At 35.8% G+C, this 57,671-nt stretch carries 56 protein-coding genes, 1 other RNA gene, 1 pseudogene and 1 riboswitch (2 of these 59 only partly in view); of the genes and pseudogenes, 26 read left to right on the forward strand and 32 right to left on the reverse strand.

Annotated features, from left to right (window positions below):
- Nucleotides 1–347, forward strand: partial view of an acyl-CoA dehydrogenase family protein gene (locus HXV90_RS13540; RefSeq protein ID WP_269897418.1) — the 3' end only. Its footprint begins 802 nt before the window's first position; 347 of the gene's 1,149 nt are visible here — the last part of the coding sequence; the start codon falls outside the window, past its left edge; it ends in the stop codon at nt 345–347.
- A gap of 36 nt (nt 348–383) precedes the next feature.
- Here HXV90_RS13540 and HXV90_RS13545 read toward each other — a convergent pair whose 3' ends face one another.
- The 4 genes from HXV90_RS13545 to HXV90_RS13560 all read right to left on the reverse strand — a co-directional run bounded on the left by HXV90_RS13545 (nt 384) and on the right by HXV90_RS13560 (nt 4,376).
- Nucleotides 384–2,594: a sensor histidine kinase gene (locus HXV90_RS13545; RefSeq protein ID WP_269897419.1), complete on the reverse strand. Its 2,211-nt coding sequence runs from the start codon at nt 2,592–2,594 to the stop codon at nt 384–386.
- Between the two features lie 16 nt (nt 2,595–2,610).
- The gene (locus HXV90_RS13550) at nt 2,611–2,766 is read right to left on the reverse strand and encodes a hypothetical protein (protein ID WP_155483369.1); all 156 of its coding nucleotides are present in this window, start codon (nt 2,764–2,766) and stop codon (nt 2,611–2,613) included.
- On the reverse strand, nt 2,744–3,436 hold the full coding sequence (locus tag HXV90_RS13555; RefSeq protein ID WP_048393287.1) for a response regulator transcription factor: 693 nt from the start codon (nt 3,434–3,436) through the stop codon (nt 2,744–2,746). The genes HXV90_RS13550 and HXV90_RS13555 overlap by 23 nt, the downstream gene beginning before the upstream one ends.
- A 76-nt stretch (nt 3,437–3,512) precedes the next feature.
- Entirely contained in the window at nt 3,513–4,376 is an 864-nt protein-coding gene (locus HXV90_RS13560; RefSeq protein ID WP_269897420.1) for a DMT family transporter, read from the reverse strand.
- 155 nt (nt 4,377–4,531) lie between these two features.
- On the opposite strand from HXV90_RS13560, the gene HXV90_RS13565 reads away from it, so the two are divergent.
- Nucleotides 4,532–4,762 (forward strand): MerR family transcriptional regulator, encoded by a 231-nt coding sequence (locus tag HXV90_RS13565; protein ID WP_004229745.1) that lies wholly within the window; start codon nt 4,532–4,534, stop codon nt 4,760–4,762.
- Nucleotides 4,763–4,821: 59 nt separating this feature from the next.
- On the opposite strand, the gene HXV90_RS13570 is transcribed toward HXV90_RS13565, so the two are convergent.
- The 3 genes from HXV90_RS13570 to HXV90_RS13580 form a co-directional block, all read right to left on the reverse strand.
- The gene (locus tag HXV90_RS13570) at nt 4,822–5,808 is read right to left on the reverse strand and encodes a homoserine dehydrogenase (RefSeq protein WP_269897421.1); all 987 of its coding nucleotides are present in this window, start codon (nt 5,806–5,808) and stop codon (nt 4,822–4,824) included.
- Between the two features lie 463 nt (nt 5,809–6,271).
- Nucleotides 6,272–6,655, reverse strand: a complete 384-nt coding sequence (locus tag HXV90_RS13575) for a hypothetical protein (protein ID WP_269897422.1) — start codon at nt 6,653–6,655, stop codon at nt 6,272–6,274.
- Between the two features lie 332 nt (nt 6,656–6,987).
- Nucleotides 6,988–8,289: an O-acetylhomoserine aminocarboxypropyltransferase/cysteine synthase family protein gene (locus HXV90_RS13580; RefSeq protein ID WP_269897423.1), complete on the reverse strand. Its 1,302-nt coding sequence runs from the start codon at nt 8,287–8,289 to the stop codon at nt 6,988–6,990.
- A 117-nt stretch (nt 8,290–8,406) separates the two neighbouring features.
- A riboswitch (SAM riboswitch) is annotated at nt 8,407–8,520 on the reverse strand.
- A 155-nt stretch (nt 8,521–8,675) separates the two neighbouring features.
- Between HXV90_RS13580 and HXV90_RS13585 the strand changes: the two genes are divergently transcribed.
- Together HXV90_RS13585 and HXV90_RS13590 are read left to right on the forward strand one after the other, a co-directional pair.
- Nucleotides 8,676–9,308, forward strand: coding sequence for a glycerol-3-phosphate acyltransferase (locus HXV90_RS13585; RefSeq protein ID WP_112117201.1), 633 nt, complete (start codon nt 8,676–8,678; stop codon nt 9,306–9,308).
- Between the two features lie 195 nt (nt 9,309–9,503).
- Nucleotides 9,504–10,976, forward strand: a complete 1,473-nt coding sequence (locus HXV90_RS13590) for a DASS family sodium-coupled anion symporter (RefSeq protein ID WP_269897424.1) — start codon at nt 9,504–9,506, stop codon at nt 10,974–10,976.
- A 73-nt stretch (nt 10,977–11,049) separates the two neighbouring features.
- Here HXV90_RS13590 and HXV90_RS13595 read toward each other — a convergent pair whose 3' ends face one another.
- The gene (locus HXV90_RS13595; RefSeq protein WP_048393275.1) at nt 11,050–12,573 is read right to left on the reverse strand and encodes a succinyl-CoA:acetate CoA-transferase ScpC; all 1,524 of its coding nucleotides are present in this window, start codon (nt 12,571–12,573) and stop codon (nt 11,050–11,052) included.
- A 368-nt stretch (nt 12,574–12,941) separates the two neighbouring features.
- Between HXV90_RS13595 and chrR the strand changes: the two genes are divergently transcribed.
- Together chrR and HXV90_RS13605 are read left to right on the forward strand one after the other, a co-directional pair.
- Nucleotides 12,942–13,673 (forward strand): class II chromate reductase ChrR, encoded by a 732-nt coding sequence (gene chrR / locus HXV90_RS13600; RefSeq protein ID WP_048393273.1) that lies wholly within the window; start codon nt 12,942–12,944, stop codon nt 13,671–13,673.
- 204 nt (nt 13,674–13,877) lie between these two features.
- On the forward strand, nt 13,878–14,303 hold the full coding sequence (locus HXV90_RS13605) for a hypothetical protein (protein WP_269897425.1): 426 nt from the start codon (nt 13,878–13,880) through the stop codon (nt 14,301–14,303).
- 41 nt (nt 14,304–14,344) lie between these two features.
- Here HXV90_RS13605 and HXV90_RS13610 read toward each other — a convergent pair whose 3' ends face one another.
- Nucleotides 14,345–16,024: a tripartite tricarboxylate transporter TctB family protein gene (locus HXV90_RS13610; RefSeq protein WP_112117199.1), complete on the reverse strand. Its 1,680-nt coding sequence runs from the start codon at nt 16,022–16,024 to the stop codon at nt 14,345–14,347.
- 132 nt (nt 16,025–16,156) lie between these two features.
- On the opposite strand from HXV90_RS13610, the gene HXV90_RS13615 reads away from it, so the two are divergent.
- From HXV90_RS13615 to HXV90_RS13625, 3 genes are all read left to right on the forward strand, one after another.
- Nucleotides 16,157–16,807 carry a lysoplasmalogenase gene (locus HXV90_RS13615; protein WP_103117364.1) on the forward strand — a complete coding sequence of 217 codons (651 nt, stop codon included), beginning with the start codon at nt 16,157–16,159 and terminating at the stop codon, nt 16,805–16,807.
- A gap of 90 nt (nt 16,808–16,897) precedes the next feature.
- The gene (gene pepT, locus HXV90_RS13620) at nt 16,898–18,127 is read left to right on the forward strand and encodes a peptidase T (protein ID WP_269897426.1); all 1,230 of its coding nucleotides are present in this window, start codon (nt 16,898–16,900) and stop codon (nt 18,125–18,127) included.
- A gap of 160 nt (nt 18,128–18,287) precedes the next feature.
- Entirely contained in the window at nt 18,288–19,250 is a 963-nt protein-coding gene (locus HXV90_RS13625) for a DMT family transporter (protein WP_269897427.1), read from the forward strand.
- Between the two features lie 260 nt (nt 19,251–19,510).
- Here HXV90_RS13625 and HXV90_RS13630 read toward each other — a convergent pair whose 3' ends face one another.
- Entirely contained in the window at nt 19,511–19,942 is a 432-nt protein-coding gene (locus tag HXV90_RS13630; protein WP_054549066.1) for a DUF4395 domain-containing protein, read from the reverse strand.
- Nucleotides 19,943–20,061: 119 nt separating this feature from the next.
- On the opposite strand from HXV90_RS13630, the gene HXV90_RS13635 reads away from it, so the two are divergent.
- Nucleotides 20,062–20,772 (forward strand): Fe-S oxidoreductase, encoded by a 711-nt coding sequence (locus HXV90_RS13635; protein WP_004229768.1) that lies wholly within the window; start codon nt 20,062–20,064, stop codon nt 20,770–20,772.
- A 61-nt stretch (nt 20,773–20,833) separates the two neighbouring features.
- On the opposite strand, the pseudogene HXV90_RS13640 reads toward HXV90_RS13635, so the two are convergent.
- Together HXV90_RS13640 and HXV90_RS13645 are read right to left on the reverse strand one after the other, a co-directional pair.
- A pseudogene (locus HXV90_RS13640) lies at nt 20,834–21,516 on the reverse strand (GNAT family N-acetyltransferase).
- 11 nt (nt 21,517–21,527) lie between these two features.
- A complete protein-coding gene (locus HXV90_RS13645; protein ID WP_269897428.1) occupies nt 21,528–22,640 on the reverse strand; it encodes a mandelate racemase/muconate lactonizing enzyme family protein in 1,113 nt (370 codons plus the stop codon).
- 80 nt (nt 22,641–22,720) lie between these two features.
- On the opposite strand from HXV90_RS13645, the gene HXV90_RS13650 reads away from it, so the two are divergent.
- The gene (locus HXV90_RS13650; RefSeq protein ID WP_048393260.1) at nt 22,721–23,962 is read left to right on the forward strand and encodes a helix-turn-helix domain-containing protein; all 1,242 of its coding nucleotides are present in this window, start codon (nt 22,721–22,723) and stop codon (nt 23,960–23,962) included.
- A 56-nt stretch (nt 23,963–24,018) separates the two neighbouring features.
- Here HXV90_RS13650 and nhaC read toward each other — a convergent pair whose 3' ends face one another.
- The 8 genes from nhaC to HXV90_RS13690 form a co-directional block, all read right to left on the reverse strand.
- Entirely contained in the window at nt 24,019–25,467 is a 1,449-nt protein-coding gene (gene nhaC, locus HXV90_RS13655; RefSeq protein ID WP_112118021.1) for a Na+/H+ antiporter NhaC, read from the reverse strand.
- Between the two features lie 278 nt (nt 25,468–25,745).
- Nucleotides 25,746–26,855: an amidohydrolase gene (locus tag HXV90_RS13660; protein WP_054549062.1), complete on the reverse strand. Its 1,110-nt coding sequence runs from the start codon at nt 26,853–26,855 to the stop codon at nt 25,746–25,748.
- A gap of 204 nt (nt 26,856–27,059) precedes the next feature.
- Nucleotides 27,060–27,203: a hypothetical protein gene (locus tag HXV90_RS13665; RefSeq protein ID WP_269897429.1), complete on the reverse strand. Its 144-nt coding sequence runs from the start codon at nt 27,201–27,203 to the stop codon at nt 27,060–27,062.
- Nucleotides 27,204–27,430: 227 nt separating this feature from the next.
- Entirely contained in the window at nt 27,431–29,473 is a 2,043-nt protein-coding gene (locus HXV90_RS13670) for a TRAP transporter permease (protein WP_269897430.1), read from the reverse strand.
- On the reverse strand, nt 29,470–29,988 hold the full coding sequence (locus HXV90_RS13675) for a DUF1850 domain-containing protein (RefSeq protein WP_269897431.1): 519 nt from the start codon (nt 29,986–29,988) through the stop codon (nt 29,470–29,472). Before HXV90_RS13675 ends, HXV90_RS13670 begins: the two co-directional genes overlap by 4 nt.
- A gap of 128 nt (nt 29,989–30,116) precedes the next feature.
- Entirely contained in the window at nt 30,117–31,121 is a 1,005-nt protein-coding gene (locus tag HXV90_RS13680; protein ID WP_269897432.1) for a TAXI family TRAP transporter solute-binding subunit, read from the reverse strand.
- A 289-nt stretch (nt 31,122–31,410) separates the two neighbouring features.
- The gene (locus HXV90_RS13685) at nt 31,411–31,962 is read right to left on the reverse strand and encodes a superoxide dismutase family protein (RefSeq protein WP_269897433.1); all 552 of its coding nucleotides are present in this window, start codon (nt 31,960–31,962) and stop codon (nt 31,411–31,413) included.
- Nucleotides 31,963–32,122: 160 nt separating this feature from the next.
- Complete coding sequence (locus HXV90_RS13690) at nt 32,123–32,887, reverse strand: 3D domain-containing protein (RefSeq protein WP_004229795.1); 765 nt, start codon at nt 32,885–32,887, stop codon at nt 32,123–32,125.
- 297 nt (nt 32,888–33,184) lie between these two features.
- On the opposite strand from HXV90_RS13690, the gene HXV90_RS13695 reads away from it, so the two are divergent.
- Together HXV90_RS13695 and HXV90_RS13700 are read left to right on the forward strand one after the other, a co-directional pair.
- Complete coding sequence (locus HXV90_RS13695) at nt 33,185–33,370, forward strand: putative motility protein (protein WP_004229797.1); 186 nt, start codon at nt 33,185–33,187, stop codon at nt 33,368–33,370.
- A gap of 36 nt (nt 33,371–33,406) precedes the next feature.
- Nucleotides 33,407–34,567 (forward strand): response regulator, encoded by a 1,161-nt coding sequence (locus HXV90_RS13700; RefSeq protein WP_115674292.1) that lies wholly within the window; start codon nt 33,407–33,409, stop codon nt 34,565–34,567.
- Nucleotides 34,568–34,619: 52 nt separating this feature from the next.
- On the opposite strand, the gene HXV90_RS13705 is transcribed toward HXV90_RS13700, so the two are convergent.
- A complete protein-coding gene (locus HXV90_RS13705; protein ID WP_269897434.1) occupies nt 34,620–35,636 on the reverse strand; it encodes a GGDEF domain-containing protein in 1,017 nt (338 codons plus the stop codon).
- 456 nt (nt 35,637–36,092) lie between these two features.
- Here HXV90_RS13705 and HXV90_RS13710 point away from each other — a divergent pair, with 456 nt between their 5' ends.
- The 5 genes from HXV90_RS13710 to HXV90_RS13730 all read left to right on the forward strand — a co-directional run bounded on the left by HXV90_RS13710 (nt 36,093) and on the right by HXV90_RS13730 (nt 43,443).
- Nucleotides 36,093–38,954 (forward strand): hybrid sensor histidine kinase/response regulator, encoded by a 2,862-nt coding sequence (locus tag HXV90_RS13710; RefSeq protein WP_269897435.1) that lies wholly within the window; start codon nt 36,093–36,095, stop codon nt 38,952–38,954.
- A 120-nt stretch (nt 38,955–39,074) separates the two neighbouring features.
- Nucleotides 39,075–39,764: a response regulator transcription factor gene (locus HXV90_RS13715; RefSeq protein WP_066038418.1), complete on the forward strand. Its 690-nt coding sequence runs from the start codon at nt 39,075–39,077 to the stop codon at nt 39,762–39,764.
- Entirely contained in the window at nt 39,761–40,747 is a 987-nt protein-coding gene (locus tag HXV90_RS13720; protein ID WP_054549054.1) for a sensor histidine kinase, read from the forward strand. The genes HXV90_RS13715 and HXV90_RS13720 overlap by 4 nt, the downstream gene beginning before the upstream one ends.
- Before the next feature lie 103 nt (nt 40,748–40,850).
- Nucleotides 40,851–41,612, forward strand: a complete 762-nt coding sequence (locus tag HXV90_RS13725; RefSeq protein WP_054549053.1) for an ABC transporter ATP-binding protein — start codon at nt 40,851–40,853, stop codon at nt 41,610–41,612.
- Nucleotides 41,602–43,443 (forward strand): FtsX-like permease family protein, encoded by a 1,842-nt coding sequence (locus HXV90_RS13730; RefSeq protein ID WP_269897436.1) that lies wholly within the window; start codon nt 41,602–41,604, stop codon nt 43,441–43,443. The genes HXV90_RS13725 and HXV90_RS13730 overlap by 11 nt, the downstream gene beginning before the upstream one ends.
- Before the next feature lie 418 nt (nt 43,444–43,861).
- Here the strand turns inward: HXV90_RS13730 and HXV90_RS13735 are convergent, their stop codons facing one another.
- Nucleotides 43,862–44,302 carry a hypothetical protein gene (locus HXV90_RS13735; protein WP_048393233.1) on the reverse strand — a complete coding sequence of 147 codons (441 nt, stop codon included), beginning with the start codon at nt 44,300–44,302 and terminating at the stop codon, nt 43,862–43,864.
- Between the two features lie 170 nt (nt 44,303–44,472).
- Here HXV90_RS13735 and HXV90_RS13740 point away from each other — a divergent pair, with 170 nt between their 5' ends.
- Together HXV90_RS13740 and HXV90_RS13745 are read left to right on the forward strand one after the other, a co-directional pair.
- On the forward strand, nt 44,473–45,111 hold the full coding sequence (locus HXV90_RS13740; protein ID WP_081010946.1) for a YfbR-like 5'-deoxynucleotidase: 639 nt from the start codon (nt 44,473–44,475) through the stop codon (nt 45,109–45,111).
- A gap of 103 nt (nt 45,112–45,214) precedes the next feature.
- Nucleotides 45,215–45,727 carry a zf-HC2 domain-containing protein gene (locus HXV90_RS13745; RefSeq protein WP_048393231.1) on the forward strand — a complete coding sequence of 171 codons (513 nt, stop codon included), beginning with the start codon at nt 45,215–45,217 and terminating at the stop codon, nt 45,725–45,727.
- Between the two features lie 52 nt (nt 45,728–45,779).
- Here the strand turns inward: HXV90_RS13745 and HXV90_RS13750 are convergent, their stop codons facing one another.
- Nucleotides 45,780–46,118: a zinc ribbon domain-containing protein YjdM gene (locus HXV90_RS13750; protein WP_269897437.1), complete on the reverse strand. Its 339-nt coding sequence runs from the start codon at nt 46,116–46,118 to the stop codon at nt 45,780–45,782.
- A gap of 247 nt (nt 46,119–46,365) precedes the next feature.
- Here HXV90_RS13750 and ssrS point away from each other — a divergent pair.
- Both ssrS and HXV90_RS13760 read left to right on the forward strand, forming a co-directional pair.
- Nucleotides 46,366–46,558: non-coding RNA, 6S RNA (gene ssrS, locus HXV90_RS13755), on the forward strand.
- Nucleotides 46,559–46,736: 178 nt separating this feature from the next.
- The gene (locus tag HXV90_RS13760) at nt 46,737–47,201 is read left to right on the forward strand and encodes a hypothetical protein (RefSeq protein WP_232735603.1); all 465 of its coding nucleotides are present in this window, start codon (nt 46,737–46,739) and stop codon (nt 47,199–47,201) included.
- Between the two features lie 22 nt (nt 47,202–47,223).
- Here HXV90_RS13760 and ytxJ read toward each other — a convergent pair whose 3' ends face one another.
- From ytxJ to HXV90_RS13785, 5 genes are all read right to left on the reverse strand, one after another.
- The gene (ytxJ, locus tag HXV90_RS13765; protein ID WP_066038413.1) at nt 47,224–47,568 is read right to left on the reverse strand and encodes a bacillithiol system redox-active protein YtxJ; all 345 of its coding nucleotides are present in this window, start codon (nt 47,566–47,568) and stop codon (nt 47,224–47,226) included.
- Nucleotides 47,569–47,664: 96 nt separating this feature from the next.
- Nucleotides 47,665–48,078 carry a VOC family protein gene (locus HXV90_RS13770; RefSeq protein WP_054549048.1) on the reverse strand — a complete coding sequence of 138 codons (414 nt, stop codon included), beginning with the start codon at nt 48,076–48,078 and terminating at the stop codon, nt 47,665–47,667.
- Nucleotides 48,079–48,148: 70 nt separating this feature from the next.
- Complete coding sequence (locus HXV90_RS13775) at nt 48,149–48,790, reverse strand: 3-oxoacid CoA-transferase subunit B (RefSeq protein WP_269897438.1); 642 nt, start codon at nt 48,788–48,790, stop codon at nt 48,149–48,151.
- Nucleotides 48,787–49,494 (reverse strand): CoA transferase subunit A, encoded by a 708-nt coding sequence (locus HXV90_RS13780; protein ID WP_054549046.1) that lies wholly within the window; start codon nt 49,492–49,494, stop codon nt 48,787–48,789. Before HXV90_RS13780 ends, HXV90_RS13775 begins: the two co-directional genes overlap by 4 nt.
- A gap of 83 nt (nt 49,495–49,577) precedes the next feature.
- Complete coding sequence (locus HXV90_RS13785) at nt 49,578–50,486, reverse strand: LysR family transcriptional regulator (protein ID WP_054549045.1); 909 nt, start codon at nt 50,484–50,486, stop codon at nt 49,578–49,580.
- A 241-nt stretch (nt 50,487–50,727) separates the two neighbouring features.
- Between HXV90_RS13785 and HXV90_RS13790 the strand changes: the two genes are divergently transcribed.
- The gene (locus HXV90_RS13790) at nt 50,728–51,411 is read left to right on the forward strand and encodes a hypothetical protein (RefSeq protein WP_054549044.1); all 684 of its coding nucleotides are present in this window, start codon (nt 50,728–50,730) and stop codon (nt 51,409–51,411) included.
- Between the two features lie 275 nt (nt 51,412–51,686).
- Here HXV90_RS13790 and HXV90_RS13795 read toward each other — a convergent pair whose 3' ends face one another.
- Nucleotides 51,687–52,325 carry a LysE family translocator gene (locus HXV90_RS13795; protein WP_066038411.1) on the reverse strand — a complete coding sequence of 213 codons (639 nt, stop codon included), beginning with the start codon at nt 52,323–52,325 and terminating at the stop codon, nt 51,687–51,689.
- A gap of 192 nt (nt 52,326–52,517) precedes the next feature.
- On the opposite strand from HXV90_RS13795, the gene HXV90_RS13800 reads away from it, so the two are divergent.
- The gene (locus HXV90_RS13800) at nt 52,518–52,940 is read left to right on the forward strand and encodes an SRPBCC family protein (RefSeq protein WP_048393204.1); all 423 of its coding nucleotides are present in this window, start codon (nt 52,518–52,520) and stop codon (nt 52,938–52,940) included.
- Entirely contained in the window at nt 52,940–53,260 is a 321-nt protein-coding gene (locus HXV90_RS13805; RefSeq protein ID WP_269897439.1) for an ArsR/SmtB family transcription factor, read from the forward strand. Before HXV90_RS13800 ends, HXV90_RS13805 begins: the two co-directional genes overlap by 1 nt.
- Before the next feature lie 40 nt (nt 53,261–53,300).
- Here HXV90_RS13805 and HXV90_RS13810 read toward each other — a convergent pair whose 3' ends face one another.
- The 3 genes from HXV90_RS13810 to HXV90_RS13820 form a co-directional block, all read right to left on the reverse strand.
- Nucleotides 53,301–54,080, reverse strand: a complete 780-nt coding sequence (locus tag HXV90_RS13810; RefSeq protein ID WP_048393200.1) for a YqhG family protein — start codon at nt 54,078–54,080, stop codon at nt 53,301–53,303.
- A gap of 17 nt (nt 54,081–54,097) precedes the next feature.
- Complete coding sequence (locus HXV90_RS13815; protein ID WP_048393198.1) at nt 54,098–55,612, reverse strand: DEAD/DEAH box helicase; 1,515 nt, start codon at nt 55,610–55,612, stop codon at nt 54,098–54,100.
- Between the two features lie 421 nt (nt 55,613–56,033).
- The gene (locus HXV90_RS13820; RefSeq protein ID WP_066038409.1) at nt 56,034–57,083 is read right to left on the reverse strand and encodes an NAD(P)/FAD-dependent oxidoreductase; all 1,050 of its coding nucleotides are present in this window, start codon (nt 57,081–57,083) and stop codon (nt 56,034–56,036) included.
- A gap of 355 nt (nt 57,084–57,438) precedes the next feature.
- Between HXV90_RS13820 and HXV90_RS13825 the strand changes: the two genes are divergently transcribed.
- On the forward strand, nt 57,439–57,671 hold the 5' end (the start) of the coding sequence (locus HXV90_RS13825; RefSeq protein ID WP_054549041.1) for a dienelactone hydrolase family protein. Its footprint extends 346 nt past the window's final position; only the first 233 of its 579 coding nucleotides appear in the window; it begins with the start codon at nt 57,439–57,441; its stop codon lies beyond the right edge, outside the window.

Genomic DNA, 57,671 nt, shown 5'->3' on the forward strand with positions numbered 1-57,671 from the left:
TGAAATCACGTCAGGCTTTTGGCAAAACAATTGGTGACTTCCAAAATACACAATTTAAAATAGCTGAAATGGCTACTAAAATCGAGCTTGGTAAATCCTTTTTAGAATCATTGATTGAAGAGCATATTGCAGGCAATGATGTTGTGACAAAAGTTTCTATGGCAAAATACTGGATTACCGAAAATGCACGTGACCTTGCTACGCAATGTATGCAATTGCATGGTGGCTATGGCTATATGGAGGAATATAAGATTGCTAGAAGATATAGAGATATACCTGTTATGTCGATCTATGCTGGTACTAATGAAGTCATGAAGGTTATTATCGCCAAAAATTTAGGCCTATAATAAAAAAGGCGGCAGAAGTTTGCCGCCTTTTTACCATTAAACTGCTGGAATTCGAACGATTACTTTAAATAAATCGCCATCTACATCAATGCTCATTCTTGCTCCATGTAAATCGACAATGGATTGTGCAATGGCTAATCCAAGCCCTGAGCCCTCTGTATGACGTGAGGCATCTGCACGTTTAAAGCGTTCAAATAATTCCTCAGCATCTTCACTAATTTCATACTTTGCTACATTTTTCACCGTAAATTCAGCATCGCCATCTGCCGTACGCTTAAATGTCACATAAACACGCGTTCCCTCTAGCGCATACTTCAAAACATTGACAATTAAATTATCAATAAGTCTCCACCATTTTTGACCATCCACATATGCAAAGATTGGATCATGAGGCATGGTCATTCGTAAATCTAGTTGTGACTGTGTTAAATCCTCTTTATGCTCCCCTACAGCTTGTTGGATAAGCTGTGTTAAATCTACTCGACTGCGGTGAAGTTCAATATTACCACTAGCCATTTTCGATACTTCAAAAAGGTCTTCAATCAGCACTTTTAAACGTTCAGACTTTTTATCTAGTATATGAATGTATTGTTTCCGTTCTTCCTCTGTAATATTTGGCTTCTTCAGTAAATCGGTATACGTAATTATAGAGGTTAAAGGAGTACGTAAATCATGACTCACATTTGTAATCAGCTCTGTTTTTAACCGCTCACTTTTCGCCTGCTCATGCATGGACGTACGCACACCTTCTCGTAAATGATTGAGGTTTTCTGCATGACCTGAAAGCGGAGATTTACCTTTTACCTTTACATCACGATTTAAACGTCCTTCAGCCATATCCTTCGTATCTTTCATAATACGGTTTAAATAACCCATTCTTGATAGGAAAACAATCATAGCAGGAAATCCTATAAACATACAAATGCCAAGTACAAGGACTGGAAAAGCTCCGCCTCCTATCATGGTAGCAACAAGGCTACCACCTCCAAAGAAGGCTGCGGCTAGCATTACAATTGAATGTAATGCGATCGAACGATTAATAAATAAGTCAGTCAACGAATCCCCAAGTGACCATAAATAGCTCGATTTCACATTTTCCTCTAGCTTATTCAAAGTATTTACTCTTGTATACAACCAAATTAATTGCACGAAGAAAGCACTACCAATTACCATTAAAACAAGTATTTTAAAGCCAATATCGAGTATAAAACGGACATAATTATAATTATAAACAGAATTATATTCAATAGATTCAAAAACAACCTGGGCTGAAATGAAATACATAAGGCTCGTTATTAACAAAAGAATAATTTGTACATCGATTTTATACTTTGTTAAAAGATCTTTTTCCTTCATACTCGTAACTATCTGTAATAAGTCTTTACGCCCCCTCCATACAAAGACGGCCATTAAAATACTTGTGAGCCAAATAAAGTAATGAGTATATTGATTGCGTTGAAACTGTTGAAATTGTTGATACCCTCCCTGTATAACATCTTCTGACATTGCTGCTTTTTTTGAAATAGCTATTACACCTGTATATTCAGCTGTTTCGTAAAGATCATCTACATTTACGTATGTTTCGGTATTGTAAAAAATATTTCTTAAATTCTCACTGATATTCCATGCATATAGCGGTTTTCGATCAGTATACTTAATTTTATAGGCACTACTTTCGGTAACATCACCTGCACGGTACGTTTTACCAGTTTCTGTATTAGTCAACTCATAAGACCAATAGTCATAGTTTTTTCCAAAGTTTTTGGATTCACCTTTTGCTGCTTTAATATATTTATCAATGAGGGCTTCCTTTTCAGCAAGAATCTTTTTTCTTACATGCTCATCATCTTCAAAATTTGCTGTAATATCTTTAATTTTATTATCACGTTCAGACACTAGCTTTGTCTTTAATTCTGTTGCATTGGCATCTATAGCTTCCTGAATACGTTGTTCGTATTGTGCCTTAATATTATCGATTTGCTGTCCTAATGTACCATAATAATTACGATGATCTTCTATTTCAGTTTGAGTAATCTCAATTTTATTTTTCAATTCCTCTGCATTTGGTACATTAATTACTAACGGTCCTAGTTCTGCCGTGAAATTATCGATTTCATGTTGGAAATTTTCCGAATCAAAATATGATTTACCAATATACTGATAGCCCACATTATAAAAAGTAAAGACTCCGAAAATTGTCCAGATTAAACACATTAATACGAGAAGAGATTTCCATTTTTTTATCATCCCTTTTTACACTCCTCTAAAAAATTCTTTCTAACAATTGTAAAACCTCTGAGGAGCGAGAATCGACGATTTGATAGGCATAAATTCCAAAATAGATAAGCCCAATAACACCTGCAATAAATCCAGCAATAGTCATATACTTCTCTAATTTATTTTTCCATTTTATAGCCAACGCCCCATACCACCTTTAGATAGCGTGGATTTTTCGGATCAGCTTCAATTTTCTCACGTATTTTCCGAATGTGAACAGCTACAATATTTTCAGCATTATAAGCTTCCTCATTCCAAACACGTTCATAAATTTCACGAATCGAAAACACACGCCCTGCATTTTTCATTAATAGTTCTGTAATTTTATATTCTATCGGGGTTAGTCGAACTGGTTCTCCTTCTAGTACAACCTCTTTTGCCTCTTCATCAAGAATAAGTCCGTCTATTTCCACTTTTGTAGCTCCCTCACTATACGTTCCTAGCTGAACATAACGGCGCAGCTGAGATTTTACACGTGCCAACAGCTCTAATGGATGAAATGGCTTTGTTACATAATCATCTGCTCCAACCGATAATCCATGAATCTTATCGCCATCCTCCGCCTTTGCACTCAGCATGATAATGGGAATATTGCGCTCTTCCCTAATTTTAAAGGTTGCTGTAATTCCATCCATATTTGGCATCATGATATCTAAAATTATTAAATGTACTTCATTGTTCTCTAGCTTTTTTAATGCATCTAAGCCATCTGCTGCTTTAATGACATGATAGCCTTCATTTTTTAAATAGATTTCAATACCATCACGAATATCTTGATCGTCATCTGTAACAAGAACTGTTAATTTCGTCATGATATACACCTCGCTCTCAAATATAAGTGTATCTTTTAAATCTTAAAAACCAGCTATTATAAAAATGAAGAATTTCTTAAGGTTTTAGCTTTTTTCTCCCACCCAATGTTAAAACAACAATGCCACCTAAAAGCATCGCTACTCCAAGCCAGGAAACTATACTTAAGTGTTCTCCAATTAAAAACACACCAAGAATTGCAGCAGTCAATGGTTCTGCTAATGAAAGTGTTACAGCTGTGGATGAACTAATTTTTTGTAGTCCACTTAAAAACAGGAAATACGCTACGCTTGTACACATAATCCCCATAAATAACATTGTCCATAAGTTGTGCACATTTACTAACCAGGAAAATCCACCTTGTATAGAAAACGGCAGTAAAAACAAAGCGCAAATGGAGAATGTCATAGCAACTGCGGGTAACGCTTCTTCTTGTGCCATTAATTTTTTACTTATGTTTGTGTAAAATGCAAAGGATAAACCTGCACAAAGCGCTAATGTGAATCCGCCAACGTGAACAGACTCCTCTCCATTATTCATAAACAATAAAAGACATCCGATAATGGCCATCAATGTAGCAAGTCCCCATACTGCTGTGGGACGTGTTTTCCATACTAGCCACTCTAATACACCAGAAAACACTGGTGCACTACCAATAGTAGCAACAGTTCCAATGGCTATACCTGTTAGACGAATGGATGAGAAGAAAAGACCTTGGAAAAACGCAATACTAGCCGCAGCTAAAATTGTCCATTTCCATGACCACCTTAAAAAATTAATTTTCCTCATTATAATCGTAATAGCTAATAATAAACTGCCACCAATTGCAGAACGAATCGTGGCTACAGCTATTGGAGATACCTCTTCATCCAAATATGTCTGGGCAGTACCTGTCATTCCCCATAGAATAGCTGCTAGTAATACAAACAATGAATTTAACATTTTTCAGCTCATCCCCGCTTCACATCTTTCTCCATACTAATCATACATATTTATCCAAAATCAAACAATTATCATTTTTACTTTTCTTTTAATTCCAATAGTATGTTTTCTCATGAATGGACGTTATAATAAAAACAGTAAAAGGAGCGAATCGTATGTACAAATCAATTGAAGAGACAGCTATTGATCTTGGTATGCCTGAGGATCAAGTAATGCGTCTAATTTACGAAGGACGCATCCGTTCTGTTTACGATGGCCAACAAATTTTAATCAATAGTGGACAATTCAGCACTTATTTTAAACAATTGGAACGTATAAAAGAGGAAATTGAAATTTGGCGTGCTACTCCTATTCCAGAGGACATAGACGTCAAAGATGAAGACTAAAAGCCCACCATTCATACAATTGAACATTGTTGAATGGCGGGCCTTTTTTAAAGCTTTTATTAGATTGTCACAACAAATCCTGCTCTTTTCCCAATGATTTCAGCATAATCTTCTACCATGACACTTGCTGTTGGATACATCCCTGCTCCAGGACCGATTAATGTTAATGTACCAATATAGTTAGTCTCTAATGCCACCGCATTGAACACATCATCGACTGGATAAAGTGGATGCTCTTTATCAACTAGTTGAGGACCTACTTTTGCAATAATCTTACCGTCAGCTAGTTTTTCCACTTCAGCAACATGGCGGTAACGAAGACCCTTTTCACATGCTTCATGAACTTGTTCAGCAGAGATACTATCGATCCCAATTACCTCTACATCTGACCAGTCTGGCTGCTCACGAAAAGCTAAGGCACTTAATATCATTAATTTTTTAAATGCATCCTGCCCAGATATATCATTATATGGATCTGCTTCGGCATAACCTAAGCCTTGTGCCTCTTTTAAAGCTGTTTCGAACGACCAGCCCTGTGCACGCATTTTTGTTAAAATATAATTACATGTGCCATTTAAGACACCTTGTATACGACTTACATCATTTACAAGTAAGATATTTTTCATTGTTTTTATAACAGGTACGCCACCAGCGGTAGTAGCCTCATAGCCTACAAAAACACCATTAGCTTTTGCAAGATCCTGCAACTCCAAACCTCGTTTGGCAAACATCACTTTATTGGCAGTAATAACATGACATTTATGTTCCACCGCTCGCTTTAAATAACTGTATGCAGGTTCTTCGTTCACAATTGCTTCAAACACTACCTGCATACCTGGCTCTGCTAAGACTTCATCCATACTTGTTGTCATTAAATGTGCTGTACCTGGTACACGTTCACGACTAGCATCTGTCACTAAAATCTTCGCTACCTCTAATTCAATACCTAATTTATTTTTTAGCTCTTCTCGTTTTTCATTTAAAATATGGTAAATCCCCTGACCTACCGTTCCAAATCCTAAAATCGCTGCCTTTATAGTTGCCATTCTTGTTATTCCCTCCAACTTACATTCCGCAGTTTCATTAAAGCTAATTTTCCATGGGGTTGTGTCATGACAATTTGACACCCACCGCAGTCTTTAGCCAACAACTCTCTTTGTATGAGTTTCGCTATTTCTATATGTGTTAGGACACACACAAATTCAAATAATTCAAAATTTAACTTAAAGAAAATTGTAACGCAAATACACGCTTTGCACAAGAAAAATCTTTCTAGGAAGGACATTTGTTTTCTCTAGATGTGCAAAAGAAATCGGTTTCATTCCCTTTATTATACGTTTTATTAATCAATCTATAAGATTTGAACAAATATTGACTATTTACATTTCAATATATGAATGTCTTTCTTCTATTATATATATGTATGCTCAGACACTCATAACAATCCCTTTAAAGAAAAAACTCATTCCCTGTAGCAGCAGAGAATGAGCTTAAAAATATGAGGGGGTTTTAACTTGCTTTTGAAAGCAATTGATAACGATATTGTGCTAAAGCTTGTTGAACAAGATTAATCTCTTCTTCTGTAAAATTAGGTATTGCATACGTACGTTCCACTAATTGAAATGTACCATACTTCAAGTAAAACTCTGTCGCAGGAAGTGAGATATGGCTCACACCGTACTGTTCATATGCCTCAAATACTTCCTTTACAGTAAAGTCCTTTTCAGTAAAAACATGTTCTTGAAATGCTGTATGACCAAATACTTCCTGCCATTTTCTTTCGACTGATGTAAGAAGGTGTTGAATGGATTTATTGTTGACAAATACATGCCCTTCATTTAGCTCATATATTAGATAGGATACAATGTTTTGCGCACTATAGATGTTACCCATTTTAAACACTCCTTTATCATCAGTTTTTGGGAAGAGTAGTCACTGGCTAGGCAACTACTCTTCTATATATTCAAAAGTGGGGGAGCACTTATGAAAACATTTACCTTTTTTAAAAAAATTTTCGTACTGTTAACTTATTTCCTAGTATATAACATGGATTTAACAAAGTCAATAATACATATAAAATTACTTGGTATTATTTTTTATAAGGTTCTGATAATTAACGGGTGCAGTAATAGATTGATGTAGCAACGTTTAACGCATTACCAAATGAGGCTAATCGAATGAGAAAATACGTTAACGTCACAACATCTTACCATTTTCTTTAAACTTTAAGCTTCTACTGTTTGTTCAGTTGTTGTAGCCTGTGTAATGGCTTGATCTAAATCAGCAATAATATCCTCTACTGCCTCTAAACCGATGGATAAGCGAATGAGCGACTCGGTTACACCAGCTTGAACTAATTCGTCTGCTGATAGTTGCTGATGAGTAGTGGAAGCTGGATGAATAATTAATGACTTTGCATCACCTACATTTGCTACATGTGAAAATAATTTCACGCTATCAATAAGCTTTCGCCCAGCTTCTCGTCCACCCTTTATGCCAAATGTAAGCACTGAACCGAAGCCATTTCTTAAATATTTTTTTGCTAACTCATGTGTCGGAAAATCTTCTAGGCCATTATAATTTACATACTCCACAAATGGGTGGTTTTGTAAATACTCAGCCACTGCCAATGCATTTTCATTGTGTTTAGGGATACGCAGATGAAGCGTTTCTAACCCTTGCAATAAATTAAAGGCAGCATCAGCACTTAATGTTGGACCAAAATCACGTAATAGTTGTACACGTAGCTTTGTAGCAAAGGCAGCAGAAGCTGTATCAATTCCATAACGTAGACCATGGTAAGAGGCATCTGGTTCAGTAAAACCAGGGAATCGACCGCTAGTCCAATCAAACTTACCAGCGTCTACAACAACGCCCCCTAAAGTTGTACCATGACCTCCTATCCATTTAGTTGCTGAATGAACTACAACATCTGCGCCGTATTCAATAGGTGTAGAACCGTAAGGAGAAGCGAACGTGCTGTCAATAATTAATGGTAGACCATTATCATGTGCAATTTTAGCTACTGCCTCAATATCTAAAACCTTTAAACTTGGATTACCATAAACCTCTGCAAAGACAGCTTTTGTTTTATCAGTAATCGCTGCTTTGAAATTCTCTGGGTTTGTTTCATCTACAAAAATTGTTTTAATACCATAGTTTGGTAATGTGTTAGCAAATAAATTATACGTACCACCATATAAAGAACTAGCTGCTACTATCTCATCACCAGCTCCAGCTAGATTTAAAAAGGAAAATGCGATAGCTGCTGCACCAGATGAAAGTGCTACTGCTGCTGTTCCACCTTCCAATAAAGCCACACGTTTTTCAAATACATCAACTGTTGGGTTGGTAATTCGTGTGTAAATGTTCCCTGCTTCCTCTAAGGCAAAAAGACGTTGCGCATGAGCAGTGTCTTTAAATACGAAAGCAGTTGAGCGATAGACTGGAACTGTGCGAGATCCCGTCACTGGGTCTGGCTCTTGACCACCATGCAACAGCAATGTTTCTGGTTTAAAATTTGTCATTGTGTACCTCCAAATGGTTATTTTTTTTACGATGGTACCGGAGATGAGGAGGATTTTTCTGTAGAAAACAAAAACCCTCTTCAGCTAAGAAGAGGGTTGCGGTTGCAAGTTTTCCTCCCCTTATCTGCCAGATCCAAGTAAGAATCTGTAGGAATTAGCACCTTAGTAAGCTCATTGCTTACTGGTTGCCGGGCATCATAGGGCCTATCCCTCCGCCGCTCTTGATAAGAGTATGAGATTCAATTTCCATCGTTGTTACACAGTATAAACATAGAGTTTTTTTCTGTCAACATGTAAATTTTATTTTTTCCGAAACTTCTGTCTGCTCTTATACGTAATATGAACGCATACACTATTTTAGAAAAAATTTTGAGAGGAGTATTTTTATGGTAAAGGCCGTGATCATTTTTCTTATGATTGGCTATTTAATAGGCTGTATTCACGGCTCTAAAGTGGCTCAATTTTTATCGGGGGTTGATTTAAAAAAGGCTGGCCACGGTAATGCTGGTGCCTCTAATGCTACTCTTTCCCTTGGCTGGAAGTATGGCGTTTTAGTAGCCCTCATTGATATAGGCAAAGGCGTTGTCGCTATTATAGGTGCACATTTTTATCTAGCGGACGCTATTCATTTAACAGAAGAACAAATTTGGCTGCTTACTTATATTATGGCTGCTGGGGTTATTTTAGGTCATAATTTCCCCTTCTACATGGGCTTCAACGGCGGGAAAGGAACGGCCTCCATCATTGGTATTTTACTTGCTGTTGATTGGAAGATTGGTTTATTTGCACTTATTTTATTTGTTATTTTATCCTTTGCAACAAATTATTTAATTGTAGGTGTTCTAGAATTTTATCTCGTGTTTTGTACAGCAACTTATTTATGGATTCCTGGCATTGGCCCAACCATTATAGCTCTTCTTCTTTTTGGCATAGCCATCATCCTGCACCTCGAAAATATTAAACGATTAGTCAATGGAACAGAGCCTAAAGTAACTTCTGCCTTTAAGAAAAAGAAATAATATTTAATGGATATTTTTGTATTTTTTGTGACCGTATTTTTTCTCTTTATCTACTCATATTGCTGTAAAAAACACCATTTTCACATAGATTTTTTTCTACAATAAAATAGACATATTCTTATCTCAATAAAACATTATACAGGCCGATGTTATGGATAATAATCGTCATTTTTATCGTAGAAAGGATGAGAAAATATGTCTTCACAAGCTACAAAACTTAATTTAAAGCCACTATGGATTGGCTTGGCATTCGCGTTACTAATCATTATTACCTTTTTACCTAACAATGGTGATTTACCTATAGCTGGGCAACGAGCTTTAGCCATTTTAGCTTTTGCAGTCATCCTTTGGGTTACAGAGGCCGTTTCATATCCTGTGAGCTCGGCCATGATCATTGCACTAGTAACTGTTTTACTAGGACTCGCTCCGTCAATGGATAATCCAACTACAGAGTTAGGAACAGCTAGCGCATTAAAATTATCTTTAAGTGGCTTTAGTAATTCTGCCGTTGCTTTAGTAGCAGCAGCTCTTTTTCTAGCGGCAGCAATGCAAATTACTAATCTACATAAACGACTTGCACTTTGGATTCTTTCACTGGTAGGAACGAAAACAAAAGCTATCGTATTTGGCGCTATTTTAGTCTCTATCGTCCTCGCATTTTTTGTACCTTCTGCTACAGCACGAGCTGGCGCAGTAGTACCGATTTTGCTTGGAATGGTGGCAGCATTTGGTTTACCACGTGATAGTCGGCTTGCTGCCTTATTAGTTATTACTTCGGTACAAGCCGTTTCCATTTGGAATATTGGTATTAAAACTGCAGCAGCTCAAAATATGGTGGCTTTAAACTTTATCCAAGAGCAATTTAATGTGGATATTTCATGGGGTGCTTGGCTACTTTATGCAGCCCCCTTCTCAATTATTATGTCGATCTTTTTATTTTTCATTATGATTGCTTTAATTAAACCTGAGACTAGCAATATCGAAGGTGGTAAAGAGGTCATCAAAAAACAGCTTGCAGAGCTTGGCCCATTAAAGGCTCCTGAAATTCGTTTAATCATTACATCCGTAGTTTTACTATTTTTCTGGGCAACTGAAGGGAAGCTACATCCATTTGATACGACAACAGTCACAATTATTGCTATCGCGATTCTATTAATGCCTAAAATCGGTGTGTATTCATGGAAGGAAGTTGAGCCTCATATTCCATGGGGGACAATTATCGTCTTTGCGGTAGGCATTATGTTAGGAACCATTTTACTAAATACGCAAGGTGCTGCATGGTTATCAGATAAAGTTTTTGGTTCACTTGGGCTAGATACTATGCCTTTACTAGCAACCATCGCACTCGTAACTTTATTTAACATTTTGATTCATTTAGGTTTTGCAAGCGCAACTAGCTTAGCCTCAGCACTTATACCTGTGTTTATTGTTTTAGCCTCCACATTAACGGCTAATGTTGATCAAGTTGGTTTTGTTATTGTGCAACAATTCGTCATAAGCTTTGGCTTCCTATTACCAATTAGTGCACCACAAAACATGCTTGCCTATGGTACAGGCTCCTTTACAACAAAGGATTTCTTGAAATCTGGAATTCCATTAACCATTATCGGTTTCCTTCTCGTACTTTTGTTCTCTGCAACTTATTGGAAATGGATTGGATTATTATAGAACTTTCATTAAATTAAAACGTAAAAGCCTTGAAGAAACAGACTATCTGTCCTTCAAGGCTTTTAAGATAAGACTATTGTTTCGTAAAAGCAGGGTCCTTCATCGTACCGTTTTTCGCATAGTTAACGTGCCATGATAGTGCTTTTTCTAGGTCATGTGGTGTGTGATGTCCACCCGTTGCCTCATTGGCATCATTAAAGTACTGCCAAAGCTGCTCCCTATAATCAGGATGTGCACAATTATCAATGATAAGTCCCACTCGTTCTTTTGGAGCAAGTCCTCGTAAATCTGCTACGCCCTGTTCAGTTACAATGACATCAACATCATGCTCCGTATGATCCACATGTGAGACCATTGGGACAATACTCGAAATATCTCCACCCTTAGCATAAGACTTTGTTACAAAAATTCCTAAACGTGCATTACGAGCAAAGTCACCAGACCCTCCGATACCATTCATCATCTTTGTACCAGAAACATGTGTGGAATTCACATTGCCGTAAATATCTAATTCCAATGCCGTATTCACTGAAATTAATCCGAGTCGACGAATAATTTCAGGCTGATTTGAAATTTCTTGAGGGCGCAACACTAATTTATCAGCATATTTTTCAAAATTCCCATAAACACGGTTTCCTACTTGCTCAGAAAGGGTAATAGAAGTAGCAGATGCAAAATTCACTTTCCCTGCATCCATTAATTCAAATACTGCATCTTGGAGAACTTCTGAATAAACTTCTAAGTTCTCAAACTCAGAGTCTTTAAAGCCTAGCAATACAGCATTTGCTACTGAACCTACCCCAGATTGAATTGGACGCAAACTTGTTGTTAAGCGACCTACTTTAATCTCTTCACGTAGGAAATTTAATAAGTGATTAGCCATAACATCTGTCTCTTCATCTGCAGGGACAATCGTTGATGGCGCATCTAATATATCCGAAATGACGATGCCTTTTACTTTATCTAAATCTAGTGGAATTCCAATTATACCAAGACGATCAGAGACATTCTGTAAAGGAATTGGATCACGTTTTCCTTGTTGTGCAGGTACATAAATATCATGTATACCTTCTAATGCATCAAGCTGTGCTACGTTTAATTCAATGATGACTTGGTCTGCTTCTTGCACAAAAATGGGAGAGTTACCAACTGAAGTTGTAGGAATTAATAAGCCTTCTTCTGTAATTGCAGCCGCTTCAATGATCGCAAAATCAATTGGTCCAATAATGCCTTGACGAACAAGCTCAGCATTATGGGAAAGATGGGCATCGACAAATGTGATATCACCGCTATTGATTTTATTACGAATGCCAGCATCTGCTTGGAAAGGACCGCGCTTACGTATGACCCCTGCTTCTGCTAAATATTGGTCTACCTCAGGTCCAAGTGATGCACCTGTAAAGACATCTACTTGAAAATCCTCTTTTTTTGCTTTCTCTACAAGTGCAAGAGGTACAACCTTTACATCACCAGCACGTGTGAATCCACTCATCCCTAATACCATGCCATCCTTAATCCAAGAAGCTGCTTCTTCTGCTGTTACAACCTTGCTTCGTAATTGTTCATGACGAAGCTTTTTCGCTAACTTTTCTTCCATTCCCTATTCCTCCATTCCACTTTATTTTTGTTCAACTTGCATATTTGGTTCCAGTAAATCTGTGACATCCGTCAGAGAATGTATCTTTATTCCAGGAGGATTTCATTACCTAATAGCTAATGCTGTCTAAACATTTGTGAATAAAGATCATGTAATTTTTTGGTAGCACAACCAAATAAACAGTCGCTTCTATAATTTTATACTATTTAGAATATTTAATCTATATCAAATGAAATATTTTACTTTACGAGATAATTTCGTCATTTATAAATTATTTATAAATAACTTTTTGTTCCTCATTATTCGATTTTGCTAGAAAAGCGTGCTATGCTCAAGGTATAGAACAGACACAAAGGAGAGAGTTTTTAATGGTTAAAGAACTATTACGTAGCCATTCCTCGGTACGCATCTATGATGGAGAACCGATTTCAAAAGAAATCATTGAAGATTTAATTGGAACAGCACAAATGGCTGCAACATCACATTTTGTGCAAGCCTATAGTGTAATATGGGTAACAGATGCAGATAAAAAGGAAAAATTAGGCTTACTCTCTGGTAATCCACGTCAATATGAAACTTCAGGTGGGGCATTTGTTTTTTGCGTAGATTTCAAGCGACTTCAAATGGCTGGGAAACTAGAAGGAGTGGATATTGTAGCTGATTCAGCTGAAAATGTCCTTGTCGGGGTAGCAGATGTATCATTGTTTGCACAGAATTTTGTTATTGCGGCAGAGTCAATGGGTTATGGCATTTGCTATATTGGAGGTGTACGCAATAAACCTTCTGAAATCAGTGAATTATTTAATCTGCCTGACCATGTTTTCCCATTATTCGGGCTAACAATCGGCGTTCCTGCACGTCGCAATGAGGTAAAACCTCGTTTACCTGTATCTGCTGTATTACATGAAAATGAATACAATGTTGAAAAATATGAAGAACTTTTACCAGCCTACAACGAGGAAATGGAAATATATTATAACAGCCGTTCGTCTAACAGAAAAATTGATAACTGGACAAAACAGATGGCTGATTTTTTAATTGAACAACGACGTCCGCATATCAAAGAGTTTTTAGCAACTAAAGGGTTTAATTGGAAATAAATTAACGAGAATGGAGTTACTATCGTATGATAATAATTCCATTTTTTACATAAAAATATTACCTATATATATTCAATCTAGGGATATTGCCACAATTACTTCTATAAATCTAACCTTAAATTAAACGAAAAGACTCTTTCCTTTTCCAGCTATTCCATTCATATTAATAAATGATACCTATTAAAGAAAGGAGTTTTAGAAACAATGTCCAATATCAATAAACATCTTGCTCGCACCTTAGAACAACAGCATAAGAGAAGTGTAAGAGGTTTATTCTTAAAAATTGAAGACTTAAATAATGAATGCACCCAATTAAGAAAAAGACTCGAGCCACATATTGATTTGAAAGTATATAAAAAACCCATTGATTATGTCAATCAGTTCGTTTCTCATACTACTATACTCAATTTAAAATTCGTTACGAATACACAGAATTTAGAAGTAGTTGTCTTGCATGCTCTTTTATTATCCTATATTTTAGAAAACACTCAAAGCCATGCTTTTGAATATGAAGATAAATTGTTACAGGGGTATATACAAGAAATCTTTACACTAAATGATCATGCAAAAAGACTATTTATGAACCATAGAGAAAAGATGCTTACCTATGTTCAAGGGCAAGCTACATAAAAAAGACGATCTTCGTAATAACAAGATCGTCTTTTGTTCTTTTATTGTAGTCCTCTAATTATAAGAGAGCGAACTGGTAGGAACTGCTCTCCTGTATCTCCATAAGTGAGTATTACCTCATCACCCTCCTGTAAATAAATTGCTAAAGGTTCTGTTTCGGCACTCACTAAATAATTTTCACCATTGTTTAATAAGAAAGATACAGTTGTAAAATCGCCTAGACGTTCTTTATATACACGTAATACCTTACCACTTATTTGTTTTTCCTCAGCACTTGAGCTACCATCTACAGTATTTCCTCCTCGACTTAAGGCTGTTTTATATAATTTCAATGCCTCCTTAGGAGTAGTAGCGTAAACGGAAATTTCAGGATTGGCTGCAGAAACAATAAAATAGTTTTGTAAGAAACCATTGGAATCTAGCACCGCTGTCAGCCAGCTCGCTTCTCCATAAAAGTTATACAACACTGGCATTTCGCCACTCCACTTTTTCTCAATAAATTTCTTCTCTATTATTTGTAAATTACCTTGTGAATCCATATAACTTGAGTCTTGATTACCTGTATAGTATGTTGCATCCCCTGTTCGTGCGTTTGTTAGTGAATAGCCTAACATTGAATCTACACCTTCTTTAGGACTTGTAAAATCTGTAAAGTAATACATATCACCCTTCTCATCGAAAATCGGGCTAACATTCGATTCTGTTCCTTCATCAGAAGGAATCTTTACATCCTTTTTACCAAACATACTATTCCAAAAACCATGTACATAATTACCGAAATAACTGTTTTGTAAACTTACTGTCTCTGGTGATACAGCACCATCAATAAATTCAGGTATTTGATCCAGTTTAATGACCTCTGATTTCCCCGTCAGCGCATCAACCAAGACAATTCCTTTTACATCAAAGCCATTACGCGCAGAAATAAATTCCCCATATGAGCGAATATAGTATGGCTTTCCTTCATCATCTACTTCCAGCTGTACGTCACCATAAAAAATAAGGAATGGGTGTTGTAAACGAATATGACGTTCTAAATTAGCATTTAAATATGCGGAAGGTACATATTTCATTTCCTCTTTTATAAATTTAGGATTATCCGCAGAATCTGTAGCACTCATTATGAAGTAACCAGGTGTTGTACCACCGTTCATCCATTTAAAGAATCCAGAAAATTCAACTGGTGCGATATAAACATATTCGCCCTTCACTTTTTGAATTTGTAAGCGTCCTAATTCATAGTAGCTCGTATTTGGCACTTGACCGAAAGCCTTTTTCATTTTATTGCGAGCAAATTTCGGTGGTACACTTGCAGGTGTTTGTGTCTCATCGAATGGTTTTATTTCAACTTCTTCCTTCATTTCGGATGACTTAAATTTTTCATTAGCATTCCATAAAGGTGCTGATAAAACATACACAGCTACACCTAGACTTGCTAAAAATAAAACACCTTTTATTTTCCTTTCGATACCACTTGCTAGCAGAGCACCCACTAACGTTAATAAAATAATAGCAGGCCAAAAAACAAGCCAATTTACATCAATTTTTGTTACATATAACGTAATCCCTGTGGCTAAAAACCCTAGTACGAAGACTCCAATAAAAAAGTATCCTATTACCTTTTTCGATTGTCCATCTTCTCGCTTCTTCGTAATAAGCGGTGTCACTAGCACACTTGCGATCAATGCAATGACTGCTGAAGCTATCAGTAGCTTAGTCATTTGGTTCATCCTCTCTTCTTCTTTCTCACTACTTACTTTACGGTTACATACTAAAAAAGTTTCATACATACGTTGTACAGAAAGGAATTCTACCATAAATATTGAATTTCAAAAGGAAAGGAGCTGAAAAATTTGTTAAAAAAATTATTAATCAGTGTCATTATTTTATTGGGTCTTTATTATATTTTTCTCTTTTCCCATATTGCTGAAAGTTTAAAACTCATCTTTAAAGTGATTCCTATGTTGCTCATCATTATTTTAGCTGCGATTCAGAAGCCATTACATATTAAAAAATACCAACTTTTGATTATTGCTGGGCTTGTATTCTGCATGATTGGAGACTATACATTGCAGTGGTTTTTAATCGGTCTAACTAGCTTTCTTATCGGGCATATCTTTTATATTTTTGCTTTCACTACTGCAAATGAGCGGCATGTACCAACTTGGGCTAAAATACTATTATTACTCTATGGAGCAAGTATGGCTATATGGATTGCGGGATCAGTCTTTAAAACAGGTGAAACCATACTTGGTATTGCAGTAATCGCCTACATTTCTGTGATACTCACAATGGGATGGACAGCTATTAAAACTGGATCTACTCTGGCAACAAGTGGTGCAATATTATTTATTGCATCTGATTCTTATTTAGCTATTAACAAATTTGTCATGCCACTAGCATTTTCTCATGAAATTATCATGCTGACTTATTATAGCGCCCAATTACTTATTGCTTTAAGTATCCTTCAATATTCCGAAATCCGAAGTAAAGTGTTACAATAATATCGATTATGCCAAGGCATAATTGCGCCTGGAATCGGCTTTGTGAAAGCACAAAGAATTTTAACATATATACATTAGGAGGCCATACTTATGAAAGAACAAGTAATTGAGCGATTAATACGCTATGCAAAAATTGATACACAATCAGACTTCACAAGCGAAACAACTCCTTCTACACAAAAACAATTTGACCTATTACATGTTTTAAAAGACGAACTTGCCGAAATTGGTTTAACAGACATTACATTAGATGAAAATGGCTATTTATTTGCCTCATTAGAAGCTAATACAGAAAAAGAAGTACCAACTATCGGCTTTTTAGCCCATGTTGATACAGCTACTGACTATACAGGCACAAATGTGAAGCCACAGCGTGTAGATAATTATGATGGTGGAGATATTCAGTTAAACGAAAACTTAGTTATGTCTCCGACTGACTTCCCAGAGCTTAAAAACTATGTAGGCCAAACACTTATTACAACAGATGGTACTACTTTATTAGGCGCTGATGATAAGGCAGGGATTGCTGAAATTATGACGGCAATGGAGTACCTCATTAAAAATCCTACTATTAAGCATGGTAAAATCCGTGTAGCCTTCACGCCAGATGAAGAAATCGGTCGTGGACCACATAAATTTGATGTCGCCGCTTTCGGTGCAGACTATGCCTATACTATGGATGGTGGACCACTTGGCGAACTACAATTCGAGAGCTTCAATGCCGCTGGCGTAAAAGTAATTACAAAAGGCACTAGCGTCCATCCTGGTTCAGCAAAAAATAAAATGGTGAATGCTATTACAATGGCTATTGCCTTCCAAAATGAAATGCCTGCTGACGCAGTTCCTGAAAAGACAGAAGGTTATGAAGGTTTCATTCATTTAATGAGCTTTAAAGGGGCTCTTGAGCATTCTGAGCTATCTTATATCGTGCGTGACCATGATCGCCAAAAGTTTGAAGAGAAAAAACAATTAATGCGTGATGCTGCAGCTAAAATTCAAGCACAATTTGGTGAGCATGCACTGAGTATTACCATTGAAGATCAATACTACAATATGGGTGAAAAAATTGAGCCTGTAAAAGAAATTGTTGACATTGCACGTACTGCAATGGAAAAATTAGATATTACACCGAATACCCTGCCAATTCGTGGCGGTACAGATGGCTCACAATTATCTTATATGGGCCTACCGACACCAAATATTTTCGCTGGTGGCGAAAACATGCATGGCAAATTCGAATTTGTATCCGCTGAAACAATGGAAAAAGCAACTCAAGTTATCATAGAAATCGTTCAGCTTTTTGAACAGCAAGCAAAATAACAGTTTTTATTTTGAGTGAGCTTACCAAAGGAATCATGAAAAATTTTCATAGCTACGAAGAGGGGTTTTTCCTCTCTTCGTAATTTTTTCAGCCATAAATACTGAATTTTCAAATTACATAAAGGGTTTGAGGTTATAAACTCAAATTGAGGTGATGTTTATGAAAGAAATTGCATTAGGTATTTTAGCTTCCCTTTTCTTTGCCGTGACATTTATTTTAAATCACGCAATGGAAATGCAAGGTGGTAGTTGGCTATGGAGTGCATCATTACGCTATTTTTTTATGCTCCCTTTCTTGCTTATCATTGTCTTTTATCGTAAGGGCTTTTCACAGCTTTCTGGTGAAATAAAAGCACAGCCTATAGCATGGCTACTTTGGAGCTTTGTTGGATTTGTTTTATTTTACGCGCCATTAACATTTGCTGCTGCTTTTGGTCCAGGTTGGTTGGTTTCAGGTACATGGCAGTTTACAATCGTTGCTGGTGTATTATTAGCTCCTCTTTTTGTATCGATCATTGCTGGTAAAACAGTGCGACAAAAAATACCTTTCATATCCTTGCTTATTTCATGCGTCATTTTAGTAGGTATTTTGCTTATACAAATACCTCATGCACAATCAGTATCGTTTAGAAGTTTAATGCTTGGTATTTTACCTGTCATCGTTGCAGCTTTTGCTTACCCTCTCGGCAATCGTAAAATGATGGGAGTTTGTGGGGGCCGAATCGATACTTTTCAGCGGGTGTTAGGAATGACCATTGCTTCAATGCCAGCATGGATCATCATAGCTATTTATGCCGTTCTTACAGTAGGACTTCCCTCAGCAAGTCAAATGTTTCAATCATTGCTTGTTGGAATTAGCTCAGGCGTTATAGCAACAGTTTTATTTTTCATAGCAACGGATCGCGTAAGAGACCATCAAGGCAAGCTAGCTGCTGTGGAAGCAACTCAGTCAACAGAAATTCTTTTCGTTATTATAGGTGAGGTATTACTATTAGGAATCGCCTTCCCTAGCCCTATTGCACTTGCAGGTCTCGGAGTTATCATTGTTGGTATGCTATTACATAGTTACTATACAATGATTATCGGGAAAAAGAATGCTGTGCAACAAAACACAACTTCTTAGCAGTCCATTTTATGGGCTGTTTTTTTACAAAAAAAAGACGACTCTATTCTAAATTTAGAATAAGTCGTCTGAGATTTTCACGTTCCCAAAAAATGAGGGGGGTTTTAGGAGCGTAATCATGAACTAGCAAACTTCTGGAGAAAAGTAGCTAAAGTTCATCCTCTCTACACTGTATTGTAGACGAGGAATAATCTTTATACGATAATGATAATCATTATCAATTAAAATGTCAATCATAATCTTATAATTTTTTTACTTTTTCAAAAAGATTTTTTTAATGAGCGTCGGTACTGCCATTGCTTCAACTGAAAATGTAAAAAACAGCCTATACAAAAGCCTGCTATTGCGATGGCCGATGCAATTGCAACCAGGCCAGTAAAGATATGACCAACAACCTGCCAATGTAACAGATAACCTAATAAACCAGCTGCTAAACAAAGGCTAGCAATACTTGAATTAAATTTTTGCTGCTGAGCATCCTCTGGTATATATGTAGATGGAGCCTTTGTTAAAAAGAGCTTCCCTACACGAAGTATCGGGTTATAGTTGCATAAAATACCTAGTAAATTTGCAGCTAGTGGAATTACTAATATCCAGGTAATTCCTGTTACCCATGATAAAATGACACTCAGAAGAATAGTCCACTGGTTCAGTCTAACAAGTGGTCTTGGAATTGTATGAAGTTGCGACACCCTAAAACCCACTTTTCTGATATGTTTAATGTATTTTACTACATGATATTCCATTTGTGAAGCAAAAATGATTACTTTATAATGAAGTTAACAGATGTTCAAAGGAAAAGAGGATAACTATGCCAGCTTTAACAATGGATCAAGTTCAACAATTAAACTCGTACAGTATTTATACAACTGAACCTAAGCGGACTTTATTTACTTTAGCTGATATACATAAAGACTTTTACCATCCTGATTTTTTAAACCTTATGATGGGTATAACAGATGCAGCAACAGAAACAGCAGCTATTTCTCACTTTGCACGCCGCTATGGAATGTTTTTTGCTATGCAATTTTATATGCTTGCCGCTTATGACGAAGTATGGGATGGTAAGCCACTTGAATTGCGTTTTGATGCTGCAAAGGAATTTAATAGCTTTACTGTTGCCATGTTTGCCAATCCAAATGATTGGCGCTACGTTGAGGAAGATGAACGCCAAGCTGTTATTGAGAAAATTCTTTACGATGGCCATGTCATTGTCCAACAGCTTCGTAAAGTAACCTCCATCTCCCCCCTTACCATTTGGGAAAATTTCTTCGGCTATTTGCTATGGCATTATCATATATTATTATCTAATCCTGGCTTAGCCGATCAAGCCATGGAGGATATTGAGGCTTTAGAGGACCCAAAAACATGGGCACGCTTCTCCAATAAATCTTGGTGGGCACAATATACAGGTGGTCTTAGCCCGACTAATTTAGTCAACGTTCCTGTAAGAAAATCATGCTGTTTTTCTAAAGATATCCCAGGTTTAATGGCTTGTGGTTTTTGCCCAATGAAAAAATAATAGAGCCTTTTAAAAAAGCCTTACCTTCCACAAATTCATGTGAATGGTAAGGCTTTGTGCTTTATTTTTCGTATACTACAAACCAATCGTTGTTTTCTTCAAACATAGACGTGCCAAGGAAACCTTGTTTTAAAAGTTGCTGTTGCGCAGTTGTGTCTCCCATCGATATCACTTGTTTTTCAGTAAAATTCGGGGACATCTCTTGTCGTAAGTCTTTATAAAAATATAACGAAGCTTATCTACATATTTAATTTTTAATCCTTTAATAACGAGGTCTTGCGAGAATTTATCCTTTAAGCTCGGAATATTATATGGCTTTACAGTGGAGCAAACATAATCGTATTTTTCTAAATCGATATTTTCCATCACTACTGTAGCTAATGTTTTCTGTAATCCGTAACCTCGATATTTTGGTGAAACATTCGATATTTCCTGATATAAAACACGTTGAAATTCGTTTTCTGCAATCCCACAATCATAGCCAAGGTGTTCTTCATCAATTGGCGGGTTTAACAGTGCACGAAAGGCGATTAATTCTTCCCCTACATAAGCACCCATCATCATTCCATGACCATTTAAAATATACTCAAATTCCTCTGTGCTTAAGGGTTGTAGGATACTTTGGTCTGCTAAAGCTTCATAAACCTCAACTTGTAGCTCTTCAATTTGTTGTAAATGTTGGAGTGTTAATTTTATAACAAAAAACGGTGTCTCACCAAGCATACCATCATAGATAATTTCCATATTACGCCTCCTTAGGCTGTGACAACAGTTGAAAACTTACATAATTCCTGGATGACAGCTTCATCTACATCTACCCCTAATCCGGGTTTTTCATTTAAACAAATAAATGGTACATCATAATGTAAGTTCCCAACATCCTTTGAGAATTTTAATGGACCCGTTAGTTCTACACTCGTCATAATCTTCTTAGAAAATGCTACATGGAAGCCTGCAGCAGAACCAACTGACGACTCTACCATGGAACCAACTTGACATTCAATTCCTGCCATTTCCGCCATAACAGCAAGCTTCATAGCAGGATAGATGCCACCACACTTCATTAATTTAATATTTACTTTATCTGCTGCACGCTTGGCTATAATTTCACGCATTTCACGTACGCCTCGTAGTCCTTCATCAATCATTAATGTCACATCAGACTTTGATTTAATTTCCACCATTCCATCAATGTCTTCGCTATCGACAGGTTGCTCTAGCCAATTGATATTTAAATCTTTCATAGCACGTAAACCTTGTAAAGTAGTGGCTGCATTACCCCAACCTTGATTTACATCCACTCGAATAGCAATGTCTTCGCCTACTCGCTCACGTACCGCTTTTATACGGGCTACATCACGAAGTACCTCTGTACCTACCTTCATTTTAAAAGAGCGATAGCCCATTTCTACTCGATTAGCTGCCTCCTCTGCCATTGCTTCAGGTGTTCCAATGCTTAGTACATGTGTGATTGGGAATTTTTCATGATAACGTCCACCTAAAAGTTGGTATACAGGTACCCCTAAGGCTTTTCCAGCAATATCGAAGCAAGCAATATCGATCGCTGCTTTTGCTGCTGGTACATCTTTCACAACTTTATTCATTTTATCGTGTAGTTTTTCAAAGGCCATTGGACTTTCCCCAATAATAGCTGGGACTAGCTGATGTTTTAGTACAGCATATGTACTTTCCCATGATTCACCTGTTACATGTTCATCAGGAACAGCTTCACCATACCCTACCACACCTGTATCGGTAGTTACTTTTAAAATAATGGAAGGCATTGTATCATATGTAGCATAACTAATGATGAATGGATCAATTAGTGGTAAATGTATAGCAGAAATTTCTACTTGTTTAATTTTCATCGTAATCAGTCTCCTCTGTCGTTAAAGTTGTCGCTAATACGTCGCTAAATGTTTAAAAAAATAGAAAAGGAGTGATGTCCATGTCTACCAAAATAGCGATTATATGTTCAAAAGCATTTATGAAACGTATTATTAGTATCGCACAAAACATAACCGATATTCAATTAGAATTTTATCTTTACAGCCACCCCTCTGAAGCGCCTACTTTAATGAAGCAAATAAAACCGTGTGATGCAATATTATTTGGAGGAACGTTACCTTATCTACACACACAATCATTACTTTCAGAAGTTCCAATACCTTGGAATTATATTAAGCAAGATGAAACAACCATTTCTACAACATTGTTATCATTAGTAGCCAAACATGCTGTAGCTATCGACAGGATATCCATTGATGTAATGAATCCTGCATTCGTTGATAATGTTTTAGCAGAAATAGAATTTCATGGTCAAAAGCCACATGTTCAGCATATTTCGATTACTGAACCAACTGAGAATATTTTAAAACGCCATATCGCCCTGTGGAATTCAAAAAGTATTGATTTTGTCATTACAAGTATTCATAGTGTATTTGATGAATTACAAGCACTTCAAATACCGTCAATGCGTATGTTAGATGCTACCAAATCTATTATTCAATGCCTTGAAGAAACAAAATCAAAATCACTATTAACCAAGTCAGAAGCTTTCAAGGCTGTAGTGGGTCTCTTAGAAATCCCTAAAAATACTTCCATTGAATCAACTGTTTTAAGTCAAATTGCGAAAGCTACCTTTTCAACTTTTAAGCAAATTTCAACGCATTCCTTTGAGCTATACACAACTGCTGGACATCTTCAAAATGCTCTCGAAAAGGAAAACTTAGAGCAGCTCATACAGCAAGTTGAACAACCTTTTAAGCTAGCATTTGGCTATGGCTATTCCATTTTGGAGGCCACACAAAATGCTCAGCATGCTTTAACATTTACTAAACCTTTTGAGATTTATATTCTTGATGAACATAAAAACTTATTAGGGCCTTTCCCTAATACAGAAGGTAAAATTTCTTTAAAAACCGATGATCCTTATGTTTTACAAATGGCTAAGCTTACAAGTTTAAGTCCATTAAATATTTCTAAAATAATCAATTTCAGTAACGAACGACAGTCAGCTCAATTTACATCTCAAAATCTTTCTGAATACCTCCAAGTAACACGACGTACTACAGAGCGTATTATTAAAAAATTAGTTGATAATGGCTATGTAAATATTGTTGGTGAAGAAATGACCCATCAACAAGGACGACCTCGTAAAATTTATCAATTGAATTTTGCAACTTACTAAACTGCTCTATAAAGGAATTCTCGTAGATACACGTGGATCTACGAGAATTTTTTATTTTAGTCAGCCATTACCATATTATCCGCATTTTCTGCTTCTATCGCCTTTTTACGCTTCTCAGCTTCTGCTATTTCTTCTGGCGTTAATTTAACAATAGCAAATCCAATATATCCATAAATAATAGAAATAATTGGTACAGCAAAGTTAAGAATTGCATATGGTGCATATTCCATTGCACTTACACCTAAGGTAGCTAAAATAAACACACCACAAGTATTCCAAGGGAAGAAAACAGATGTTAATGTTCCCCCATCCTCTAATGCACGAGAGAGGTTTTTAGAATGTAAACCACGTTGTTGATAGACACCTGCAAACATACGTGAAGGAACAACAATTGAGATATATTGCTCAGAACATGTTGCGTTGGTTGTTACACAAGCTGCAATCGTTGAAGCAATAAGACTTCCTGTAGATTTAGCAAACTTCACAATTACATTCATCAATGCCTTTAACATTCCTGAATACTCTAAAATACCACCAAATGTCATCGCTACAATCGTCATTGAAACCGTATTCATCATCGAATCTAGACCACCGCGGTTAAATAGCTCGTCTACCATTTGATTACCTGTAGAGATTTCAAAGCCAGCCTGTAATGCATGTACTGCACTTGCTGCTGAACCACCTTGTACAAAAATTTGTAGTAAGAAACCTGAAACAATCCCTATAATTAAAGCTGGAATTGCTGGCACTTTCTTAGCTACTAATACAATAACTCCAACTGGAACTAGTAATAGTAAAGGAGAAATAACAAAGCTTTCTTCCATCACTTTTAAAGTTGTTAAAATTTCTTCAGATTGCATTGAAACTTCTGCAAATTTTCTACCTAAAAATCCAAAAACAACAAGTGAAATAATCAACGCTGGAATTGTTGTATAAAGCATATGCTTTATATGATCAAATAAATTAGTACCTGTTAATCCTGCCGCTAGATTCGTTGTATCTGATAGGGGTGACATCTTATCTCCAAAGTATGAACCCGAAATAACAGCACCAGCAATCATAGCCGCTGGAATACCCATACTTAAACCAATACCCATCCCTGCGACACCAATAGTCGCCATTGTAGACCATGAACTACCAATAGCTAATGACACAATTGAACATAACAGCATGATTGTCACTAGGAACCACGCTGGAGAAATTAACTTTAGACCGTAGAAAATCATCGTTGCTACGACACCGCCGCCAATCCATGCCCCAATTGTCAAACCTACTAAAATAATAATAACAATGGCAGGTAATGCCAGACGAATTCCTTTATACATCATCTCTTCAATTTCTGCCCATTTATATCCATGCATTTTGGCAACAATTGCTGCTACAGTTGTGCCAACAAGAAGAGGTACGTGAGGACTTTGCTCTAAAACAACTACTGTAATCAACATAGTAATAATCATAATTGCAAAAGTTAGTAGTGCCCAGCCCGCATTAATATCCTTTTTCATTTTTCCATCCCCTTTTTTTGCACCAAATCCCTTTTCGGTTTTTTCAAGACGCAAATAATTTTTTACGTTTTTTAGCTTAATATTCAAAAAATTAAAAGTCAACGCAAAAAATTTATGCTTCCCTAGCAAATCCCTTTATTTTAGCGTAATAAAACGCTTTCAAGTAGCAATAAAAAACAATGCAAACCCTTGAATATCCATGCATCATTAAAAATGTTCATGCAAAAAAGCTATATGAAAAAAAAGTTACATTTTTTCATATAGCTTTTAATATTTTTTTATTCAGGCTTTTTTTCTAATACACATGCAAGTACTTTCGCAGCATCAATTAAGGCACTACGATCAAATGTCATTTTAGGGTGGTGTAATCCTGGTGTTAAATTTGCACCAATTCCAATCATTGCCGCTTTTAATTCTGGCTTTTTAACTGTATAGAAATGGAAATCATCACTACCTGGTGTAGTTATTTCATCTGCTAAATGCCCTTCTCCCAAAGCCTCAATGATGGCATTCTTTGCCATGTTCGCAGCAGTTGGGGAAACTTCAGCACCTGGTGTGAAATCTATCCACTTCCAACTCATATCAATTTCAAATTGTTGCTGTATTGATTTCAGGCCAGATTCAATTTTACTGCGCAACAATTCAAGTTGTTGATTATGCTGTGCGCGAACATCCATGGAGAAACTAGCATTACCTGGAATAATATTTGTACTACCACCATCCGCAATGATTTTTGTTAACTTAGCAGAATGTGGTTCAAATGGTGATAAATGAATGCTGTGTAGCATTTGTTGCACGGCCATAATAACATCAATGGCATTTTTACCTTGATGTGGTCTAGCACCATGTGCATCTATACCTTGAATAGATCCCTCTAAAAAATAAGCAGCGCCATGATGAATCGCAGGCGAAACTTTGCCAAGTGGTAATTCTTCTATTGGTCTTAAATGAACACCAAATAAATGTGATACTCCATCAACCGCGCCTCTATCAAACGTTGCACATGCGCCATTTCCTAGTTCTTCAGCAGGTTGGAAGATGAAACGAATACGATGTTGTAAGGTGCGATCTTTCAGTAGTAATAATGCACCAAGAACCATGGAGATATTCGCATCATGTCCACACGAATGATTTGCTTGCCACTTCCCATCAACTTCCTGCCATAAGGCATCAATATCAGCACGTACTGCAACAATTTCATTACCAGTCCCAATTTCAGCTATTAATCCTGGTATATCACCTAATAAACGATAACTAACATGCAATTCATCAAGTATGGAAGCAATTTTTTTAGTAGTCTCAAACTCTTTCCAACTTACTTCGGGATATTGATGAAAATGATCAAACCATTGATAAATCGTTTCTTCTACTGTTAAAGCTTTCGACATAACTACACCTCTATACGCATTTTTGTTTCCCATTATACATGAATCTTTTTCAGAAAAGTACATATGTCTTCAGACCTATTACACTTATTTTAATCATATATTACGTTCATATGCACTGGAAAAGTCATTTATCAATAGAGGTATAATATACAATGGGCTATGCTAAAAGTTAGTATACTTTCAACATAGCCCATCAAATTTTCATCATAAACTTGTAAAAAATCCTTCTGGATACTCTTCATACTGAATATTCACCATTTGCTCCTCATTTTTCTCTTCTTCTTCACGTAAATCGAATTCTTGATCCACTAAATACGTTTCAAACTTTGAATTTAACAACTTCCCCATTGTACCACTCCTTATTAATTGAATTTTCTGATAAAAGGATTATACAATAGATTTTTAGTAAATTGCAATAAATTATATACATTATGCATTATAAATATAAAACCTATCACAAAATTAGATTAAAAATGCCACTGATTCTTATGATTTCTAAAACGAATTTTATCTTTTAAAAAAAATCTGCTCATTAATAGTTATTAATTGAGCAGATTTTTATGCAAACCAAAAATTTACGAGACTGAAACTCCCGTTTTGCCATTCATATTATCGGGATGATTTCCTTTTTTATGGGATAGAAATTGAATTACAAACATCACAATAAATATTCCTAAACCTACCCAATCCGAGAATTTTTCTGGATAGATTAGTAATAGTCCTGCCGCAATCAAAATAATTCTTTCAAACCAGAAAAGTTTACGATACCAGTAGCCGATCACCCCTGCACCAATTGCCACCATTCCCGTGATAGCAGTAAATACTACCCATAAAATTTGCGGAATGGTTGTATCAATCATTAATAATGCTGGAGAGAAAACAATCATATACGGTATAATAAATGCCGCAATCGCAAGTTTCGCTGAATTCACACCCGTTTTGATAGGGTCACCACCAGAAATACCTGATGCCGCAAACGCCGCCAGTGCTACAGGTGGTGTAATATCAGCAATAATACCGAAATAGAACACAAAGAAATGAGCAGATAGTAATACAACTACTGGCACTAATTCTTGTGGTGTATTTGGAGATAATAAAGCCACAATTGCTGGTGCAGCAATTGTCGATGTTATCACATAGTTTGCTGTTGTTGGTGCACCCATCCCCAGAATAAGCGATGCAATCATGACAAAAATAAGTGTCAAAATAATACTCCCACCAGCTAAAGCTACTAAGCTATTTGCTAAACTTAAACCTAGTCCTGTTTTTACAACGACACCCACAATAATCCCAGCACAAGCAGTAGCTGCAACGACACCTAATGCAGTTCGAGCACCTTCCACCAATGCATCAATCACATCTTTTGGTTTAAGACGCGTTTCTTTATTAAACATAGCCACACCAATTGATATAATAATTCCATATAATGCCGCATGCATAACTGGTGTACCCGTTAGCATTAATATGATAATCGCCACAATCGGTAAGAGAAGGTAAATCTTCTTAAATACCTCTTGACGATTTGGCATTTGATCGTCTCGCAGACCTTTTAGACCAACTCTTTTTGCTTCGAAATGTGTCATAATCCAAATACCTGTAAAATATAAAAGAGCAGGAATAGCTGCCGCTTTTGCTATATCCCAATACGTAATCCCTCGACCAATAAATTCAACCATTAGGAAGGCAGCAGCCCCCATAATCGGTGGCATAAGTTGACCACCTGTCGATGCAGCTGCTTCCACTGCACCAGCAAACTCTTTTCGATAGCCTAATTTTTTCATCATTGGAATTGTATAAGAGCCTGACGTTACTACGTTAGCTACAGAGCTTCCAGAAATTGTACCTTGAAGTGCACTTGAGAATACAGCTACCTTCGCAGGACCGCCAATTAATTTTCCAGCTAGTGCAACTGCTAGATCGTTAAAATACTGGCCAACCCCTGTTTTCACAAGAAATGCCCCGAATAGTAAAAATACAAAAATAAATGTGGCTGATACACTAATCGGTGTGCCGAATATCCCATCAGTTGTAAAGTACATAAGATTGACGATACTCTCTAAATCCTGACCTCTATGTGCCATAAATGCTGGGAAATATGGACCATAGTAAGCATAAATCAAGAAAGCGATTGCAATAATTGTAATTGGCAACCCTACAGCACGTCGAGCAGCCTCAAGTACTAGTACAACAGCTATTAGCCCAACAATAAAGTCTACTTGTGTAATGGAGCCATTGCGATTCACAAGTTCTGTATAGTTCATAGACCAATATGAGCCTACTGCAATAGCTAGTAATGCTAAAATATAATCGAACCAGGCAATTTTATGCTTGGGTGCCTTTTTCCGCGCTGGAAATAACAAGAAAATCAATGTTAAACCAAAGCCTAAGTGGATGGTACGTTGAATTTGAGCAGGAAATTGCCCAAAAATGGCTGTGTAAAGTTGAAATAGTGAAAATGCTAAAAGGCCAAAGAAAATAACATGCTTCATTACACCTGAAATTGTTCTTACATTAGACTCTATATCATATTTTTCAAGTATGGCTTGTTGCTCTTCAGCAGAAATTTGCTCGAATTCTTCTACTTTTTCTTTTTTCTTTGATTTTTCCTGTGTTGTCATTTCATCCTTACTCCTTTCCACTGTTCATAAAGCGACAATCGCTTAATTTCAAATAAATAGGATTTCCCCCTACGTAAATCTTTTTTTAAATCATATTCTCCATCTGCATAATTGAATTCCAAATCCAAATCTAAATCACCTATATAGATCGTAAAATTATCAAGTATGGCATTATTGTTAAATTGGAGAACATATTTACCGTTTCGTTGAATTAGTGTTTGATTTTCCTCTGCATAGCCTGGCATGCCAATAGCTAAGTCTTCATATTCCATTTCTAACATTTCAATACGATTTCCTTTTATATATTGATAGGATTCCAATACATCTGACTTATGGATGGAATGAGTGTATCTTATTTGAAATGTATGCTCAGTTGAAATAGGTATGTAGTGCACTTTCGGATGAGCTATACGTGTTTCTGTAAAGGTGAACACCTTTTGAAGAGGAAGAAATATGACAATACATAGACAGATACTCAATAGAGATAATATGATGATGAATTTTCTCTGTTGCATTTGATCTATTCCCCCACTTTAAAAGCTACTCGCCTATACTAAAACTTACAGTAAGAAAGAGACTCGAAGCTTTATGCAATCGAGCCTCTTCGTATTTTTTAGAAAGCAAATTTCAACGGCATTTCACATTATTTATGTTCATCAAAGTATTTTTGAGCACCTGGATGAATCTCAATACTAATGCCATCTAACCCTGTTTCAGCTTTAATAAATTTTCCTTTATCGTGGGAAATTTTATTTGTATTATCATAAATAGCTTTTGTCATTGAGTAGACAACATCCTCTGGAAGATCCTTTTTCACCGCTAGCATTGCAAGTACTGAAACAGTCTCCACATCGTTTGCAATTCCATAAGTACCAGCTTTTACTGTGTCTTTTGCATAGTAAGGATATTTAGCAATGATTTCATCAGCTTTACCCGCATCTAAGCCAATAATATTCACTTTTGTGGTAGCATTTAATGCTTCAACAGCACCTGTTGGCGTACCTGCTGTAATAAATGCAGCATCTATTTGACCTGATTGAAGACCATCTGTTGATTCACCAAAATCAAGGTTTTGTGCCTTGATATCATCCATTGTTAAACCATTGATTTCAAGTAATTGTTCAGCATTTGCGTAAGTACCAGAGCCTGGCGCACCCACTGATACCTTTTTACCTTTTAAATCTGCATATGTTTTAATACCTGAAGCTTCAGTTGTAACAAGTTGCACTGTTTCTGGATAAAGCGCACCCAAAGCTGAAATTGTATCAATTTTATTGCCATCAAACATCATCTTACCTTCAGTAGCATAATAAGCAATATCTGTTTGAACAAATGCAATTTCACCTTTTCCTTCTTGTAAAGCCGTCATATTGGCAGCCGATGCTTGAGATACTTCTGCAGTTGTTTTAATACCTGTATCTGTCGTAATTAAATCAGCAAAAGTTCCGCCAAGTGCATAGTAAGTACCTTGCGTACCACCTGTTAGTAAGCTTAAAAACTTAATATCCGAAGCTGGTTTATCGGATGATGCAGAGTCATCTCCACTCGTTTCCTTTGATCCACTGCCGCTACCTGTTCCACATGCAGCTAATATCATAAGCGCAAAGATACTTAATAGCATTATTAGATTAAATTGTTTCTTCTTCATAGTAACCTTCCCCCTTTGGTTATTTTTAAGAATCTATTTAAAATTAACAAACTTAGTATAATAATGTCAATATGTTTATAGTAAATTCAGACTTTTATAATTATACAAAACTACTTACCACCCATTAATTTACAGAGCTATAGCTTTATTTAATTACCCCCTTTATATCTAAAATAAACCCATATTTTCTTTTTTAATAAAATAAAATAACTATTCTAACTGTATAAATAATGAATAGAATATAAAAAACTGCATCTGAAAACAAACAGATACAGTCATACATTCTATACTATTGAATGGCTCCACAAGCTATTCTTGCTCCAGAATTACCAGCAGGATCTGTTTTATAATCATCCGCTGATTCATGAATGACAATAGCACTTCCATCACTATCTAATAACGAATTAGGTTGATCTTTTTGTAAAGTTAACCCCTCAGCTAAAAAGTTAAGATCCACATTGCCATCTTCACCAATCTCCAAATTCGGTAAGTCCCCCAGATGATAGCCATTAGGATTTAATTTACCATGTTCCTTGTTTGTTGGATTAAAATGGGCACCTGCTGATTCAAATTTAGGTGGTTCACACTTGCCTACTTCATGAATATGGATACCATGCGTGCCTGGTGGTAAGCCTGTTAACGCGAGCGTCATCATAACGCCATTATCTTCCTCTTGAAGATATGCATTACCATAGCTTTCATTATTAGCACCAATCACTTTTGCAGTAGCTGTTAAAGGGGAAGAAGCATTGACAGCTACTTTTTCCTCTTTCTTATCAAAAAAACTGCAACCCGCAACAAAAAGTAGTAAAGAAAGGCCCATTAAGCTTATTTTTTTCATAAAAATACCTCCTCTCTTTCTGATGATTTCCAATTTCTTCAGTACTTATGCACAACTAATCAATTATGCTTCTATAATGGCTCTTATTTCATTGGAGCTTGAATGGAAATTCAACCAAGATAAAAGGGATTTCCCAAAGTTCGGGAAACCCCTTCCATAATTAATTTAAGATTTTTACCGTTACTGTTTTAACACCCCACTGAAGTGCTTGTCCTTCAGTAGGAATAAATACATCGATTTTATTTCCTTTAATAGCTCCCCCTGTATCAGCAGCAATTGCTTCGCCATAACCTTCCACCCAAACCTTCGTACCGAGTGGAATAACCCGTGGATCTACAGCGATTACCTTTAAATTAGGATTAGACCTTATATCTGTTCCATTTGCTGTAATTCCTGAACAGCCTTCACAATAGGCTGTATAGGCAGTAGCACGCATTGTTAATGTTTTACCAGAAACAGTTGCTGGAGCACTTGCTGGTTTTGTTTTGGCTGGTGCAGCAGGCTTAGTAGCTGTTGCAATCCCCTCGGAAGTTTTTGGTTTTGGTTTTGCAGCTGAAGCTTTAATAGCTAGCGATTCACCAGCTAAAATCAAATCTGACGCAAGGTGATTCCATTTTTTCAAATCGTCTACTGTTACATTATTAATACGAGCTATTGAAAATAAAGTATCTCCACCCTTGATGACATATTCATCCCCCAACGGTTCTTCTGCTTTTGACGTGTCTTTTACTAAGTCTTGCTCTGGGTAAAACCATAATGAATCCTTTTCATTTAATTGCTGGAACTCACCTACTGTTAAATTATAAATTTGCGGGAGTGCCCATAGTATATTGCCTGGCGATTTGTCCTTAGCAAAGGAAGGACTAGCATAGAGACTCACACCAAATGTCAATACTACCGCTAAAGCTAATGCTCTTTTCTTCATGTTTAGTAATACCTCCATCATTTTATTATTTGTTGCAAATCTGTTGCTAGCACACTAGAGTTAAAAGCTCTATTATGTAAGCAACCATAAGTTTGCAAATTAATAACTCAGGACTAGCTGCCTGATATTAGGAATTATTACTATAAAAACGGAAAAATATACAATTTCAATTAATTTTTTAGTAATTTAATCAATTTATTGCGTATAAACTATAATTTAGTAGGTCTGTTTAGGACTTTTTTATATTAGATATTTGCTATATTTAGCCGATAAAAAAAAGAAAAGGAGGGAATAAAAATGGAAGTTAATTCACTTATGTCATCCCAGCTGATGGAACTCCAACAAACAGTACAGATGAGTGTCATGCAAAATGCTCTTAATTTAAACACAACTACTGCAATTGAATTACTGAAAGAACTACCTCAGCAACAAACAGCTCCTACTCACCCATATAAAGGATCCATAATAGATATCTCAATCTGATCATACAGCCATATTTATCGAAAGGAGGTTCCTTATGTGATTCGGGTAATTATCGTGGACGATGAGCCATTAGCTCTGGTTAGTATGAAAAAACATTTAAATGAATTTGATAACATAGAGGTCATTCGAACTTTTACTACTGCAAAGGATGTATTGAAAGAAGGACCTACCTTAGACTTTCAGGTAGCATTTTTAGACGTTGAAATGCCAGGTATGAGCGGATTAGAAGTAGCACAACTGTTAAAAACATGGGATAAAAATATCTGTATCATTTTTGTAACTGCCTATCGAGACTATGCTGTTCAGGCATTTGATGTACAATCACTTGATTATTTATTAAAGCCAGTTTCAAAATCTCGTTTAGAGATAACCATTAACAGAATACAAAAGCTATTCCAAAAAAATCTATCATCGGAGAAAACTCGAACGCATCAAAAGCCTATGCTTCAAATCAGGTGCTTTGGAGAGTTTGTCGTTTCTTTTGATGAAAAAGTAATTCATTGGAGAACAATTAAAAGCAAAGAATTGTTTGCCTTTCTATTTTTACAGCTTCATATGCCCGTACCTCGTGATAACATTTTAGATTCACTTTGGAGTGATACGGATGTAAAAAAAGCCAGAGTACAATTGCATACTACTGTCTCCTACTTACGTACAACACTTTCATCTTATGGCTACACGGATGTCATTGAATATGCAAATGGCTGCTATATTTTGAAACTAAACGATTTTCAATGTGATGCCTTTGATTTGGAGGATATCTTAAATACCAAAGCTGAAACAGGACGATTAAATATTGAAAAAGCTGAGGAACTCATCCAAAATTACCATGGTGAATTTATGGCAACAATGGACTATGCATGGACTACTAGTAAAGCAAATTTGATGAATAAACAATTTAGTCAACTACTTGATGAATTGATACTTTATTACTCTAAAAATCAGAACCTTAAAAACAGAGAGCGTTCATTGTTATTTGCTTTAGAGTTTAATCCGTATTCCGACAAAATCGTGCAACAATTAATCCAATATTATACTGAAATTGGAAATCGCGCAGAAGCTATAAAAATATACCATTCTTTTAATAGCCTTCTATTAACAGAATTAAATGTGTCACCATCTCAGGAAACCACAGAACTTTTTCAAAACGTCTTACATGAACATGAAAAAGAGCATGAAACAAGCGTTTACCCCTAAGGACATGAAAAAACATGCTAGCGTCCAGTGCTAGCATGCTTATATAGTTTAATTATTTAACAATCATTTGTCTCATATTACTTACAACACATAAACAGTTTCTTCCAGATTTTTTAGCCTTATACAAAGCATGATCTGCAATTTCTATCAGTTGATTGGGACTTTGGACATTTGGTGTAAAAGCCGTAATTCCAGCAGACATTGTCACAGGTCTTCCACACACAGTTTCTTGTAAAGCTTGTTTGATTCGGAGACTTTCCGCTAATTGGACTGCATCCTCTATATTCATCGAAGGTAAGATGACCATAAATTCTTCGCCGCCAAATCTAAAGCATAACCCCTGCTCCCCGACACTGCTCTGCATAGTAATCGCAAAGGCTTTTAAAACTTCATCTCCTACAGTATGACCATATGTATCATTTATACTTTTAAAATCATCTAGATCTATTAAGATAATGGCATGAGGAACCTTATCAATAATTAATTTGTGTAAAATTTGATCCATTCTTCTGCGATTAAGAATCCCTGTTAATGAATCTAAGTTCAACTGCTCTGTTAAGTCATTGATTTTACTTTCCGAACAGATCATCATATTTTGAATATTCTTTTTCAATAAATTTACCTCATCATACCAATCAGCAATTTCCTCAATCCCTTGTGCTCCTTCATCTACTTCAATTCTTTTCGATAGCTCTATGAGAGGCTGTGTAATTTTAATAGCAAACCAAATAGCAAATCCCATTATAGTCGCTATAACTATTATGATTGGGCCTAGGACTTTTTTAAAAAACAAATTGAAGGACACTATTCTTTCATCAAGTAAAGTATCAACCATTTGTTGCGTATACAGCTTTAATGAATGGTCATCTATCTTAGCATCTTGTAAATAGCTTTCCGTAATTGTCGAGACTTCCATTACATAAGTTTCTTGTATATTTGTTTTATGTTCCTTCAAAATTTCATTGAAATTACGATAGCTACTCCAAATACTAATACTAGATGTCATGAGGACAACAATAGTTGTCATACTAATAATAAGAAACGATAACTTTAACTTGAATTTACCCACAATAGATCATTTCTCCCATTGAGATGTTTTTTCGTTAATCTTATCTATGTTTAAATTTTGATATACTTATTCAATCATCATACGTCAAACCTCTTAAAGAAAACTTAAACACTAATGATTTTTTCCTCCTTCAATTTAAAAGGAAAAAATCGATAGTACTACTAACTCCAAATTGTTCTATTTATATAGGCTTAAAGCATTCTTTTATTATCCATTATATTTTCTTTTTTCCAATTTCGTGGCATGGTAGATAGAGATTATTAGGAGGGAAAAATTGCTGTGTTGAGAAAAGCTTCTACCCAACATCTACTTATTATAATTGCCATTTTTATAGTCCTTACTTTTCTAAGGTTATTATGGTTAAACTATTTCCTCCCCTCTACACATCAACCTAGTGCCAAAGATGGTGTGGTCCACATAAACAATTTGACTACATCGGAAGAAGAAGTTATTTCCTTGGATGGAGGATGGATCTATTATCCTGGACAATTTGTGAATTCTGAAAATAAGGGGGGTAACAAAGAGAGTCATAGCAATACGTATAATACCCAAAATATTCCTGCGCCAAAAGATGAGCGAACGACTCAACCCTATGGCACTTATCAGTTAAAAATTCTGCTACCAAACAATTTAGATAATGATCGATATGCCATTCGTATACCTGCTATCTCAACTGCATCAACCTTATATATAAATGGAAAGATAGTAGGAAAATCAGGCAAAGTAGCAGATAATGCAGAAGACCATGAAGGTCAAGCTGCACCTTATACTGTTTATTTTACTAATACACAATCTGAAATTAATCTCATACTTCATGTATCTAATTTTGATACACCTACAAGTCCTATTATTAATAAAAGGATTTTATTTGGCACTGCGTCAGCGATGACGCATCATCAATTAATTGTAGGGCTATCTCTTTCAACTATTGTAGTTATGCTAATCATATTCTCTCTTTTTAGCATACTTGTATATTTGTTCATCTATCGAAAATCTATCGTTTTACTTTTCACATTTGGCTTTCTTTTGCCTTTAGCAGATGAATTAATTACGTTTGATCGCTCACTACTGGATTGGTTGCATCTGAATTATGTATGGTCATATAAGCTTTCTTCTATTATTTTTCTAGGAGCCTCCTTTTTCTTTGTTCAGTTTATGAGAGTCCTCTTAGTCAAATATCACAACACTAAAACATTTCAATGGATTTTTGCTTGTTATGTTTTAAGTGCAATACTCACGATTGTTTTACCAATGACATGGCTGATACCTACGAAGAATATTTTCTTCGTACTTTATCTAGTATCCTTTCTTTACGTAGTGGTACTGGCTCTTAGAGAGTATTTAGAAAACCAAAAAAGGAGCTCTGCTTTTATTGCACTAACAGCTATCGGCACCACAAATGGTATTATATGGGGTTTCATTAAATCTGTTTACGTATTCGATATTCCCGTTTATCCATTCGATTATTTATTTATCATGCTTGGTTTTTCTAGCTATTGGTTCAAACGTTTTCATGAGAACTCTCAGCAAATTCAAAACTTAGTGACTAAACTACAACACGAGGATGCTTTAAAAGATGAATTCCTTACAAGTAATGCAGAAAAACTTTGGAGTCCAATGAATAGGATGATTACCCTAGGTCAATCCATTTATGACAACCCACAGAACAAACTTGTTACTGAAGATGAAAAAAATCTTAAACACCTTATCGATATAGGTAGAAGTATGTCCTTTACGTTAAACAACATACTTGATTTTACTCGTTTAAAAGAAGGAGATTTACATCTCCATACACAAAGTGTAAATCTTCAAGGTGCTGTTTATGGAGTTTTCGATATCCTCCGCTTTATTGCAAATGGTAAACAAATACATATGGTATCTTTAGTACCTCCAAGTTTCCCAAATGTATTAGCCGACGAAAATCGCCTTATTCAAATCCTATTTAACATTTTGCATAATGCCCTAAAGTATACAGGTGAAGGCTCTATAGAAATTATTGCTCGTGAAGAACAGCATATGGCTATTATCCACATTCGTGATACTGGACAAGGCATGGACAATTTTGTACAAAGTCTTTTGTATTCGCCCTATGAACAGGGCCAAGAATATGATGAAGGCATTGGTATTGGCCTACTTATTTCAAAAAAACTGATTGAATTACATGGAGGTACGTTAAATATACAATCTATTCCTAACAAAGGATCGAATGTTTATTTTACATTACCTCTTGCAGATGAAAGTAGACAAAATAAGGAATACGCAACCTTTAATGCACAAGCTAAAACTCAGCTATCCACAAATGAACAAGAGTTATCCATGGTGTCAGATAAGCATTTCAGGATCTTAATAATTGATGATGACCCTATGAATTTAGCAACGATGAAAAGTATATTTTCGATCTCTGAATACGAAATTACTACTGTTACAACCAGTGAGAAAGCTCTAGCTCTGATTCAGCAAGAATCATGGGATTTAGTAATTGTTGATGCAATGCTTCCGTATATTTCAGGCTATGCTGTAATTCAAAAAATACGAAAACAATACTCATTGCTGGAATTACCTATCTTATTATTGACGATAAGAAAGCACCCTGAAGATGTTTATACAGGCTTTGCCTATGGTGCTAATGATTATGTAACAAAACCTATTAATGCATTAGAGCTAAAAGTAAGAAGTCGAGCTTTAATTGATTTAAAATATAGTATTCAACAACGTCTACATTTAGAAAGTGCTTGGCTGCAATCTCAAATCCAACCACACTTCTTATTTAATACACTTAATACCATTGCCTCACTTAGTACTATTGATACAGATAGAATGATCGATTTAATGCATCACTTTGGTGAATATTTACATGCCAGCTTCGATGTCAGAAATCTTCAAAGAGTAGTACCACTACAGCATGAGCTCGATTTAGTTCGTTCGTATCTTTACATTAAACAGCAGCGATTTGGAGAATTAATTCAGATTGAATGGGATATTGATGAAACGATACAAATTGAAATTCCTCCAATTTCTTTACAAACGTTAGTTGAAAATGCCATTCGACACGGTATATTAAAGAAAGAAGAAGGCGGTACTGTTTGTATTCGTATTAAAGATTTCACAACTTATGTATCCATTAGCGTAATAGATGATGGTGTGGGAATTAGCCCCACTCTATTAGAGGAATTGCAAGAAGATTACAAAGGGACAAGCTCTGGTATAGGAATAAGAAATACAAATCTACGACTTAAAAGAATTTATGGCCAACAATTACAAATTCAAAGTACTATAAACCAAGGTACAAATGTTACTTTCCTTATACCTAAAGATTAAAAATCGGAGTCATTACAACGCCATTTTTGTAGTGACTCTTTTCTCAAGTTTCCAATTACATATAGATTTTTCGAAATGAGGGTACAGTATACATATAGAATAAAGGAAGGATCGATAGGTATGTACAAAATATACATAATAGAAGACGATGCAAATATAGCTTCACTGATTGTCGAGCATTTAGCTAAGTATCAGTTTGAATGCTTTACTGTACAACAATTTCCACACATTATTGAAGAATTTAATACTATACAACCACACCTGGTAATTATGGATATCAATCTCCCGACTTACGATGGCTATTTTTGGTCACGGAAAATCCGTCAACTCTCAACATGTCCCATCATCATTGTCTCTGCCAGAGTAAATGATATTGATCAAGTATATGGAATTGAAAATGGTGCCGATGATTTTATCACAAAGCCCTTTTCATTGGATGTCCTCATGGCAAAAGTAAATGGACTACTTCGGCGTACCTATGGTGAATATGCTTTAACCGAGACAACAACCATAACTATAGCCAATACTACATTAAATCCAGATACAGTTCGTCTTCAAACAAAAGCCAAAGAGAGCCTGTTAACGCTAAAAGAAATGCAGCTTAGTAAGTTATTATTCGAAGCTTACCCTAATGTAGTACCGCGTCAAAAGCTTTTAAGTGCTATTTGGGATGATGAAACCTTTGTTGAGGAAAATACTTTGTCTGTGAATATTGGTCGATTACGTAGAAAATTGGAAGCCGTACACTCTAAACTTGAGATTAAAACGATCCGTGGTCTTGGATATCAATTAGTGGAGGAAAGTGAATGAAGCTATTCTTTCGAGATCATCTTAGTATCATTATTCTCTATAGCATAAGCTTCCTCCTATTACCTTGGATAATTCATGTATTAGATGACCTATCCTCACACTATGCCTACTTTATTTTTCTTGTCAGCTTTCTATTTATTCTGTGGCTGCTTGGTCGTTATTATCGAAGAAGAAAGTTTTATCATCATTTACAAAAAAATATCAACACACAGGATGATCTTCATTTATTTGAACCACGTGCAGCTATTGAGCAATACTATAGTGAAAAACTAAGGCAAATACAGTATTTATTTTTAACCCAACAGCAAAGATTGGAAGAACAAGCACATGAGAAGCAACTAGTTCTATCACATTTTGCACATCAAATGAAGACACCTTTATCTGTTATTCAATTAATCGTTCAAGCTACACCCAACAAGACCACTGACGAATTGCAGCAATGGTATACCATCAATAAAGAGTGCAATAAATTGACATTTACCCTCAATCAGTTATTAACGTATGAGCGCACATCTCATTTAGTAGCTGATTTAAAAATTGAACCTATTATTTTAAAAGGACTCGTGCAAGAAGTCATCAATGATTTGAAGGATTTCTTTATCATAAGAGAAGTTTTTCCAAAGCTGACGTTCGCTGAAGACCAAATCATTTATTCAGATCGAAAGTGGTTAAAAATTGTACTTTATCAAGTATTAAATAACGCCATTAAATATAGTGAAATGGCAAGCACCATTCATATCCATTATGACAACACGGCTTTGCACATAAAAAATCTTGGTGAGACGATCCCTACTAGTGAAATAGCACGAGTCTTTGATTTATTTTATACAGGTATGAAGGGGCGAACGAGTGGTGAAGCAACAGGTATAGGCTTATATTTAGTGAAAAAGATTTTAACTACACTAGAGCACCCCTTCACTTTACAATCTTCTGAGCATGTCACTACTTTTTCCATTAATTTTTCAAATAGTCTTAAAAAATGAAGATGACAAAGTTGTCATCTTCACGTCATCAAGAGAAATAGGTTATGTGCCGCTCCTTTTCTATACTAAAGTTATCTAATGAGCATAAAGGAGTTGTTTTAATTTGGGTAACACAATACTACAAGTAACCAATTTGCACAAGGAATACATCGGTGAGATCACCTATAAAGCGTTAAACGGTATCGATTTTCAGCTACAGCAACAGGAATTTGTAGCTGTCATGGGACCTTCAGGTAGTGGGAAAACAACATTTTTAAATAGTGTATCCACTATTGATCGTCCTACCGCTGGCGATATCTTCATAAACAATCATAATCCTTACGCATTAAATGATGAGGAGCTCGCCAAATTTAGACGCTCTGAACTAGGTTTTGTATTTCAGGATTTTAATCTTGTGCATACATTAACAGTGAAAGAAAATATTTTATTGCCATTAACATTAGATAGCATACCTGCTTCAAAAATGCTTCAACGTTTAAAGGATGTCGCTCAATTTCTTGGTATCGAGGAACTATTGTCGAAACGTATTTATGAAATTTCAGGTGGACAAAAACAACGGGTAGCTATCGCTCGTGCCGTTATACATGGGCCAAGTTTATTGTTAGCAGACGAGCCTACTGGAAACTTGGATTCAAAGGCTGTCAATGATGTCATGAACTTATTTTCCTCAATTAATCAAGAGCTTGATACGGCTATTCTCATGGTGACACATGATCCTTATGTAGCAAGCTTTGCCAATCGCATTATTTTTATTAAAGATGGGAAATTATATAACGAAATACATCGAGGCAACAACCGTAAGCATTTTTATCAGGAAATTATGGACACGCTTGCTTTTCTAGGTGGTGGACAGCATGAGCTTTAATCATATTGTGATTCAAAATATTTTACGTGACAAATGGACGTATGTTTCTTACTTCTTGAGTAGTATGTTTTCTATTATTATTTTCTTTCTATTTTCTGTTATCGTCTTTCATCCAAATCTGAAAAGCCTAGATCCAAACTCTACACTTGGAATTTCTTTAATGCTAGCTAGTATGCTCGTTTATTTATTCTCTTTTATTTACATTACCTATTCAATCACAGCATTTTTACGTAAGAAGACCAAGACCTTAGGAATATTTATGATTACTGGGGCTTCCATGAAGCAGATTCGTAAGCTGGTCTTCCGTGAAAATCTGTTGATTGGCATTTTAGCTATTCTGGCGGCTATCGTTCTCGGCCTTGTTATTACACCTCTTTTCTTAATGGGTGCAAAAGTCATTTTAAAGGCAGAAACATTTGGTATGTACATCCCTCTTCAAGCAATCAGCATAACCATAGGATTATTTCTGATTTTATTTGTTGTAATATCGACAGTTGTTACGAGGTTCATTAATAAAGAAGCGTCTATCCAACTTTTAAAAAGCGATACAGTTATCGAGAAATCTATTAAGCCTCATTATGGGTTATTAATACTAAGTATTTTGATGTCTGCCACTTTAGCTTACTTGCTAAAAATCGAGCATTCCATTGTAGACACTTTAAGTGTCTTTTATTATCTGTTATTTTTTATTAGCACTCTTAGTACGATTTATTTAGTTATTACACAAGGATTTCGTTTGTTTTTAAAAATATATGAAAAGTCTCCTGTCTATCTTCAAAAAACAAATATGCTTTTGGCGTCCAATTTAAATGCAAAAATGAAATCACATGCAAATATGCTGTTTCTAATTACTATCCTATTAAGCGGTGTCTTTCTATGTACAAGTATTTTATTTAGCTCTTATTACAATGTAAAAAAGACTAGTGAAGAAAATTATCCATATAGCTTTCAATATATTGCTGATCCAAAAGCTGATGACAACATGGTAAAGGATGATCTTGATTATCTTGAAGATACTTTATCAACTGTTCAAGCTCACAGGTATTTTATTGAATTTAAATCAAACGAAGATCAACGCATTGGCTATATGGCGTTATCGGATTATAACCTGATCCAGCATCAGGACAACAAACTAAGTAAAGATAAATTTATTGCCGTCGCTGGCAGTCGAGATGTAGCGCCTACAACAAACAATGCCAGCGATCTGTATATAAAATCTTTCAAACTAGCCAGCACCCATGAGCAAAATCTGCTATCTACCGGCTTCCAACAAAGTTATTTCATTGTACCTGATGACATTTACAAAACCATTGACTACCCTATTTATAAAACGTATATCTATGAACTGGAAGATTGGACAGCCCACACAGATTTGGCAAAAATTATTACCAGTGACTTACCCTCTTTACCTGGAAAACGTTATGTAACATCCAAAATTGATTTATATAACACAGAGATGTTTGTTAAAAGCGTCATGTTCTTTATCGGCTCCATGTTAAGTCTAATTTTCTTAAGTGCAGCCATGAGTATATTGTACTTCTATTTACAAACAACATTACAACAAGAGAAGGAAAAGTATATTGGTATACGTAAGTTAGGACTTTCTAGAAATGAATTAGCTACCATTATCACTAAAGAATTGGCGATTCTTATTTTTGTACCATTCACCATAGCTATTACACTCTTGCTAATTACACTTTTTGCTATACAAACAATGGTTTCTACAGCATTTTTACAAGTTTCCATAGCTAGCTCTTGTTGTTTCTTTGTGCTTTTCCTCATTAGCTATGTATTAATTCGAAAAAGTTATTTTAAACGCTTAGTAAGCTAAAAAATCGCACTCCTTAAGGGGTGCGATTTTTTCATAGTGTTGAAAAACAAACCAATTAATAGAATCTTTATGAAAGGCTTATAACAAAGTTTTTCAAATAAAGTGAAGGTGTTAACTACTCATTTTAGTGAGGAGTGTCGTCACTCATCTCTTCTCCTCATTGAAAATAAAAGCCATAATTCAAATAATGAACGATTTGATCGCTACTGCTGCTAAGGAAAAGACACTTCTGTAGAATGGTTGATTGGAGAGGAACCAGCGTCACTCCTAGGGGATTTAGCGTCGCAGATGAGACCTTGAAGCGAACGTAAGTGAGTGAAGCGGCTCATCGGACGCCCCCTGGAAAGGACGCTGGCGGAACGGAAATCAACCTCTCGCCTTGTGAAAAGGTCTTTTTCTGCAGATGACATTTTCTTTTTTACCAAAGAACGGGCTTTGCTACCATCAGCCATAGCATAATAAGCAATAATACTATATACATCCATGTTTTACGATGCAACAGTGAAACAAATTGTAGATGATTAAATGCTGGTGTGTTAAAAGTACGCAACGTCGGTTTAAACGCCCTTGCTAGAAATACGATCGATGCAAACATCACGAGGAAGGTTAATACAATCCACGAGGTATTCCAATGATAGCCCGCATGCCACATTAACAAAATACCAGAGGCTACTAGTACATGCCCTGAATGCTTGACCAGCGTAATGGCCCCCTTAAAGGCTTCTATATATGGTGGCATGTCATCCATGGAAGCTATGCGCATTTTTTTTACAATGGTTAGCACAACGAACAAAGGCCCAATCGAAAGAATAGCACTTAAAATATGTATATAAAGAAGAAGTGTATAAATGGAAAACATACTGTGTACTCCCCTTTTCATCAGTCCCCTTCATTATAGCATTCAGCTGAATTTACTTTATCAGCAATTGTGAATCCTTTGTAAACACAGCCTGAATCATTGTTAAATTGTTTGAAAACCGTATAAAGAGGGTATTGTTTATAGTAACATGCACTTATAGAACAAAAGGAGTGATTTTTATAGGTATTCACCAATTTTTCACAAGTCTTAATGATTTAGAGCGTATTATTCGTTGCCCAGGTCGCTTCAAATTTGAAGAGCACAACGTGGCAGCCCATTCATGGAAAGTGTCCCAATATGCGATGTTTTTCGCAACGTTAGAAGAAATGCACGGTGCAACAGTTGATTGGAAATCTTTATATGAAAAGACAATCAATCATGACTTTGCAGAAGTGTTTATTGGTGACATTAAGACACCAGTAAAACATGCTAGCCCAGAGTTAAAGCAAATGCTCGCACATGTGGAAGAAAAGATGATGGAAAAATTCATTATCAATGAAATCCCTCAAGAATTTCAGGCAATTTTCTTTGAACGGATGAAAGAAGGAAAGGATCAGACTTTAGAGGGTCGGCTACTTGAATTTGCGGATAAACTCGACCAGTTTTATGAGGCTTTCGCAGAATTAAAGCGTGGTAATACTGACAAAGAATTTGTCTATATGTATCAATCAGCCCTTTCAAAACTGTTGGCGATTCCACTTGAAGCGACCGTCCACTATTTCCGCACAGAAATTTTAAAGGATGCAGTAAAGGAAAAAACACATATCGATATTCAAGCATTAACAAATGAAGTATTAACATCAAACTAATAGGGTGCATGTACAAGTTTTCCGATTGAAAAATTCACGGAAGGCTTTTTTTATTTTCCGCAAAAAGTCGTATAATGAGGAGAGATTGAATGGAGGGAAAGTATTGTCACAGGAATGCTCAATTATAGAAGATTTAATACCTCTTTATAAAAAACAACTGCTTCAAGCATCAACAATAGAATTTGTCGAACAGCATCTAACAACTTGTCAGCAATGTCAGCAGCTTGTAGCCAATTCATCAACTCAGAACGCATACTTACCCATGAAAAGAACAGTATCCTTTTTTCATATCATATTTATTGTATTATCCTTTATGTTTGCCATTAACTCGTCCTTACTTGGCAATCAAAAGGGCTTCGTCATCTCATATGCTCTTTTCGGCTGTCTTTCTTACCTTTTCTATAAAAATATCTGGATTGTTTTTATCATAAGCTCTTTGCCTGTATTCGTTTGGGCTATCATTAATAATCTTAATAACGAGCTCTATATTACAATCTTTTCTTTAACTGAAATAGGGGCGCTTGTGATTGGAGCTGGCTACATCGCACTTTTACATACCATTTTCGCTTTAATTGGCGCAGCTTTTGCCATTCTATTACGTAGGGTTTTTCAATAAACAAAAAAGCACCTTTGAACTTTTTTACCAAAGTTGAGGTGCATTTTGTTTGTTAGGCCTTTTTCACAAATTCTGATTTTAATTTCATGGCACCAAAGCCATCAATTTTACAGTCGATATTATGATCGCCTTCCACTAGACGAATACTTTTTACCTTTGTCCCAATTTTTAAAGTGGAAGAACTGCCCTTCACCTTTAAATCCTTAATAACAGTAACTGAATCGCCGTCAGCTAACAGATTACCATTTGCATCTTTTACAATAAGTGCATCTGATTCCTGTTCAATTGCGTCCATACTCCATTCATGCGCACATTCTGGACATACATAATTTGCTCCATCCTCATATGTATATTCTGAATGACATTTTGGACAATTTGGATAAGCTGCCATTTTTGCTTCCTCCTTTTATATTTTTACTAGGAAAATCCTCTTTATGCTCCTATCTTTACATAGTCGACCTTATTTAGCAAAGGTTGTTCGTATTTTCCGTTCGCATTTGTGAAAAAAATATGAAACATCAGCACCTTTTTGAAGGTAGTACAAGATGTTTATAACGCTATTTGGAACACTTGCCCATTGACTAATTTGCCATTATCATCTTACTTGCATGTTTATCAATCATGCTTTATTATATCCATAAAGGCTGCATTGTTCGTATAATATTAAGTTTTAACCTTTAAGCTGTAAAAGGGAGTTTTATTATTGGAGTTGGAATGACGGGCCTCACACTACGGTGCATGAGGATAAGCAGGAAAACTTCTGCGAACACCCACTTTGAGGAGTGGTGGTTTAAAACTTTCTATAATAACTACGGCATACGCGGCTTTTTATACATGATTGATACAGCACCTTAGCTATTTAGGTTAAGGTGCTTTTTTATATTCAACCTATTCTCCTCTTCTCCTTATTCAATCACTTCCTAACCATTCATAAAAAGTAAGGACAACCTTCTTGTATTTTGTATAATTCCCTCCCATTTTGCGCATAGATGGAGTAACAAGGGAGGTTATGACATTGAAGAAAATAATTTATCTATTGGTTTTTACTTCACTACTGTTAGTAGCTTGTGGAAAGAGCGCTGAACCAAAGGAAGTGGCAGTCGATCAAAATACGAATGTTGAAGATATTGTAGGCGCGATTGTGAAAAACGAATTCTCTGTTGATGAATCGAAAGACGGTGTTGTCACAATTTCCATTCAAGATACAGATGTAACAGAAGGATCGAAAAGCCAGATGCTAAAGGATTCTACTAAAATTTTCGCTGATTTGTCCAAATTAAAAAATGTGAAGACACCTGCTATTACTTGGTATGCTCCTCTCACTGAACCTGATGGGGACAAAACAATGACCGAGGTTTTGAATATTTATTTTAGTGAAGAGGATTTTCACAAAATAGACTGGGCCAATTATCTACAGGTCGATATCGAGTCTAGCGCTACAAATTATCATGAAGATGAGGCTTTAGAAGATTAATCACATAAAGATACCCCACAACCTATTGTGGAGTATCTTTTTTTACATATTGTTCTATAGCGTTTTCCAAAAGAGAGTGCTTTATTTTGTAGTGAGTTGCTTGCCAAATTCCTTTCCCACCCTGCAGGATTATTAGTTGAGGAGATTCGTGCTTCACTTGAAGATCACAGGCAATAGCATTTGAAATTACCCGATCCATTTGTACAATGACAAGATATTTAGGCAATTCCGTTTGTAATTCTTTATATTCCTTTAATGCTGAAATACTACTTATACATGTCATGCTAATTTTTAACACAAGACAAGGTTTGAACTTCGATTGCTCTAAAACCTCGCACCATTTGTTTAATGTCGTTATTCGTTGCATTTAGTAACCCCCTAAACAGATTATATACTACAAGGGGTATTTTAGGTTACAAAAAAACACGAGACTACATACGTGCTCGTGCTTAAAATTTTCTATTTAAATGCCTTCCGTATTCATGAATACTAGACGCCAGCCATCAGGGTCTTCAATGGTTACCCCTTTCTCAGCCCAATATGGATTTTCAGGCTCAACTTCGGGATATCCCATGAGCGCAAGACGTTCGGCAATATGACGAATGGTATCTCTGTTTGGGATATAAAGTACGAGAAGATTGTCCTTACTTGGTGCTGGACAAGGGCTACCGTCACTATGCTCAGTAAATTCTAAGTGATAACCTGCATCTGGAAGACCAATCATTAAACCATTATAGCCACGATGTTCTGTAAACGAACCAATTTTCTTTAATCCGACACCTTCACAGTAAAATCGTTCTACTTCCTTTAGCTGATCGGTTGGTCTTGCCACACGCACCTGTGCGACTGCTAATTCATTTGTCCATTGCTGTTCCATTGTTATGAAATCCCCTTTTAGACTATTGTAAAATGAGACCATAACGCTGGAAACAGTCCTAAGTCTGAAGTTATTGGATAAGAGCAACGCTAAAAGAAGCAGCTGTTTTCTCTTTTACTTCCTCTAAAGAAACACCATCTGCTAATTCTATCAGTTGCATGCCCTCTTTCGTAAAATCAAATACAGCCAAATCTGTAATTAAACGATGTACGACACCTTTACCCGTTAGTGGCAGTTCACATTGTTTTTTTATTTTAGATTCACCATTTTTATTCACATGCTCCATGACGACAATCACTCTCTTTGCACCAACGACAAGGTCCATTGCCCCACCCATGCCCTTCACCATTTTCCCCGGAATCATCCAGTTAGCAAGGTCTCCTGTTTCAGATACCTCCATACCTCCTAAGATGGCAAGGTCAATATGTCCACCTCGAATCATCGCAAATGATTCTGCACTGTCAAAGAAGGATGCCCCTGGAACTGCCGTAACTGTTTCTTTACCTGCATTGATTAAATCAGGATCTATTGCATCTTCTACTGGATAAGGACCAATACCGAGAAGACCGTTTTCGGATTGTAAGAGTACGTCATAATCGGTTGGGATCGCATTCGCAACAAGTGTTGGAATACCTATGCCTAAATTGACATTCATACCGTTGGCTATTTCTTTTACTGCTCGGTTAACAATTTTTTGTCTTGTATCCATCATGCTTCCCCCTTCTTCACCGTTAAACGCTCAATACGCTTCTCATAATTTTCACCTAATAATACACGTTGTACAAAAACCCCTGGTGTATGAATATGATCAGGATCTAGCTCGCCTACTTCTACAATTTCCTCCACTTCAGCTATTGTAATTTTCCCTGACATAGCAGCTAATGGATTAAAATTGCGTGATGTTTTTCTGTAAACTAAATTTCCTAGCTTATCGGCTTTCCATGCTTTGACCAGCGCAAAGTCAGCAACGATACCTTCTTCCAATATATATTCTTTGCCATCAAAAACCTTCACTTCTTTTCCTTCAGCAATTGGTGTGCCAACCCCTGTAGCTGTGTAAAAACCAGGAATTCCCGCTCCACCTGCACGCAAACGTTCTGCAAGAGTTCCTTGCGGTGTCAACTCTACTTCTAGCTCACCACTTAAAAATTGTTGTTCAAAAATCTTATTTTCTCCTACATAAGAAGCAACCATTTTTTTTATTTGCTTGTTTGCTAATAGTAGACCCAATCCCCAGTCATCTACACCACAGTTGTTACTGACAACGGTTAAATCCTTAGTTCCCTGCTGCACTAATGCTGCGATTGATTTTTCGGGTATACCACATAGCCCGAAGCCACCTACAGCTAATGTATCTCCATCCTTAATATCCACAATCGCCTCTTCAAACGAACTCCATACCTTGCCATTCCCCATCTCGAAACCTCCCTGAATTGCTCGTTTATTAAGGAAAATTCTACATCATTGCTATTTTACAAGTAAAGGAATTAATTAGAATACTACTTATTCCTATATCGAATAAATCTATTTTCACCATTCCTACCTATCATTTCAAGTAACTGTTTTAATGCATAAGATTGATAGGCATTTTTCTTCGTAATAATCCCTAAACGCCACGGCATTTCAAAATCATTTAATGGAATTATTTTCACATTGGTATTTGTTTGCTTAGCTGCAATGGAGTGGGGTAACAATGTAACCCCTAAATTGGAGGATACTAACTCTACAATCAAGTCCCACTGTGAACTTTTATAGCCGATTGTAGGTGTAAAGCCAACACTTTCACATGATTTAATTATATAGTCGTGAAGCGTGAACTCCTCTGCAAAAATAATGAACGTTTCATTTTCTAAATCTTGTAAACCTATGGATTCCTGGTGTGCATAGGGGTGAGATTCATTCATAAAGACATAAAACTGGTCTTCTATAAAGGATTGAACAGCAAACTTCCTTTCGTCTACTGGTAATACAACGATGCCCATATCAACATCACCATTTTCAACTAGCATTTCTACCATTTTTGCACCACGTTCGATAAGCGCTAAATGTACTTCAGGATATAGCTGATGAAATCTCCTAGCGATTTCAGGGAAAAATAAAGTTCCAATTAAAGGTGGAATCCCTAATTTGATAGCACCTGTCTTAATATTTAATAAATCGTCTAGCAAAATATGTAGTTCTTGGACAGCCTGCATTATTTTTTGTCCTTGATGATAAACAATACTACCTGCATCAGTAAGTTCTACATTACGCGTTGATCTGTTCAACAATTCAACTTGTAATGATGCTTCTAATTTTTTGATACTTTTGCTTAATGAAGGCTGAGATACAAATGAATCATGTGCAGCCTTTGTAAAACTCCTATGCTCAACAACAGCCATAAAGGCTTTTAAATCTCTTAATTCCATCACTATCTTCTCCATTTATTCGTATTTGTTATAAAAGCATCTACAAGTACTACCCTTTAGCAATAAATTCTCCATCCTTTCTTTTTAATCCTTTGCAATGTGTTGAACTATAAAATTTAGATATTTTCACCCCTGCCATTATACGTATCTTTTCGACTTTTGGAGAGTTTTTTGAGAGTTATATGACCTACAATCAATTATAAATATTGTCATAATTTATCAAAGATTGGAGATGTAACAGATGTTGAAGCAATTGCTTGAAAATCGAATAGTTAATAGGCATTATTTAGGTCTTACATTTCAGCAACATGTTTATGAATTAAAGAACTGTGAGGAAGTTTTAGGAGTGAAAGCTAAATCGCTACATATTGAGAATCGTCATATTGCTGTTGGCTATATTGCTGATGACAGTATTTTCTTTAAAAGTGCTCATTTCGGAAATACCATGGTCACTTTAACAGATGGAATTCATCAAGCAATTGTTCAGCTATTTGTACAACATTCTGGTGAAATTTGCATTGAAGTGAAACCTTATATTAAACATGCCAACATCGTGCCTGTTTATTTCCGGACAATTCTAGCTGATACTGCCATTGCCATTGACCTAAAAGGCGCATTAAAAAAATTCCTAGTAACTCATCATTATATGATTGAAGCAGATACGATCATGGAAGTTCATTATCAATCCATGCATCCCTATGTGCTCAAGAATTCTTATGCTGGGCATTTTGTTTTAGGGTGTACACCCGATGGTAGACAAGTAACAGGAGCCGAGGAGTATACATTAGCTAACCGTATAGCTAATTTAAAGTTTTCTCACATTATTATTCAGCAACAAGGCATACCAAAATTAATTGCTTTAAATATATTATTAACGTTTGTTATTACGAATAAGATTTTTGTTACTAACGAACTTTCTATGTAACTAATTGGATAGAGGATTTTACGATGTTATTTTCATTTATTTTATTGATTGTCATCATACTAGTAGCTTTATTTGTTATAAAATCTTTTTCTCTCTATAAAAAGCGTGCAGAAAAGAAAAAATTTTTACAAGAAAGACTTAAAAACCTTCTACTGACAAATATAAGCCAACTTAAATAAAAATTTTTCAAAGAGAAATGACCTTATCTTATTAAGTGCCAACAAAAAATACACCACCTTTATAGTAAAAAATAACTCTATAAAGGTGTGTATTTTTTAGTGAGCTTTTTCTAATGCTAATTTAATGCCAAATGCAATTAATATTGCACCTGTTAATCCTTCAATTACTGCCTTAGTTGATGGCTTTTTCATAAATGCACTAATTCGATCTAAAAGGTACACGTAGAAGATAAACCATAGCATTGTTAATGCTGTGTAAATTAGACCCATTATTAAAAAAGGGAAAAATGTTCCACTATTTCCATCTACAAATTGAGGGAGAAATGTTAGGAAAAATACTGCGACCTTTGGATTTGTCACATTTGTGAGAAACCCTTGTTTAAAGCAAGATTGGTGAGAATATTTGTGTTCTATACTTCCTACATCGTCTACAACTGGAGATTGTGTTCGAATTGTTCGAAGTGTCCACAAGGTCTTGATTCCTAAATAACATAAATAAACCGCACCAACATATTTTAAAACAGCAAATATATAGGCGGATTTTACAATAATCGCCGAAAGTCCAATAACAGCCGCACAAGTATGAATTAATAAACCGCAACAAGAACCTATGATTGTTTGTAAACCGCCCTTTCTACTTACAGTCAGTGTGTTTTTTGTTGCAATCGCTGTATCAGGGCCAGGTAAAATAATAAGTAAAATGCACATAACTAAGAATACAGATATATTGACCATATTACGCCCACCCTTTCTGTCAGAAAATTATAAAAGTAATTGTAACATACGCCAAGTCCAACAGAAAGATACAAAATTTTTCCGTTGACATATAACCATAGGGTGTTATATATTCATAACACCCTATGGTTATATTTTATACAGATTCCTCTGCTAGTGGACTTAATAACGTTGAAAAAGGAGTAATAGAACATGACTGAAAAATTACAGGATATTGTCAAAACAATTACATTAAATGCCCCTATCGAAAAAGTTTGGGAGACTGTCGCAACAGCTGACAAAATAGCTGCTTGGTTTATGCCAAATGATTTTCAACCTATCGAAGGATACGAATTCACTATTCAATCACCGTTCGGCCCATCACCCTGTAAAGTAGAACGTGTAGATGCACCGCACTTTCTACGATTTGCTTGGGATCAAGATGGCTGGTTCGTAACTTTTGAGTTAAAAGAAGTAGGCGAGCATACTGAATTTACTTTAACACATGGTGGCTGGAAGGAAGCTTCACATATTATTCCTAAAGCAAACACTGCTACTGAAGCCGTACGTACTAATATGGATAACGGATGGACAATGATTATTAATCATAAATTAAAAGAGGCTGCTGAATTCTAATGACTGAAGCAGCCATAAAGTATGATGTTTTTCAAGCAATTGCTGATCCCACAAGAAGAAGTGTTTTACAGATCCTTGCAGCAAGTGACAGACCTATTTCCAATATTTCCGAGCATTTTACGATTAGTCGAACGGCTGTTGTAAAGCATTTAAAAATATTGGAACAGGCGGAGCTAATCTCTGCTCAAAAAAAAGGTCGTGAAAAAATCTATACGTTGCATAGGGAGCGTTTAAAGGAGATTGAAGATTGGCTCCAATACTTTCATTTATTTTGGGATAATAAATTGGCTCAGCTTCAAAGCATGGTTGAAGATCATTAAAGCAGAAAAAGAGCTGTCTTTTTGTCAGACAGCTCCTCATTTAAAAGAGATAAAATAATCCTCCATTAATGACTTCTATTTTAATTTTTGCTTCATATTGCTCCTCTAATGCTTTTCTTTCAATTTCATAACACTCTGGTTTATCCTCTATATCCTCATAAAAATAATCCAACACACGTTGATCACGTTGCCATCGTTTTTGTGCTTCCGTTGCCCAGGAATGGTCATCCTGCTCAATAATTGACTCAATTGTAGCTTTCAATCTTTCCAGTGCTCTGGCAGGCTTAATAATATATTGCACATGAAATACATTTTCTTCAGGTTCTATGTTAAAGTCCGAAGAACAAATCCTTTCATGAAAACCCTCCTTGATGACGCCCGTCAATAAATTAATGCCAAATGAGTAAAGCATTTCTTTTGTACGATCACAGCAATAAGAAACTTTAAAGTTAACACCTAACCAGGGCGTTAAAATAACCTGCCCCATATCACGATCCACTTTTTCAAACAACTGAACATAAGCTCCTAGTTCCCTTGTAGCTAAAAATATCTGATTTAAACGTGGAGAGCCGTAATGAATAGCTTCCCCAAATAAATTACCAGCCATTGCTGTTTGATTTGTAATAAAGGTTACTTGGGCTGGGTTTGGTTCGCTATTCGTTGCTTCAACATATTGCCAATAAAATGGCCTATTCATAATTCTTTTATCTATGTCTATCGTTAATTGAACGGTTAGATAATGATTCTCTTCTCCTAAAATTGCACAGTCATTCTCCATAAAAAATTCCTTTAAATAGTGGTGAACTTGCTGTGGATACATAGCTGCACCTCCCTACCTTATACAGATTCTTTAAAGTTTGTTAAAATGGCATCTAAATCGCCAACCACCTTCTCGAACACATCAATTTTTGTATGAAGCAATTCCAAGATTTTCTCTTCAATTGTATGTTCAATGGCAAGATTATAAATATGGACATCATGCTCCTGTCCCAAACGATGGACACGACCAATACGTTGCTCTAGCTTCATTGGATTCCAAGGTAGATCATAGTTGATTACATGATGACAAAATTGAAGATTTATCCCCTCTCCACCTGCCTCGGTAGCGATGAGCACCTGTGCTCTTTCTTTAAATAGGTGCTTCATATAATCTCGTTTACTTTTATTAAACTTACCATTAAATAGCACACTTGATATGCCATTAGAATGTAAATACCATTGTAAATAAATTTGCGTAGCACGATATTCTGTAAAAATAATAACCTTGTCATTTGCTTGTTTAACAATTTCCAATGTCTTTTCCGCCTTTGAATTCACTTCCAAGGTCATTAATTTAGTAATAATTGCTTCAATTTCTTGTGGTTGTACATGATCATCTAGCATATTCGTTAATGTTAATGCCGTAGCTTCCTTGCTACTACACATTTCTTTTTGCAACGTAATTAATGAAAATGACCCTGTGTTTTGAAGGTTGCCAAGCATTTCATAAACTTCTCTTTCTTCGTCCGTAAATGTAATCGGTACAATTTGAACACGACGATTTGTCCAATCAATCCCCGTATCTTCCCTACGATTTCTTACCATTACCTGATTAACCAACTCTTTTAAATAATCATCATGTTCTAAATCATGCTTGCTAGCAGAGAAAGCCGATTGGAAGGCATCATAATTACCAAGATGCCCAGGCTTTAATAAGGAGATTAAATAATACAATTCAAAGATATCATTTTGAATAGGTGTGGCAGTTAATAATAAGCAGAATTTTTTCTTTAAGCCTTGTACAAACTCGTAAATTTGTGTTTTATTATTTTTTAATTTATGTGCCTCATCAATAATTATCATGTCATAATCCTGCTCATAAATGCGCTCTCTATGTGGACTCTTTTTTGCCGTATCCATACTCATAATGAGGACATCATAGCGCTCTATCGGGCAATTTTTTTTATATGCGACGGCAGGAATATGAAATTTTATATTTAACTCTTCAATCCACTGATTAATTAAAGAAGCAGGTGCTAAAATTAATGCTCTTTTCACAAGACCTCGAATAAGGTATTCCTTTAAGATTAAGCCCGCTTCAATTGTTTTACCTAGCCCCACCTCATCAGCTAAAATAGCTTTCCCATTCATACGTTCAATAACTGTTTCGGCTGCTTCTAACTGGTGTTTCAAAGGTTGTAAATTAGGTAAATACTTTGTAGCCTGCAATCCTGTAAAATCAGGAATTAGTTTCATTTTCACAATATCATAGTTCATCTTGTACAATGTCCAGCTATCCCATTTTTCAAGATGATTTAATCGATCGATAAAGCCCTCTTCCCACTCGGACGACCTTTCTATTTTCATGATCATCACCCCATGTCATTTTTTCTAGTTTAGGGTGTCCAAAAAAGGAAAAGCTATGTTATTTCTAGATGAAAAACACCTAATGAAAGTTATTTTTTCATTAGGTATTTGTTAATTCATATATTTACGGAATTGTTTTGGAGATTTTTTCAGCAAATTCTTTAATGATAAATGAGAGTTTCTCAGGTACATTTTAGATTTTTTGAGTTGACGAACATTTTTTTCTCTAATAGATAGACTCTTTATTAAAATGTTTCGCGATATCCATGACAATCATATTCTCTGTATAATTTTCTTATATATACTCCATAATCAGCGTTATGTTTTCTTTTTTATATTGATAGTCCATCAGAAGTATTTCTTCTAAAATATACATCAAGACAAAAAGAAAGGAACACCAATAATATATTAGTGCTCCTAAAATCGATTATTTTAAACTTTCCTGTAATAGCTTACGATTACGTTGTTTGAAAATATCATTATGTGAGGAAACGATACCTCCCTCAGAAGCATCAGGTTGAATATACTTCTTCGCACTATTCACTGCATGAAGTGCATCATGAAAGGCTGCTGCAATTAAATGAATTTTACCATCATGGCTCAAAATATCACCCGCAGCATAAAGGCCTGGGATCGATGATTCACTATTAATCGTACCAGCGATAAAATAATCATTTTTGCGCTCAATGGCTAATGGACTATTATCTAACAATTCTTTATCACGCACATACCCATGACTAATAACAACTTCATCAACAGGAATTTCTGTTACAGTCCCAGTTTCATGATTTGTTAAAGCAATAGCTTTAATCATTCCTGCTTGATCGTCTGCAATCAGCTTAGTAATTTCAGAATTGAAATGGCATTCGATCGAACTATTTGCAAGCTCTGTAATTTGAGCCTCATGTGCAGACAATGTATCTTTTCGATAAGTTAAATAGACCTTGGATGCTACCTCCGTTAATTCTAATGCCCAGTCTACCGCTGTGTTACCACCACCAGAAATAATAACTGCCTTATCTTTAAATTTTTCATAGGATTTAATTGTGTAATTTAAATTAGATACTTCAAAGCGTTCAGCCCCCTCAATTTCAATTTTTTGAGGATTTAGGATGCCACCACCAATAGCAACGATAACTGTTTTGGAATAATGAATATTCCCTGACTCTGCTGCGATGACAAATATACCATCTTCATTTTTAGCAATGGACAGCACTTTTTCATTTGTATAAATAGAAGGATTAAAGGTTAAGGCTTGCTCAACTAATTGTTTAATTAGTTGCCCCCCTGATATAGGCGTTACACCTCCCACATCCCAAATCATTTTCTCTGGATAAACATGAATTTTACCGCCTAGCTGTGGTTGTGATTCAATTAGCTTGGTTTTCATTTCACGTAAACCACAATAAAAGCTTGAATATAAACCCGCTGGCCCACCACCAATAATGGTTACATCATACAATTCTTGTTCTAACAATTCCTAACACACCTTTCATTTGGTCATTACTATCTCAACAATTGGACTAGCTCGTACTGCATAACAGCTCAATCGTAAATGTCTAAATGTAAATATTGCTTGGGAAAATCCTCCTTAACTCCATTATACGATAATGATAATCATTATCAAATAAAATTATAACAAATCATGATATTAATAACAGATGTGGTCACCTTTTATTAATATTTTCATTTATGTAATTAGTAAAAAAATAAATTTATGTATTTGTCCCTAAAAATTTTCATCATTATGCTTTTGCACTATTCATTCTAAAAGCAGATTATACGTTTTACTTACTTTTTGATACACTATTGGAAAAAAGATCGAGGGCACAATGAAAAGAAAAATTTTTATATTACATGAAATCTATGGAGTTAATCATTTTATTGAAGAACAAATACAAATATACAGCGATGAGGACACTGCCGTTTCCCTTATTTCACTTTATCCAGAAGGGCTTTCCTTTCCATATGACCAGGAAAAACAAGCCTATGACTTTTTCTTACAGACAGTTGGCTTTGATGCTCCTCTTGAGTTGCTTTCCCCAAAAATATTGGAGGCTTGTGA

The organism is Lysinibacillus sp. JK80, assembly GCF_027557635.1.
Lineage (GTDB): Bacteria > Bacillota > Bacilli > Bacillales_A > Planococcaceae > Lysinibacillus > Lysinibacillus capsici.

What these genes read in the sequence shown, in the direction of transcription:
- HXV90_RS13780 (WP_054549046.1), bottom strand. Translation starts at nt 49,494, where the DNA reads ATGGGGAATGGCAAGGTATGGAGTTCGTTTGAAGAGGCGATTGTGGAT.
- HXV90_RS13695 (WP_004229797.1), top strand. Translation starts at nt 33,185, where the DNA reads ATGGAAGTTAATTCACTTATGTCATCCCAGCTGATGGAACTCCAACAA.
- HXV90_RS13570 (WP_269897421.1), bottom strand. Translation starts at nt 5,808, where the DNA reads ATGGCAACTATAAAGGCAGCGATTTTAGGATTTGGAACGGTAGGTCAG.
- nhaC (WP_112118021.1), bottom strand. Translation starts at nt 25,467, where the DNA reads ATGAAAAAGGATATTAATGCGGGCTGGGCACTACTAACTTTTGCAATT.
- HXV90_RS13585 (WP_112117201.1), top strand. Translation starts at nt 8,676, where the DNA reads ATGGTAAAGGCCGTGATCATTTTTCTTATGATTGGCTATTTAATAGGC.
- HXV90_RS13785 (WP_054549045.1), bottom strand. Translation starts at nt 50,486, where the DNA reads ATGGAATTAAGAGATTTAAAAGCCTTTATGGCTGTTGTTGAGCATAGG.
- chrR (WP_048393273.1), top strand. Translation starts at nt 12,942, where the DNA reads ATGGTTAAAGAACTATTACGTAGCCATTCCTCGGTACGCATCTATGAT.
- HXV90_RS13795 (WP_066038411.1), bottom strand. Translation starts at nt 52,325, where the DNA reads ATGGTCAATATATCTGTATTCTTAGTTATGTGCATTTTACTTATTATT.
- HXV90_RS13675 (WP_269897431.1), bottom strand. Translation starts at nt 29,988, where the DNA reads ATGCAACAGAGAAAATTCATCATCATATTATCTCTATTGAGTATCTGT.
- HXV90_RS13685 (WP_269897433.1), bottom strand. Translation starts at nt 31,962, where the DNA reads ATGAAAAAAATAAGCTTAATGGGCCTTTCTTTACTACTTTTTGTTGCG.
- HXV90_RS13770 (WP_054549048.1), bottom strand. Translation starts at nt 48,078, where the DNA reads ATGGAACAGCAATGGACAAATGAATTAGCAGTCGCACAGGTGCGTGTG.
- HXV90_RS13605 (WP_269897425.1), top strand. Translation starts at nt 13,878, where the DNA reads ATGTCCAATATCAATAAACATCTTGCTCGCACCTTAGAACAACAGCAT.
- ytxJ (WP_066038413.1), bottom strand. Translation starts at nt 47,568, where the DNA reads ATGCAACGAATAACGACATTAAACAAATGGTGCGAGGTTTTAGAGCAA.
- HXV90_RS13610 (WP_112117199.1), bottom strand. Translation starts at nt 16,024, where the DNA reads ATGACTAAGCTACTGATAGCTTCAGCAGTCATTGCATTGATCGCAAGT.
- HXV90_RS13775 (WP_269897438.1), bottom strand. Translation starts at nt 48,790, where the DNA reads ATGATGGATACAAGACAAAAAATTGTTAACCGAGCAGTAAAAGAAATA.
- HXV90_RS13670 (WP_269897430.1), bottom strand. Translation starts at nt 29,473, where the DNA reads ATGACAACACAGGAAAAATCAAAGAAAAAAGAAAAAGTAGAAGAATTC.
- HXV90_RS13595 (WP_048393275.1), bottom strand. Translation starts at nt 12,573, where the DNA reads ATGGAAGAAAAGTTAGCGAAAAAGCTTCGTCATGAACAATTACGAAGC.
- HXV90_RS13625 (WP_269897427.1), top strand. Translation starts at nt 18,288, where the DNA reads ATGAAAGAAATTGCATTAGGTATTTTAGCTTCCCTTTTCTTTGCCGTG.
- HXV90_RS13730 (WP_269897436.1), top strand. Translation starts at nt 41,602, where the DNA reads ATGAGCTTTAATCATATTGTGATTCAAAATATTTTACGTGACAAATGG.
- HXV90_RS13680 (WP_269897432.1), bottom strand. Translation starts at nt 31,121, where the DNA reads ATGAAGAAGAAACAATTTAATCTAATAATGCTATTAAGTATCTTTGCG.
- HXV90_RS13665 (WP_269897429.1), bottom strand. Translation starts at nt 27,203, where the DNA reads ATGGGGAAGTTGTTAAATTCAAAGTTTGAAACGTATTTAGTGGATCAA.
- HXV90_RS13750 (WP_269897437.1), bottom strand. Translation starts at nt 46,118, where the DNA reads ATGGCAGCTTATCCAAATTGTCCAAAATGTCATTCAGAATATACATAT.
- HXV90_RS13555 (WP_048393287.1), bottom strand. Translation starts at nt 3,436, where the DNA reads ATGACGAAATTAACAGTTCTTGTTACAGATGACGATCAAGATATTCGT.
- HXV90_RS13645 (WP_269897428.1), bottom strand. Translation starts at nt 22,640, where the DNA reads ATGAAAATTAAACAAGTAGAAATTTCTGCTATACATTTACCACTAATT.
- HXV90_RS13810 (WP_048393200.1), bottom strand. Translation starts at nt 54,080, where the DNA reads ATGTATCCACAGCAAGTTCACCACTATTTAAAGGAATTTTTTATGGAG.
- HXV90_RS13650 (WP_048393260.1), top strand. Translation starts at nt 22,721, where the DNA reads ATGTCTACCAAAATAGCGATTATATGTTCAAAAGCATTTATGAAACGT.
- HXV90_RS13805 (WP_269897439.1), top strand. Translation starts at nt 52,940, where the DNA reads ATGACTGAAGCAGCCATAAAGTATGATGTTTTTCAAGCAATTGCTGAT.
- HXV90_RS13815 (WP_048393198.1), bottom strand. Translation starts at nt 55,612, where the DNA reads ATGATCATGAAAATAGAAAGGTCGTCCGAGTGGGAAGAGGGCTTTATC.
- HXV90_RS13660 (WP_054549062.1), bottom strand. Translation starts at nt 26,855, where the DNA reads ATGTCGAAAGCTTTAACAGTAGAAGAAACGATTTATCAATGGTTTGAT.
- pepT (WP_269897426.1), top strand. Translation starts at nt 16,898, where the DNA reads ATGAAAGAACAAGTAATTGAGCGATTAATACGCTATGCAAAAATTGAT.
- HXV90_RS13575 (WP_269897422.1), bottom strand. Translation starts at nt 6,655, where the DNA reads ATGGGTAACATCTATAGTGCGCAAAACATTGTATCCTATCTAATATAT.
- HXV90_RS13635 (WP_004229768.1), top strand. Translation starts at nt 20,062, where the DNA reads ATGCCAGCTTTAACAATGGATCAAGTTCAACAATTAAACTCGTACAGT.
- HXV90_RS13800 (WP_048393204.1), top strand. Translation starts at nt 52,518, where the DNA reads ATGACTGAAAAATTACAGGATATTGTCAAAACAATTACATTAAATGCC.
- HXV90_RS13590 (WP_269897424.1), top strand. Translation starts at nt 9,504, where the DNA reads ATGTCTTCACAAGCTACAAAACTTAATTTAAAGCCACTATGGATTGGC.
- HXV90_RS13720 (WP_054549054.1), top strand. Translation starts at nt 39,761, where the DNA reads ATGAAGCTATTCTTTCGAGATCATCTTAGTATCATTATTCTCTATAGC.
- HXV90_RS13545 (WP_269897419.1), bottom strand. Translation starts at nt 2,594, where the DNA reads ATGATAAAAAAATGGAAATCTCTTCTCGTATTAATGTGTTTAATCTGG.
- HXV90_RS13735 (WP_048393233.1), bottom strand. Translation starts at nt 44,302, where the DNA reads ATGTTTTCCATTTATACACTTCTTCTTTATATACATATTTTAAGTGCT.
- HXV90_RS13690 (WP_004229795.1), bottom strand. Translation starts at nt 32,887, where the DNA reads ATGAAGAAAAGAGCATTAGCTTTAGCGGTAGTATTGACATTTGGTGTG.
- HXV90_RS13565 (WP_004229745.1), top strand. Translation starts at nt 4,532, where the DNA reads ATGTACAAATCAATTGAAGAGACAGCTATTGATCTTGGTATGCCTGAG.
- HXV90_RS13560 (WP_269897420.1), bottom strand. Translation starts at nt 4,376, where the DNA reads ATGTTAAATTCATTGTTTGTATTACTAGCAGCTATTCTATGGGGAATG.
- HXV90_RS13715 (WP_066038418.1), top strand. Translation starts at nt 39,075, where the DNA reads ATGTACAAAATATACATAATAGAAGACGATGCAAATATAGCTTCACTG.
- HXV90_RS13760 (WP_232735603.1), top strand. Translation starts at nt 46,737, where the DNA reads ATGACATTGAAGAAAATAATTTATCTATTGGTTTTTACTTCACTACTG.
- HXV90_RS13580 (WP_269897423.1), bottom strand. Translation starts at nt 8,289, where the DNA reads ATGACAAATTTTAAACCAGAAACATTGCTGTTGCATGGTGGTCAAGAG.
- HXV90_RS13790 (WP_054549044.1), top strand. Translation starts at nt 50,728, where the DNA reads ATGTTGAAGCAATTGCTTGAAAATCGAATAGTTAATAGGCATTATTTA.